The organism is Vannielia litorea (assembly GCF_019801175.1).
GTDB lineage: Bacteria > Pseudomonadota > Alphaproteobacteria > Rhodobacterales > Rhodobacteraceae > Vannielia > Vannielia litorea_B.
This window is the reverse complement of the sequence record NZ_JAHVJR010000001.1, coordinates 2733060-2789023: the sequence shown is the minus strand read 5'-3', so window position 1 is coordinate 2789023 and position 55964 is coordinate 2733060. Positions and strand designations below refer to the sequence as shown.

Here is a 55964-nt window from a genome sequence, read left to right as displayed (position 1 = left end):
CCGCTCCACGATGTATCCCATGAAGAGGAACAGCGGCACCGCCGTGAGCACCTCGTTCGACATGACCGTGTAGGTCTGGTTCACGAAGAGGTCGAATATTCGGTTGTTTATGAATCCCTCCAACCATGTCGACCATGAGTCCCAGGTCGAGGCGGTCTCGTCCAACCGGTCGAAGCTGCGCCACATCCGGCGAGCGTCGAAATAGGCGTAGTAACCAAAGCCGATACCCATGGCCATCAGGGTGAAGGCGATGGGAAAGCCGAGGAACACGAAGACGATGAACAGCCCCAGCATCATCAGGGCGATTTGCGGGTCCGTCATGGATGAGCGTCCTTCTCGGCCTCTGCGGCCTGTTTCATCAGGAGGTCTTCAGTCTCGAAGACATCTTCCTCGGCCTGAAGCCATTCATTGGTGCGGATCGCCAGAAGGCAGCGGCAGACCTGCGCGATGCCCTGGATGAACAGCAGGATGCCGGCCGCCACGATCACCGTCTTGAACTGGTAGATCGGCACGCCTGCCGGGCTGTTGATGCTGACCTCGCCGTATTGCCAGGAGCGGGCGGCGTATTTCCAGCCCGAGATGATCAGGGCCAACACGCCGGGAAAGAAGAACAGGAAGTAGAGCACGAGGTCAAGCTTGGCCTGGGTCTTCGGCTGCCACAGCCGATACAGGAAGTCGCCCCGCACATGCCCCCCGCGCGAGAGCGTGTAGGCCCCCGCCATCATGAACATGGTGCCGTACATGATGAAACTCACGTCGAGCGCCCACGCCGTCGGCGCGTTCAGCACGTAGCGCACGAAAACCTCGTAGCCCGTGCCCACAGCCATCAGGATGATGAGCCAGGCAAAGGCCTTGCCGAACCAGGCCGACAGGTTGTCGGCAAACCGAATGAACCCGATCAAGGTTGTCCCCTCCCCACAGTCAATTTCCCCGGCGCGGAACCGCCGCGCCGGGGAGTTTTGTCAGGCCAATTGGCTCAGAGGGCCAGCTTGCCCGGGAAGTAGTGCTCGAAAGCGAGGGCGTAGTCGGGCGCGTTCATCAGCTCGTAGTAGGCCACCTTCTCGACCCACTCGCGCTGGCTGTCGAGGCAGCGCTTCATGAACTCGTCCTGCTCCAGCTCGGGGATCAGCTCATCCCATGCTTTCAGCTGGGCATCGAGGATTTCCTTCGATGTCCGCTTCACGGTCACGCCCGCCTCCTGCAACTCGGCCAGGTCGGTCGAGTACTGGCGCATCGCCTTGGCGGTGTTCGCCGTCGAGGCGGCTTCCACGGCGTATTTCATGATCGCCTGAAGGTCCGGGTCGAGGTCTTCGAGGAAGGTCCGCGAGAACAGGAACTCAAAGCTCTCCGAGGCCTGGTGATAGGACGACAGGTAGTAGTTCGTCGCCACGTCCTGCGCCCCAAAGCGGCGGTCCGAGGTCGGGTTGTTGAACTCGAAGGCGTCGATCACGCCGCGCTCCATCGCCGGAACGATCTCGCCGCCGGGCAACTGTGCGACCGACATGCCGAGCTTCTGCATCAGGTCGGCCGCCAGGCCCACTGTGCGATACTTGAAGCCCTGAAGGTCGGCCACCGTGTTGACCTCGCCTTTGAACCAGCCGAACGGTTGCGCGAACATCGGGAAGCCCATGTAGCCGACGATATCGAGGCCCATGATGTCCTGGGTCAGCTCGCGGTAAAGCTCCGCGCCACCGCCCTCATAGAACCAGCTCAGCATCGTGGTGGCCGAGCCGCCGAACACCGGGCCGGTGCCGAAGAGCGAGGCCGCCTTGTTCTTGCCGTACCAGTAGACCGGTACCGAGTGCGCGGCGTCGAGCAGCCCGTCGTTCACGGCGTCCAGAACCTGGAACGCGGCCACAACGGCGCCCGCAGGCAGAACATCGACCTTGAGCCGCCCGCCAGACATTTCGTCAACGCGCATGGCGTAGTCCTTGGCGAACTCGTCCCAGATGTCGGACGCGGGCCAGGATGTTTGCATCTTCACGACGATCGGCGACTGGGCCAGAACGGCCGGAGCCGCCAGCACGGCACCCGTGGCCGCAGTTCCCGCCAAGGCGCTTTTCTTCAAAAACGAGCGACGGTCATACTTTTGTGGTTTCATCTTTTCTCCTCCCTGAGAACACGTCTCGAATGTGCAACCTCATGGTTGCAGCAGCCCGATCTGTGCGCTTGTCATGTTAACTCATCGCGACAACGTCTCAAGAAAAAGCTTTCGGGCTCATGCAAACGTCAGAGCCGCATCTCCTTTGCAGGCGCAGAAAAAGTCCGGGTAGGGATGAGGGTGATCGCGGTTTTTCCCGCCCGGCGCGCTTCACGGCAGACAAACCAAAAGGCACACGTCCGCCGCCCCTCAGGGCCCAGAGGGACGAGCCCTTTTCAGCCCTTGTTCTTCGAAGCTGGTTGCAGCATGCGGCTGATGAACTCGTCGCCGCGGCCCTCTTCCACGTGCCGCAACATCACGGCATGGGCCGCGCGGCCCACCTCGGCCTCGGGGCCGAGGGTTGCCAAGGCATACCGCAGGTCTTTTTCGCCATTTCGGATGGTAAACCGTGCGCCATCGAAGTCGCCTTGAAGCGCCGGGCCCACTGCCTTCTCCAGCGTGCCCGAGCGGGCGGCCCCTGTGCACATCACATCGTAAAGCGCCTGCCAGTCTACGCCCAGCCTGCGGGCGGCGGTGTAGGATTCCGCGAGCAGGGTCATGGTGCCTTGCGTCACGAGGTTGTTCATCAGCTTGGCGGTATGGCCGGTGCCGACCTCGCCGAACCTGCGCACAACGCGCGAGTACTTCGAAACAACCGCCTTCACCCGCTCAAACGCATCCTCTCGGCACCCCACCAGCGAGGCCAGCTCACCCGCCTCGGCCTGCGCGGGGCTGCCGGTGACCGGCGCGTCGGCAAATGTCACGCCGCGCGCGTCCAACTTTGCCGCAACGCGGCGGGTGACTTCGGGGTCCGACGTGGTGGTGTCGATCCAGAGCGCCCCGGGCGAGAGGGATAGAAGGATCTCCTCGGCGCAGGCTTCCACCGCCGGGCCATCGGGCAGGCATGTGAGCACCACATCGACCGATGCGGCAAGGTCTGCGGCGGAGCCCGCTTCCGTTGCGCCCTCGGCAATCAGCCGGTCCACCGTCTCGCGTTTTCGATGCGCCAGCACCGTCACAGCGTGGCCGGTGCGCAGCAGGCTGGCGGCCATGCCCCCGCCCATCATTCCGGCGCCGATCACGCCGATCGAGGGTTTGCTATCGGTCATCTCGTTACGGCCCATACAATGCGTTCACCAGCGAGAGTGACACGGCAGGCACGTAGGTGACCAGCAGCAACACCAACACCAGCACGCCGATGAAGGGCAGGTTGGTCCGGGTGGTGCTCCACACGTCGGTCTTGGCAATCGAGCAGGCGGTAACCAGCACGCTGGCCACCGGCGGTGTCTGCTGGCCGAGGGCGATGTTCAGCGTCAGCAGGATGCCGAACTGGATCGGGTCGATGCCCAGCTGATTCACCAGCGGCATGAAGATCGGCACCGTCAGGATGATCGCCGCCGCGCCATGCAGCACCATGCCCACGAAGAGCAGAAAGACGTTGATGATCATCAGCACCGCCAGCGGATTGGTGGTGATCCCGGTGATGCCCTGCGCCAGCCGCTGCGGTAGCTCGGTTTCGGTCAGGTAAAGGCCCAGCACCGCGGAGGAGGCAACAAGCAGCATCACCACCGAGGTCTGGTTCACCCCGTCGACAAGCGCATCGTAGAGCTTGCGAAAGCTCAGCTCGCGGTAGATGAACCCGCCGATCAAGAGCGCCGCCAACACGGCCAGCCCCGCGCCCTCGGTCGCGGTGACGATGCCGCCGAAGATGCCGCCGAGAATGATGACCGGCAGGATCAGCGCCCAGATCGCGTCCTTGGTCGCCTGCCACAGGCGGCAGAGGCTGAAGCTCTCCTCGCGCGGCAGGTCGTAGCGCACGGCGAAGTAGTAGCTGAGCCCCATCAGCAGCGCCGCGCCAAGCAGGCCGGGTACAATGCCCGCGACGAAGAGCTTGACGATCGAGGTGTCCGACAGGGCGCCATAGAGGATCATCGGAATGGAAGGCGGAATGATGATCGCCAGCGAGGCAGTGGAGGAGGTCAGCGCGGCGGCAAAGCGCGGGGTATAGCCCTTCTTCTTCATCGCCGGGATCAGCACCGAGCCGGTGGCGGCCACATCGGCCACAGCGGAGCCGGAAATTTCGGCAAAGAACAGCGACACGCCCACGTTGACCATGGCCAGCCCGCCACGGACAAAGCCGATCAGCGCCGAGACAAAGGCGATCAGCCGGGTCGAGATGCCGCCGGTGTTCATCAGCGCCCCGGCGAGGATGAAGAGCGGGATGGCGATCAGCGGAAAGCTGGTGGCCCCGTCATAGAGCGAGAGCGCCGCGTTCAGAAAGCCAAGGTGGCCGTTGAGGATGAAAACCCCCATCAGGGCGCTGCCGAGGATCGCCACAGCGATGGGCACGCCAAAGCCGATCATCAGGAACATCGACAGAAGGATAAGGGCTTCGGTCATCTGTCTGTCTCCGTAGCGGCGCGGGTGCGGGCAAGCTCTGCCTCGGCGCGGGCAATCTCGTGCTGGATTTCGCGGGTTTCCGGGTCAACGCCCGAGCGGACAAGGGCCAAGCGCTTGGGCACCGTCAGCCCCCGGCCAAGCAGGATCAGCGCCGCACTCACCGGCAAAATGCCCTGCACAACGCTGCGCGGCACAAAGCGCAGGGTGGTCATGGTTTCGTTGCCGAAGATGCCAAGGATGGTCCAGCCGGCCCAGAGGACGATGGCGAAGATGGCGAAGAAGATCGCCTCCACCAGCCAGAACAGCGCCATGCGGCCCGGCAGCGGCAGGCCGAACATGAGCCCCGAGAACCCGAGGTGCGCATCGCGCAACACCGCAAGGGCCGCACCGCTGAAGGTGATCCAGGCCAAGAGCAGCACCGCGACCTCGTCATACCAGATCAGCGAGTTGCCCGAATAACGAAAGCCGACCGCCAGCAGCACGATCACCGCAAGGATGACGATCAGCGTGACGGTGAAGACTTGCAGGAGGATATCGAGCCAATGAATGACGCGGTCGAGCATTGCACGGTCCGTTTGCGAGAATGAGGGAGAGGAGCGTGGGGCGCATCACGGCTGCGATGCGCCCCGGTCCGACTGGGTCGGATCAGGTCTGTTCAGGTCAGGAGTCGCCGTCCGCGAGCGACAGGACCTGGTCGATCATCGCCTGGCCGCCTTCGACCTCTGCGGCGAATTTTTCGTAGAGCGGCGCGGAGGCTTCGACAAAGGCATCACGGTCGGCCACGTTGACCTCCATGCCGCCCTCTTCAAGCTCCTTCAGCAGCGCACCGTCCTGCTCCGCCCCCTGTTCGCGTGCCCAGAGCGCGACTTCCTGTGCGGTCTCGGTCAGAACCTGCTGGATTTCCGGGTCGAGCTTCTCGAAGGCCGCCACACCCACCGTCGGATAGGCGGGCGAGTAGACGTGGCCCGACATCGACAGGTATTTCTGCACCTCGTTCAGCTTGCCGCCCGCAATGTTGGTCAGCGGGTTTTCCTGCCCGTCGATCACGCCGGTCTGCAAGGCCACGAAGACCTCGGAGAACGACATTGGCGTCGGGTTGGCGCCGTATTCGCTGAACATGGCCACCCGCCAGGACGAGTTGGGCGTGCGGATCTTCAGCCCTTCGAGATCGGCGGGAGTGTTGATCGGGCGCTCGTTGTTGGTGATCTGGCGAAAGCCGTTCTCCCAAACCGCAAGCGGGCGATAGCCCTGCGCCTCGGCGGCAGGCACCAGCACGTCCTTGAAGAAGGTCTCGTCGATCCGGGCGAGATGATCGCGGTCGGCCACGAGGAACGGCAGGTCGAAGATCGCGTATTCGGCGGCGATCTCGGGCATGATCGAGGAGGGTAGCGTCAGGTGCATGGTGCCCAGCTTGATCTTCTGGAGCATGTCCTTGTCTTTGCCCAGCTGCGAGCTGTCAAAGACCTTGACGACAGCGGTGTCGCCCAGCTTTTCGTTGGCACGGCGGGCAAACTCGCTTGCGCTCTGTTGCTGAAGCGAGCCGGTTGCGGCGCTGATGCCGAAGATGATCTCTTCCTGCGCCACGGCCGTGCCGGCCATCATGGCGAGCGATGCGGCGCCGAAGATTGCGGCCTTGAGTTTCAATGGTCTTCCTCCCTTTGGTTGGTGGCGGTGCTGCCGCCGGTCAGGCCCTTCCGGGCCTGTGTTCAGCTCTGTGTCGCGTCCTCTAGTGCCGGGCCCCGGAACAGGGCGGTCATCTCTTCTGGCGACAGGTCCGCCGGGGCTTCGGCTCGCGCGGCGCGCGCGGCCAGCTTGCGCCCGAGCGCGACGGCGTTGAAGGTTGCCCCGGTATCGGCCACGCCCTGACCGGCGATGTCATAGGCTGTGCCATGTGCCGGGGTCACGATCGTAAACGGATAGCCCGCGATCAGCGTCACCCCGCGGTCGAAGCCGATCAGCTTCATCGCGATCTGGCCCTGATCATGGAACATGGTCAGCACCGCGTCGAACTCGCCCTTCAACGCCCGCACGAAGACAGTATCCGAAGGGATCGGCCCGGTCACGGCCATCTGGCGCGCCTGCGCTCTTTGCACCGCCGGAAGCAGCATGTCCTCGTCTTCGGTGCCAAAGTTGCGCCCGTCGCCTGCGTGTGGGTTGAGCGCCGCCACGCCGATGCGGGGCCGTTCGAACCCGGCGTTCTCCATGGTTTCCACCGTCAGGCAGAGCGCGTCGTAAATCCGGTCGGTGTTGAGTACATCGGCCACTTCGCGCAGCGGAATGTGCGATGTGACCCGCGCGTTCCAGACCTCGTCCAGCACGTTGAACTCTCGCCCGCTCCGCTTGGCGTCGATGGTGGCATTGATGAAGCCGATTTCGTCAACGTAGTCAGGCCGCGCTAGGCGCATCCCATGCTTGTTGAATGGGGTGAAAAAGGCGCAACCGGCAAGCCCGGCATTGGCCAGCCGCAGCGCGGCCGCGAAATTCTGCAATGAGGCGGCCCCGGTTTCGCGGCAGGATTCCCCAAGCTTAAGCGTCTCCGGGTCGCAATTGGCCATGTCCACCAGAACCGTGCACTCCGGCAGGCCATCGGCCGCCTGCTCCGGCGTCAGCACCGGCAGGTCGATCTCGAGGCCTGCGTGCCGCGCCCCCATGGCGAGCACCCGCGCGTCCCCGATCACGACCATATCGCCGCGGTTGGCCTCGGCATCCGCAATCACGCGGGCGCTCAGCTCCGGGCTGATTCCCCCTGCATCGCCTATGGCGAAAGCCACTCGCTGTTGGTGATTCATGTATTTCCTCATTTTGTATACGAAATACATTGCATGGCCTCGCCGCAGTTGGCAAGAGGTTCTATAGTTGCCGAGACGACGTAAGCCGGGAGCACAGTGGAATGGATAATGGTGGTGTCACGACGGGCGGCCCCGTCGCGATCCGAAAGCGGACCCTTCACGATCAAGTTGCCGACGGCATTCGAGATCTGATCATCGAGGGCTACCTCGAACCGGGCAGCCGAATTGACGAAACCCGCCTGATCGAGCAGCTTGAAGTGTCGCGTACGCCCTTCCGCGAGGCTCTGCGCACCCTGGCCGCCGAAGGGTTGGTGATCATCCGCCCCTCACGCGGGGCGGTGGTCCGCAAGCTGACCGCGCAAGACGTGTTTTCCATGCTCGAAGTGCTCGCCCACCTCGAAAAGCTCGCCGGCAACCTCACCTGCGAGCGCGCCAGCGACGAAGAGATCGAGGCCCTCCTGAGCCTGCACCGCGAGATGTTGGCGCTCTATGAAAAGCGCGAGCGGCTGGCCTACTACAAGCTCAACCAGGACTTCCACACCATGCTCTCCGAGCTGTCGGGCAACGAAACCCTGCAGGAAATGCAGCGCAACATTCAGGCCCGGCTGAAGCGCATCCGCTTCATGGGCAATCGTAAGCCGGAATATTGGGCCGCCGCCGTGGACGAACACGAGAAAATGGCCGAATGCCTCTCCCGCCGCGACGGCCCCGCCCTCGGCGACATCATGGCCGGCCACCTCATGAACACCTGGAACCGTGTGAAGAACAGCGTTTGAGCGGCGGGAATAGCGTGGAGTTCCGCTTTCGTCGGCTGGTGCTCCCTGCACAACGTGCCGCAATAGTGCGCCGGGCGTCACGCTAGGCCACCCGACCGGAACCGCTTCCAACTAAGCCTCTCCTCTCACAGCAGGGTCGGCATCTTGCGGGTATCGGTGCACACTGCCATCTAACGACCGCCGGAATGCGCCCGGCAACATGGAGGGGCCATCTACATTGGGACTTTATCTTCGCTCCCTCCGTCTGGTGCAGCTTCGGCTGGTGGCGGCCATTGCACGGCTCGGCAAGCTGCGGCTCGCGGCGGAAGCTTGCGGCATGACCACACCCGCTGCCTCGCGCATGCTGGCAGACCTCGAAACTCAGCTCACCACGGAGCTCTTCGAGCGCAGACCCAAAGGTATGGTGCCAACCCCGGCGGGTGAGGTGCTGGTTCGCCATGCGGCCCAGCTCGTCCGCGGCGCCGACGCGATGTCGGCAGAGTTCGATGCACATCTCGGTGGCGAGGGCGGGTCGGTGCGCGTTGGGGCGGTGACCGGCGGTGCATTGGCCGTCGTGATCCCGGCAGTTCTTGAGATGAAACGGCAGGCACCGCTGGTGGATGTGTCGCTGGATGTCTCCTCGTCGGCGCAACTGATGCACGGGCTCGAGCGCGGCGAGTTCGACTTCACGCTCAGCCGCATCGGCCCACACGACTACACACGCCAGTTCGATATCTTCCCGGCGCAGACGGAATCGGTCTTGCTCATGGTCCGCCGCGGCCACCCCATGGCCGAAGCCGGGCCTGTTGCGCTGGCCGACCTGCAGGGCGCGCTCTGGACAATGCAGGACCGTGGCGCGCCGATCCGCCATGCGCTCGAGATCGCCTTTCACGAAGAGGGGATCGACCTGCCCGAAAACCTGATCAAGACGGCCTCGGTCGTCGCGATCATGGCCCTTCTGCGCGACTCTGACGTCATCGCGGTGATCACGCAGGAGGTGGCCGACCTGCTCCTCTCACCGCCCTACAGCGCCGACTTGGTACTGCTCGACGTGCGCACCCCAATCACGATCGAACCCTATTGCGTGCTGAGCCCGCGTGATCGGATCGCGTCACCGGCTGCGCGCCGTCTGCTTGAGTTGGTCAAAGACCGTCTGGCCTCCAACAACGCCCGATAGATCGTTACCGATACTGTCAACGCGAGAGAGAGAAATGTAAATTTCTGTTAACGCGCTGACGACATAGCTTCCCGACCAACGAGATTCGCACCGGGAGGGGACATGAAGGCCCGCGCTACAATTCACCGCGATTACACCATCGCGCGCATCGACGACCGCCTGTATTCGGCCTTCATCGAACACATGGGGCGAGCAATCTACTCCGGCATCTACGAGCCGGACCATCCCACCGCCAACGCCCACGGCTTCCGCCAGGATGTGCTCGATCTCGTGCGCGGCCTGAAGATCCCCGCGATCCGCTACCCCGGTGGCAATTTCGTTTCCGCCTACAAGTGGGAAGACGGGATTGGCCCGCAGGATGAGCGCCCGGTGCGCCTCGACCTCGCGTGGCGCTCCAAGGAGACGAACCAGGTCGGCATCAACGAATTCGCCCATTGGGCCAAGGACGCCGATATCGAGATGATGCTCGCGGTCAATCTCGGCACCCGCGGCATCGAGGAGGCTCGCAACTTCGTCGAGTATTGCAACCACCCTTCCGGCACCCACTGGAGCGACCTGCGCCGCAGCCACGGCGTCGAAGACCCCTACGGCGTGAAAATGTGGTGCCTTGGCAACGAGATGGATGGCCCCTGGCAGATCGGCCACATGGAGGCGACCGAATACGGCCGGCTTGCGAACGAGACGTCAAAAGCCGTGAAGGCCTTCGGCGGTGGCATCGAAACTGTCGTCTGCGGCTCGTCGAACGACCAGATGCCGACCTACCCAAATTGGGAGCGGCAGGTGCTGGAGGAGTGCTACGAGAACGTCGATTACATCTCGCTGCACAAGTATTTCGGTAACTCCAGCCGCAATAGCCTCAACTACTTTGCCAAGATCGAGGAGACCGGGCGCTACATCCAGTCCATCGCCGGGGTGATCGACTACGTGAAGGCCAAGAAACGGGCGAAGAACGACATCTACATCTGCTTCGACGAGTGGAACGTCTGGTATCACAACCGCGAGCAGGACAGTAAAAACTGGCATTCGTGGGACTGGCCCGAGGCTCCGGCCTTGCTCGAGGAAGACTACAACCTCGAAGACGCAATCTTCGTCGGCGGTCTGCTGAACGAGTTCATCCGCCGCTCCGACCGGGTGAAAATCGCCTGCATCGCCCAGCTCGTGAACGTGATCGCGCCAATCCGCACCCTCAAGGGCGGTCCGGCCTGGGCAACGTCGATCTACTACCCCTACCAGTTCGCCAGCCTCTATGGCCGGGGGACGGCTCTGAATGTCGCGGTCGACGCGCCGCGCTATGATGCCGAGGCCGCTCAGGACGTGAGCTACCTCGATGTCGCTGCCGTCCTCGCACCTGACGGGAAGTCCATCACGGTCTTCGCGATCAACCGCAATCCGGACGAGGCGATGGAGCTCGATCTCTCGCTGCACGGCTTCAACGGGCTGACCCTGGTGGAGCACAAGGTAATGGGGGGCAACAGCGCCGATGCCCGGATCGCCAACACCTCCGAAGCCCCCGACAAGGTGTTGCCGCGAGACGGAGACAAGCTCGCCATCGTGGATGGGGCGGTTAAGGGCGAACTGCCTGCCTTCTCCTACACAATGGCCCGGTTCTCTGTGAGCTAGGTCGCAGAGCTGGGGGAGAGACATTTGGAGAATAACGAGGGGGGAGCAACGATGAAGGAAAAGGGCGTTCATCTCGAAGGCGTTGCCAAGACCTTTGGCGCGGTCGAAGTCATCAAGGGTGTCGACATGGACATCCACCGCGGCGAGTTTGCCGTGTTCGTCGGCCCGTCCGGCTGCGGCAAGTCCACGCTCTTGCGGATGATGGCGGGGCTGGAAGAAACCAGCGCTGGCACTATCCAGATCGGCGACCGAGACGTGACCGATGCCGACCCGGCCGACCGTGGCGTCGCGATGGTTTTCCAATCCTACGCGCTCTACCCGCACCTGTCGGTGTTCGAGAACATGGCCTTCTCCCTGCGCCTCGCACGGCGACCCAAGGCCGAGGTGAACGAAAAGGTCCGCGAGGCGGCGGGCATCCTTCAACTCATCGACCATCTCGACAAGAAGCCTGCCCAGCTTTCCGGCGGCCAACGGCAGCGCGTCGCGATCGGGCGCGCCATCGTCCGGGCGCCCGAAGTTTTTCTGTTCGACGAACCGCTCTCCAACCTCGACGCCGAGCTGCGCGTCGCCATGCGGCTGGAGCTCGCCCGGCTGCACAAAGCTCTTGGTGCGACGATGATTTACGTCACCCATGACCAGGTCGAGGCAATGACCTTGGCAGACAAGATCTTCGTGCTGCAGGGCGGCCACGTTCAGCAGTCCGGTGCGCCACTCGACCTCTATGAAGATCCCTCCAACCGGTTCGTGGCGGGTTTCATCGGATCGCCTTCGATGAACTTCTTCCCCGCAACTGTTGAAGCGGTGGCCCCCGACGGTGTCAGCGTTCGGCTGGACGGTCAGCCTGATCTCACGCTTCACATTCCGCTCGAGAGTCGCCCCGCGCCGGGCACGGCCCTGTCTCTGGGCATCCGGCCGGAGCATCTGACCCTGACCGAGGGGCAGGGCATGCGGGTCACCGTCGATGTGGCTGAAGAGCTTGGCGGCGTCTCCTACCAGCACGGCACTCTGGAGGGTGGCGATCCCGTCGTCTTCCAGCAAATCGGTGCCCGGCACCAGATGCACGGCACCACCCAGACACTCACCCCCGAAGACGGGAGGATCTTCGTCTTCGACACGGAAGGCGACCGCATCCGCTGACACACGGCGATGCACCAATACGCGACTGATAAAATGGAGGAGACCCAAAGATGACGACACGTTTCGGAAAACTCATAGGCGCCACGGCCCTTGCCTTCGGCCTGTCCGGCCCGGCCCTGGCGCAGGTCCAGGTCGAATGGTGGGACTTCCTCGCCGGCGGTGACGGCGTGCGCATGAAGGCTCTGATCGAGCAATTCAATGAGGAGCATCCCGACATCCAGATCAACGGCACAACGCTGGAGTGGGGCCTACCGTTCTACACCAAGGTGCGCACCTCGGTCGCCGTTGGCGAGGGCCCCGACATCATGACCTATCACCTCTCCCGCCTGCCGCTCGCGCTGGAGGAAGATGTGCTCTCGCCGATCACGGCGGAAGACCTCGAAACAGCCGGTCTCGCGACGGCAGATTTCTTCGAGTCCTCCATCACGGCGGCCTCCACCGACGATGGCCAGCTCATGGCGGTCCCCTTCGATATCCACGCCGTGGTGGTGCACTACAACCGCACAGCGCTCGAGGGCACCGAGTGGCTCGACGCTGACGGCAATCTCGCCGGGCTCGATTCCATCGAGAACATGACCGCGCTGCTGACCTGGGCCAAGGAGCAGGGCTACTCCGATCCGCTCAGCTTCCAATCCGAAGGCGGCGGCGGCACCTGGCGGATGTTCTACACGCTGTTCAAACAGCAGGGTGGCGAGATGCTGACCGACGGCGAAGTGCTGGCCGGTGACAACATGGACAAGGCCGTGACCGCGATCCAGACCCTGGCCGACTGGCGCGCCGCTGGCCTGATCCCCGAGCAGGCCGCCTACGAGGCCTCAGTGGCGCTGTTCTCCGGTGCCAAATCGGTGCTGCATATCAACGGCGTCTGGGAGGTCCCCACGTTCAAGGATCAGTCAGAGGCCGGTACGCTTGGCTTCGAGTGGTTTGCCAACGAGGTGCCGCAGATGATGGACCAGCCCGCCACTTGGGCCGACTCCCACGCCTTCGCCATTCCCAACGACCCGGAAATGAGCGAAGAGACCCGCGCTGCCGTGCTCACCGTGATCGGCTGGATGGAAAAGCATTCGCTCGCCTGGGCGGGTGCCGGCCACATCCCGGCCTACAAGCCAACCGTCGAGAGCGATGACTACGCCGCGCTGCAACCCAACTCGACCTATGCCTCGCTGGCCGACAATGCGGCTTTCGACCCGCGCTCAAAGATCGCCGGTGTCGCCTCGCCTATCTACGACGCTGTCGACAACCTGATCGCCCCGGCCGTTCACGGGTTCCTCAGTGCCGAAGACGCCGCCCAGCAGATGAAGGACCAACTCCAAGGTCTGCTGAACTGATCGGCTTTACTGGCCCGAAGTCATGCAAGGGGCGCAGTTGACTGTCTCCGCCCCTTGCACCCATCAACACGCCACGAGGGAGGCCGTGATGTCAAAAATGAACCGCCGCCGCCGCGAATTGCGCGCAGCGATCCTTTTGATCGCACCCTTCCTCTTCGTCTTTACGCTGTTCTTCCTCTATCCGACCTACAAGGTCATCGCGATGAGCTTCACCGATGCCCCGCTGATCGGAGAGGGCAACTGGGTCGGGCTGGCCAACTACACCAAGCTCTTGGGCGACAAGCTGTTCTACACCTCGGTCTGGAACAACTTCTACTTCGTGCTGCTCACCGTTATCCCGACGACGATCATCGCCATGCTCATCGCGCTTGCGGTCAGCAAGCTGAAAGGCCGCACGCAGGCCTTGGTCCTGACGCTGTTCTTCCTGCCCTATGTGCTGCCGGTTTCTGTGGTCACGATGATCTGGGCCTGGATGCTGGACTTCCAGTTCGGCGTGCTCCAGCCCCTGATCGCCGCCATCACCGGCAAGCCCGTCCCGGTATTCAAGAACCCCTACTGGGTCATGCCGATGATCGCGGTCGTCACGATCTGGTGGACCAACGGGTTCAACGTCCTGCTGCTGATCGCCGGTCTGCGCAACATCCCAGAAGATCTCTACGAGGCCGCCGCGCTCGACGGCGCCACGCCGTGGCAGCGCTTCTGGCGGGTCACCTGGCCGCTGCTCTGGCCGGTCACGGCGCTGGTGCTGACGCTGCAGCTGATCCTCCAGCTCAAGCTCTTCGATCAGGTCTACCTGCTCTCCAACGGCGGCCCCTTCAACTCGTCTTACGTGGTGCTGATGCAGATGTATCGTGAGGCTTTCCAGCTCAACAACGGCGGTTACGCTTCTGCCATCGCGATGGTGCTGTTCATGATCATCGTTGTGGTCTCGGTGCTTCAATTCCAGCTTCTGCGCATCGGAGGGCGCCGCAAATGACTGCCAAGCAGGGCCGTAACATCGCCTTCACAGCCATCGTGCTGATCGCTGCTGCGATCTGGTTCTTCCCGCTTTACTGGGCGCTCACCACCTCGCTCAGGAGCGAAAACCGCATCGTCTCGGACGCGGGTGTGCTGATCGACGAATTCAACCTCTCGGCCTACATCGAGGTCCTCTCCACCTCCAAACTGCCGATCTGGTACCTCAACTCGGTCGGTACCTCGCTGATCTCCACCTTCATCGTGCTGCTGACCGGCATGATGTGCGCCTACGCGCTGTCTCAGTTGAAGTTTCCCGGCCGCAGGCTGCTCTACCTGCTGGTGGTAGCCAGCTTCATGGTGCCGGTGCCAGCACTCTACGTGGCGCAATTCGTGCTGATGAGCGACTTGGGGCTCGTCAACACGTGGTGGGGCATCATCCTGCCGCAGTTGATCGTCCCGGTGGTCGTGATCGTCTACAAGCAGTTCTTCGACGCTATTCCGAAGGAGATGCGCGAGGCGGTCTTGCTCGATGGCGGTGGCGAATTCACCCTGCTGTTCAAGCTCTACCTGCCGCTGAACTGGGGCATCACCGCCGCGCTGGCGATCATCACCTTCATCAGCGTCTGGAACAACTTCTTCTGGCCGTTCCTCGTCGTCACCAGCGAAAGCATGATGACAATCCCCGTAGGGATCACTCAGGTGAATGATGCCTTCGGCGTGTTCTACGCCCGCATGATGGCGCTGGCCCTGCTCGCCGCAGCGCCGGTGATCATCGGCTACCTGATCTTCCAGAAGCGCGTGACCGAGGCCGTGATGATTTCTGCGGGGGTTAAAGGCTAGGCGCGCCGTTGGCCATACGGACAGCACGATCAAGTCGTGACAGTATTTGTGGCCGTCCGCCCAACTGATTGGTCCAGCGTAAGCACCAGCGCAGGATAGCCACGGTGCCAGCGAGACGTTGGTTTTAGTAACTCACGAAACCGCATGTCCGGCCATTCGCCAGCCACGACAAAACGAAAGGCGGGGGCGCACCTCGGCAGCCTTTCGCCCGCAACACCCATCGCATTCCCCCATCCGCCACCCTTCTGCGCCCTCAATGGGTGACATTCCACGCCTCTGGCCTACATCGCCGCCTGACCTGACATCGCAGAAAGGAGGGCCAGCATGGCCACCACCGGAAAACAGCTGTTCACCACGCTCGAGGCCGACGGCACGCTGACTGTCGCCATTGAAGACGTGTCGTTCGACGACCCGACCGGAAACAAGGTGCTGGTGCGGATGGAAGCCGCGCCGATCAACCCGTCAGACCTCGCCATTCTTGTTGGTGGTGCCGACATGGAAACCGCGGAGTTCACGCCGGGCAAGTTCGTGGCCCGGATGCCCGAGGCCGTCAACGCGGCCTCCAAGGCGCGCCACGGGCTGAAGCTTCCCGCCGGTAACGAGGGGGCCGGAACGGTTGTTGCCGCTGGCGAGAGCGATGCCGCCCAGGCGCTGATCGGCCAGCGCGTGTCCTGCGTGCCGGGCAACGCCTATAGCCAGTATTGCCTTGCCGATGCAGCCATGTGCCTGCCGCTGGGCGACCATACCGCCGAGGAGGGCGCCAGCGCCTTCGTAAACCCGCTGACCGCGCTCGGTTTCGTCGAGAATGCCAAGGCAGACGGGCAGTCCGCCATCCTCCACACCGTTGGCACCTCGAACCTCGGCCAGATGCTGACCCGCATCTGCCAGGAGGAGGGGATCGATCTGGTGAACATCGTGCGCAAACCCGATCAGGTGGCCCTGCTGAAGGGGCTCGGCGCCAGCCACGTGGTGAACTCCTCGGACGATGATTTCTTCACCCAACTGACCTCGGCCATCAGCGAAACCGGCGCTTTCTACGGCTTCGACCCGGTCGGCGGTGGCAAACTGGTCGATACCGCCTTCCGCGCGATGGAGCAGGTCGCCAAGCAAAAGATGACCGAATACTCGCGCTACGGCTCGAACCAGCCCAAACGCATGTTCATCTACGGCCGGCTGGACACCAGCCCAACCATCCTGACGCCAAGCTACGGCTTCGGCTGGACCCTGTCGGGCTGGCTGCTGTTCCCCTTCCTTCAGTCGGTCGGGGCAGAGGTCATGGGGCGGATGCGCCAACGCGTGCGCGACAACCTCACCACCACCTTCGCCAGCAGCTACAAGGCGCGTGTCACCCTGGAGGAAATGCTGACAAAGGATGCGGTTCTCGACTACCGCGGCATGCGCACCGGTGAGAAGTATCTCGTCACCCCCTGGGGCTGACCGCCGGGGCAGAAGGCGCCGCCTGATACGGGGCGGCGCCACAGCGGATCACAGCAGGTTGCGCGCCCGAGCCAGCACTCCTCGCTACCGCATCAGCCCGCGCGCTCTGCCGCCTCTGACTCGAGGCAATGCTGCAGGATGCGCGCATAATTCTCCTCCCCCTGCGCGCCGGTCACGAGATGCTGCCGCGCAAAGATCATCGCGGGCACACCGGAGATCCCGCGCTCTGTCCAGAACCGTTGCTTCTGCCGCACCGTCCCGGCCAACTCGCCGCTCTCCAACATCGTCAGCGCACCGGCACGGTCCAGCCCGACCTCCTCGGCCACGGCGCCCAGAACGCCGAGCGCGTTCACGTCCTCGCGCCGGGTGAAGAAGGCCCGAAAGAGAGCCTGCTTGGTCTCGTGCTGGCGGCCCTGACCTGCGGCCCAGTCAATCAACTGGTGGGCGCGAAAGGTGTTCACCATCCGGCTGTCGTCGGCATAGTTGAACTCGAAGCCGAGCGATGCGCCAAGCTCGGTCAACCGTTGCCGCGCCTCGCGGGAGCCTTCCGGCGTGGTGCCGTATTTTGCCGCGAGATGTTCACGCAGGTTCTCGCCTTCCTCCGCCATGCCCGGGTTCAGCTCGAACGGGTGCCAATGCACCTCGATGGCGATGCCGCTCTGCTCCGAGGCACGCGCCAGCTGATGGTAGCCGATCACGCACCACGGGCAGACGACGTCGGAGACGATTTCCACGCGGATGGGGGTGTTGCTCATGGTGTCACTCCTTGAACCGCGCCGCATTGGCGCTCGCGGCGGCGTCGATGTCACCCTTGCCAAAAGCCGCAGGCCGGGGCTCGGGCAGTTGCAGAGCTTCCTGCACGCGGGGCATGGAATCGATCCGCTCGAACCAGCGGTTCAGATGCGGCAGGCCATCCACGCTGACGGTTGCCCAGAAGTATGTGCGCGCCCAGGGGTAGGTGGCAATGTCGGCGATGCTCATCTCGTCACCCACCAGCCAGTCGCGCCCCTTCAGCCGGGTGTCGAGCACCTCCAGCAGGCGGCGGCTTTCGTTGATGTAGCGATTGATCGCATAGGGTACCTCGTCGCCGTTCGGCTTGGCGATCCGTTGAAAGAACATCGCCTGCCCCATCATCGGGCCAATGCCGCCCATCTGGAACATGACCCATTGCAGGGTCTCCGAGCGCAGCTTCGGATCGTCCGGCAGAAAGCGCCCGTATTTCTCGGCGAGATACCACAGGATTGCGCCGCTCTCGAAAACCGCGAAGTCATCGTTGCCACGGTCGACGATGGTGGGGATGCGGCCATTTGGGTTGAGCTCCATATACCACGTCTCCTTCTGCTCCTTCTTTCCAAAGTCGACCGGCCGCAGCTCGTAGTCGATTTCGGCTTCATGGAGGAAGATCAGCGGCTTCCAGCCATTCATCGTGTTGGCGGTGTAGAGCAGGATATCAGGCTGCGGCATGGGCGGCCTCGCGGAACTGGGTGTCGAGCAGGTCATCAAACCGGGCAAAGTCGGCGTCAATCTCGGGGTTCTTGATCACGTCGAAGGCGGCAAAGGTGGGCAGGGGGCTCGTGCCGAAGAACCGCGCATTGAGGTGCAGCGGGCGCAGCAGGTCGTCGACCGACATGCCCTGAAAGAACGGCTCGTCAGGGGCGTCAAAGGCCTCACGCGGGGCGTTGAAGGTGGCAGACAGCATGTAGCGCTTGCCGGTCAGCGTGCCGCCGGTGCCGTAGTTGGCCTTGGGGGCCTCCTTGGTGCGGCCGTCCCCGGCGCAGAGGCGCCCGTCCATCCCGGCGGTATAGACCTCGTCCATGTATTTCTTGAACGACCAGGGCGCGCCCATCCAGTTCACCGGAAACTGCATCAGGACCACGTCGGCCCATTGGTGGCGCGCCACCTCCGTTTCCACATCGTAACCCTCGGCAACGGTGGTGAGCCGCACCTCATGGCCCATGCCCTCAAGCCGGGTGCGGGCACGCTCGGCGAGGGCACCGTTGAGCCCGCCGGGGGCGAAGGCATAGGGATGTGCGCCGTTGAGAATGAGGATTTTGGTCATGTCAGCTGTCCTTGTCTGCAAAGCCTGTGCCGCTTGACTCGCGGCGGGTTCAGGGCAAATTGTGAAGCCAGAGAACCAAAATCAACCAGTATACTTTTTGTAACCTGCAAATCAGCCGGGTTAGGTGGCAGATGGACGCGACAGTACAGCAAGACGCCAAGGGGCGGCGTGTGGTGGCAAATGCCTGTGTTGAGCCCTGCCCGATAGAGCGCGGTATGCGGATCATCGGCGGCAAGTGGACAGGGTCGATCCTTTGGCACCTCAAAGACGGGCCTGTACGGTTCAACGACCTGTCCCGCATGATCGGTGGCGCCTCGAAGAAGATGATCTCCGAGCGCCTCCGCCAGCTCGAGGCGCAGGGGCTGGTGACCCGGCAGGTGATGGAGACCGCGCCTGTCTCGGTACATTACGAGATCACCGACCTCGGCCGCACTGCACTGGGTTTTCTCGACTCCCTGCGAGAATGGACCGAGAGCCTCCCCGCCGGGCTGGAGCCTGCCTGACAGTCAGCTGCGCGGCACGGTTTCCATCCGGGCGAGAATGTCGACGCCCAGCGTTTTCCAGAAGTGCAGCAGGTCGATGAAGATCCAGTTCTCCGCCAGCTTGTCGCCGTCCCGGCGGTAGATATCGATCACGCGCATCTCGCCGGGCCGGTCGCATCCCGGCATGCCCATGAACCCGCCGGTGGGAACAGCTGTGAAGTTGGGCCAGCCGAAGAAGCCGCCGTAGTTGCCCTCTGCCAGCCGGGCAAGGTGCTTGGTCTTCGAACGGTCCTTGAACCCGGCGCGAAACGGCCCTGAGTGTTGCTTGGCATAGCGCTCGATCGTGTAGGTCGCGCCAATCCCTGCGGGGCCCCACCAGATCATGTCGTCATGCCATGTGCGGGCCAGTTCCTCTTCCAGCGGCAGGCCAAGCTGCCATGTGCCGAGGTCGCCGATCATCGCATTGATCGCTGCAAGAGTGGCACGGCCTTCCTCCTCCGGGCGGTCCTCAAACAGCAATCCATCATGTGTGATCGGTCCGGGCTGAACCAGATGCGCCGCGGTCTGCGGCGGAAAGGGTTGCAAGCCAGCCTGCATCATCAGGTGCGGAATATCGAAATACATCGCGGTTTCCACGATGTGGCCCGCCTCGACCCGGTTGAACTCGCAGTAGCGCAGGAGGGCCATCTTGCCGGTGGGGGCAATGCCAAGCCACGCCTGGTCGAAGAGGCCCATGAGGTGCCCCATCGAGACAACCCATGTCGAGCCGAAGCCGTCCATCTCGTTCTTGCCGGCAAAAAAGATGTCCTCCCGGCGCTGCATCCGCGTGAGTGCTTGGCGCAGCGGTTGCCAGAATTTTTCTGCAACTTCAGCAGGGCCGGTCAGCTCGCCAAAAGGGTGAAACCCGCGCCAGAGCGAGTCGGGTGCCATGTGCTGCGCGGCGACCTCGCTGATTCGCTCGGGCGCGGCGGCATCGAGGGCTTTGTAGAATGCCCGTACGACTTGCTTTTCTTCCTTGAAACTCACGGCTTTCTCCTAAATTTGCATACGCTTGCAAAAAAGGCTTGCCCAAACGGCAGGCTCCTGTCTAGGGTTTTTGCAATCGTATGCAATCTCGCATTGCGAGGCCACATGGGGGAGCCGGAATGGCCGAGATCCAGCTGAACAACGTGTCCAAGAAATGGGGCAGTTTCGTTGGCGTCAAAGACTTCAACCTGACCATCCCGGACCGTGAGTTTCTGGTTCTTCTGGGCCCGTCCGGCTGCGGCAAGACCACCACCATGCGGATGATCGCTGGCCTCGAAGACCCGTCCGCCGGCGAGATCAAGATCGGCGACCGCGTGGTCAACGATCTCGAGCCAAAGGACCGTGACGTGGCGATGGTGTTCCAGAGCTATGCGCTCTACCCCAACCTCAACGTCTACGAGAACATTCGCTTTCCGCTCAAGGTGCGCGGCATTGACCCTGCCACCCATGACGAGAAGGTGCGGCGCGCCTCGGCGATGGTGGAGCTTGACGAGTTTCTGCACCGCAAGCCCGCCGAGCTTTCGGGCGGGCAGCGGCAGCGCGTGGCGCTGGCCCGGGCCATCGTCCGCGAGCCCAATGTCTTCCTGATGGACGAGCCGCTCTCGAACCTCGACGCCAAGCTGCGCGTCTCGACCCGCGCGCAGATCAAGAACCTCAGCCACGAGCTTTCCGTCACCACCATCTACGTGACCCACGACCAGATCGAGGCCATGACCCTGGCCGACCGCGTGGTGGTTATGGAAAAGGGCATCGTCCAGCAGGTGGGCAGCCCCACCGAGATCTATGACAACCCGGCCAACACCTTCGTCGCCAGCTTCATCGGGTCGCCCGCGATGAACCTGATCGAGGGCACCCTCTCCGGCGGGCGGTTCACCGCGCCAAATGCCGACATTCCGGGCCTCACCGGTCCCGATGGCAAGGTCACGCTCGGCTTCCGCGCAGAGGATGCGCAGGTGGTCGAGAGCGGCGGGCAAATCAACGCGCCGATCTACACCCTCGAACTTCTGGGCGATGCCACAATGGTCACCGTCCGCATCGGCAAGACCTTGGTGTCCGTACGCGCCGACAAATCTTTCCGGGCAGAGATCGACGATCCGGTATCCATCGCGGTGCCTGCCGCCGCCTGCCACCTCTTCGATGGCCAGACCGGCCAGCGTATCGGGGCCTGAGGCCCTCATCATCAGGGGCCGCCACCCAATGACGCGGTCCGTAGCAACAGTCTGGGAGAGAGACATGTTCCTGAAGAAGATAGCCATTACCGGGGCCGTGGCTGGCCTGATGGGCTCGGCGGCCTTTGCAGAAGGCCACGGTGCCATGTGCGGACCCGAAGGCCAGTCGATCCGCATCCTCGCCAGCGATTTCCCGGCGATCCATGCCGTGGTCGATCAGGGCGAGGCCAATTGCGGCGCGGCGGCGGGCGAGTTTGCCCGTAACCACACCACCGAGGCGCGCCAGATCATGAACGCCGCCCTCACGCCCAATCCGGCCGAGTACACCTCGGTCATCCTCGCCAACTCGACCCTCACCCAGCTGATGAACGACGACCTCGTGCGCCCGCTGAACGACCTCGTCGAGAAGTACAGCGACAACGTGAAGCCGAACCAGCTCATCACCATCGGTGGTGACGTGATGGCAGTGGCCTTCATGGCCAACGCCCAGCACCTCTTTGTCCGGCAGGACATCCTCGAGCAGGCAGGCGTGACCAAGGTTCCTGAAACCTACGACGAACTGCTGGCCGCTGCCGAGGCCATTCGCGCCGCCGGGATCATGGAGCATCCGCTGGTGATGAACATGCAGGTTGGCTGGAACATCGGTGAAAGCTTCAACCTCGTGTTCCTTGCTCATGGCGGCGAGTTCTTCAAGCCCGGCACCGCCGAGCCCACAGTCAACAGCGAGGCCGGTGTCGCCGCGCTGGAGACCCTGAAGAAACTGGTCGAATACGCCCACCCCGACTATCTGACCCAGGCCTCCAACGAGACCCAAGGTCTGTGGGAGGCCGGTCAGGCCGCTCTCGGCATCATGTGGGGCTCGCGCGGCGCTGCCATTCTCGATGATGAGGGCTCCACCCCCGAGGTGACGGGCAGCACTGTGCTCGCCAAGGCCCCCTCGGTCGAGCCCGGCGGCATCCCCGGCGCCACGCTCTGGTGGGATGGCATCACCATCTCCCGCAACGTCTCCGACGAAGAGGCCGAGGCCACCTTCGCGGCGCTCGTCTCCGGCATGACCCCCGAGATGGTGGCCGCCAACAACGATGATGCCGTCTGGCTGCTCGATGGCTTCACCCCCGGCCCGGCCGCCGCTGGCGTTGCCGCCACCGCGCAGGGCGGGGCCAAGCCCTACCCGATGATCCCGCAGATCGGGATCATGCACAACGCGCTGGGCAACGAGTTGGTCGACTTCCTGAAAGGCGCCGAAAGCGCCGAGCAGGCGCTGGCCGATGTCGAGGCGGCCTATACCACCGCTGCCAAGGAAGCAGGCTTCCTCCAGTAAGTCTCTCCCCAGGGGAGGGGCCGGCTCCAGCGGCCCCTCCCACCTTTTCCACGCAGCCGGAGCGCGCGCCGATGAAAAACCGTACCTTCTTCTGGTTCATCCTGCCGACGCTCTCGGCGATGGTCCTCTTCATCGCCCTGCCGATCGTATCGGTCTTCATCCAGTCGCTTCACATCGAGCACGAACAGGTGCTCGTGGTCTCCGAAAGCTGCGGCCCCTTCGGCTGCTCCGAGACAACCGCCGTCGATGCCGCCGCCACCGAGGCCCTGCGCGAGGCGCAGCCGCTTGGGCGCTTCAACGGGCTGAAGACCTACACCAACCGCTCCCACCTCGCCTTTGCCGAGGTGGCGGAAGCGTGGCGCACCACCGACAGCTTCCTCGCCTTCCTGAACCGCATGTTTAACCTGCCGTTCTACAAGGCGCTCCTCTTCACCATGGCCTACACCGCCATCGTCACCCCCTGCGTGCTGGTGCTGGGCCTCGCCGTGGCGACAGGCGTGAACAACCTCCCCAAGCTGCTGAAGGGCCCGACCATCTTCTTCTCGCTGCTGCCGATGATCGTGACCCCGCTGGTCGGCGCGCTGATCCTGTTCTGGATGGTCGATGGCGACGGGATCATCGGCAACTCGCTGCAGTCGCTCTTCGACGACCCCTCGCTCAGCCTCAAGGCCTCGCCCGCGCTGACCTGGATGATGCTCATGGTCTACGGCGTGTGGCACTCGCTGCCCTTCAGCTTCATCGTCTTCTACGCCGGTCTCCAGACCCAGCCGAAAGACACGATGGAGGCCGCCATGATCGACGGCGCCACCACCTGGCAGCGCATGCGCTACGTCACGATCCCGCACCTGATGCCGCTGGTCACTTTCGTTACCCTGATCCAGCTGATGGACAACTTCCGGGTCTTCGAACCGGTGGTCAGCTTCCAGGCCCAGGCCCATGCGCCAACGCTGTCGTGGATCATCTACAACGACCTGCGCGAAAGCGGAAACCCGCTCTACGGCTCCGCAGGGGCGACCTCGATGATGACCATCATCGGCGTGGCGATCCTTCTGATGCCGGTGCTGATCCGCACCTGGCGCGACTACACCCGCAAAGCAGCCCACTGAGGAGACGACCATGAGCACACAGGCCCTCTCCCGCACCACGCCGCTGAAGATCATCTCGCTGGCCCTCGTCGCCGCATGGCTGGTCATCGCCGCCTTCCCGTTCTTCTGGACCCTCTGGGGCAGCTTCAAGGTGCAGGCCGACTTCTTCTCGAAGGCCGACTGGACCAACGCGCTCACCGGCGCCGAAACCATCCGCGAGACTGGCGCGGCCTTCACCACCCGCGGCTACTACGGCGCATGGGTGCAAGAGGAATTCTGGCGCCCGGTTCTGAACACGCTGATCGTGGTGTTCTTCACCGTCATCATCTCGCTCACCTTCGGCACGCTGGGCGGCTACGCCCTGGCGCGTTCCGGCAAACGCTATGCCTTCTGGATCCTGATGGCCGCGCTGGTCTTCCGCGCCATGCCGCACATCACGCTGGTCTCGGGCTACCTGCTGCCGTTCTTCGAGTGGAACGTCTGGGGCATCCTGCCCACCACCATCATCGTGCTCGTGGCCATCAATCAGCCCTTCACGCTCTGGATGCTGCACAGCTTCTTCCTGAACATCCCCAAGGACATGGACGAGAGCGCCATGGTCGACGGATGCACCCGGTTCCAGGCCTTCCGGCACGTGATCATCCCGGTCATGTGGCCCGGCGTCATCACCACCGGATTGTTCAGCTTTCTGCTGGCCTACAACGACTTTGCGGTCACCTCGATGCTGCTGTCGTCGGAGAACGAAACCATGATCCCGGCCATCGCCAGCTTCCTCGGCACCACACAGGTGGAAGGCAACGTGATGTTCGCCGTCGCCGCCGTGGTCTCGGCCACCGCGCCGCTCTTCCTGCTGGTGATGTTCTTCCAGCGCCAGATCGTCAGCGGCCTGACCGCAGGGGCGGTGAAAGGGTGAGCCTGCACGACGACAACAAGGCGCTGCTTGCGCCCCTGCGCCGGGCCCTGCGCTCGGGCGAAGGGGCGGCGGTGCGCGCCGCGCTCAAGGCGGCTTTCGCACCCGATGCGCAGATCCGGCTGGGCCATCCGCACGGGCAGATCGTTGGGCCGGAGGCGCTGTGGGAGCAGGTCTATGCCCCGCTCATGGCGGCGATGCCCGACATGGAGCGCACCGAGTTCATCATGATGGCCGGGCCGCGTTGGGGCGCGGGCAAAAGTGGCAACTGGGTCGGCCTTGGCGGCAATATCGTCGGCACCCTGCGCGCGCCTTGGCTCGGCATCCCGTCCACCCTGCGCCCCGCCTTCTTCCGCTATCAGGAGTACCTGCGCATCGAGGCGGGCCGCGTGGTCGAGATGGAGGGACTGTGGGACATCCCGCAACTCATGCTCCAAGCGGGCGTCTGGCCGATGGCCCCGCAACTCGGCGTCGAGTGGATGTGCCCCGGCCCGGCAGACGGGCAGGGGGTGCTGACCGCCCCGCAAGATGCCGCTCAGGGCGACACCTCGGTGCAGGTGGTCTGGGATATGCTCCACGATCTCAAGCAGGGCACCGCGAACGACCCCGAGCGCGGTTTGGGTGGCTACTGGCACCCCAACGCGGTCTGGTATGGCCCCACCGGTCTCGGCACCGCGCGCGGCCATTCGGGGATTGCCGAGCTGATCTTCCGGCAGTTCCGCGAGGGCCTCTCCGACAATACCCGCCGTCTCGACGAGGGCGTGTTCTTTGGCGACGGCAACCTCGTGGCCTTCACCGGCTGGCCCTCGGGCACCGCGCTGCACACGGGCGACGGGTTCCTTGGCCTCGCGCCCACTGGCAAGCAGATCACCCGCCGCAGCCTGGATTTCTGGCGCGTCGAGAATGGCCTCGTGCGCGAGTGCTGGGTCATGGTCGACATGCTCGACCTCTACCGCCAACTCGGCATCGACGTGCTGGCCCGCATGGCCCGCCTCTCGGGCGGAAGGCTCGCCGCATGAGCGCCTCCGCCCGCCATTCCGCCCTGTCGCGCCACCCCGCGCTGAACCGGATGCCCCGGGATTTTCTGAAACGGCTCACCCCGCTTCACCGAATTTCCCGACGCAGACTTGAAGGATCAGACAGATGAAGGGTTCCAGACCCGAACAGGCGGTGCTCAGCAGAGACACCGACATGAGCAAGACAGCCGAGACCCGCGCCGTGATCGAGGGCATGGTCGACGGGCTCAATGACCACCGGATCGACGATATCGGCCAGTTCTTTGCCGAGGGCTTCCGCTGGATGGGCAATGAGGGCTGCGGCACCAAGACCGGGCTGCAGGAGTTTCATGACAACTGGCAGCGCCCGTTTCAGGCGGCCTTCAGCGACAAGACCTGCATCGACGAGGCGCGCCTCTACATGGGCGAGTGGGCCGCCGCCTTCGGGCGGCAGGAGGCCACCCATTCCGGCCCCTTCATGGGTGTGGCGCCCACCGGAAAGCGTATTGAAATCAGGTACATGGATTTTTGGAAAGTGGAGGGCGGCAAGATCACCGACAACTGGGTGATGGTCGATTTCCCCCATGTTCTGGCCCAGCTCGGCACCGATGTGTTCGGCGGCGAGGGCTGGGAAGCCTACGACCGGGGCGACAAGGTTCCGCCCCGGCCCGCAAACTGAAGGAAAAGAGCGATGACCGTGGAATATCTCAAGCGAGGCAAGCCCGAGGCCGACAGGGCGGAGGATGATGCCAAGGTGCGCGGCGTGGTCGAGGCCGCGCTGAAGGATATCGAAGCGCGGGGCGATACCGCCGTCCGCGAGATGAGCCAGAAGTTCGACAACTATAGCCCCGAGGGCTTCCGCCTGACCGATGGCCAGATCGAAGGGCTGATGTCCAAGGTCTCGGCACGCGACATGGAAGACATCAAGTTCGCCCAAGAGCAGGTGATGAACTTCGCCCGCGCCCAGCGGGCCTCGATGACCGATATCGAGGTTGAGACCCTGCCGGGCGTCGTTCTCGGCCACAAGAACATCCCCGTGCAGTCCGTCGGCTGTTACGTGCCCGCCGGCAAATTCCCGATGGTCGCCTCGGCGCATATGTCGGTCGCCACCGCCACCGTCGCCGGCGTGCCGCGCATCGTGGCCGCCACCGCGCCCTTCAAGGGCGAGCCCAACCCGGCGGTCATCGCCGCCATGCACCTCGGCGGGGCGCATGAGATCTACGCGCTGGGCGGCATTCAGGCGATCGGCGCGATGGCGCTGGGCACCGAAACGATCGATCCGGTGCACATGCTCGTCGGCCCCGGCAATGCCTTCGTGGCCGAGGCCAAGCGCCAGCTCTACGGCCGCGTCGGGATCGACCTCTTCGCCGGTCCGACCGAGACGATGGTGATTGCCGACGAAACAGTCGACGCCGCGCTTTGCGCCACCGACCTGCTGGGTCAGGCCGAGCACGGTTACAACTCCCCTGCCGCGATGATCACCACCTCGCGCAAGCTGGCCGAGGCGACGCTGGCCGAGATCGACCGGCTGCTACAGATCCTGCCCACCGCCGAAACCGCCGCCGCCTCCTGGCGCGACTACGGCGACATCATCCTCTGCGAAGACCACGACGAGATGCTGCGCGTCGCCAACGAGATGGCCTATGAGCACGTGCAGGTGATGACCGACCGCGACGATTGGTATCTCGAGCACATGCACAGCTACGGCGCGCTGTTTCTTGGCCCGCGCACCAACGTGGCCAACGGCGACAAGGTGATCGGCACCAACCACACCCTCCCGACCAAGCAGGCGGGCCGCTACACCGGCGGGCTCTGGGTGGGCAAGTTCCTGAAAACCCACAGCTATCAGCGGGTAACAACGGATGAAGCCGCAGCCATGATCGGCGCATACGGCTCTCGCCTTTGCATGCTCGAGGGCTTCGTCGGCCATGCCGAACAATGCAACATCCGCGTCCGCCGCTACGGCGGACAGAACGTGCCCTACGGAGTGGCCGCAGAATGACCGATACCCACACATCCAACAAGGCGGCCCTCGCGCCGCTCCGCGCGGCCATGTCGGAGTTCGACGAGGCCAAGGTGCGCGCCGCGCTGGATGCGGTGATCGCCCCGGATGCGGTCATTCACATGCCGCACCCCTTCGGCGACTTCACCGGCCCGCAGGCCTTTTACGATGCCTGCTACGCGCCCCTTTTCGATGCCATGCCCGACCTCGAGCGCCGGGACTGGATCGTGATGGGCGGGCCGGATGAAGATGGTGCGAACTGGGTCGGCTGCGGTGGCCACTACTTCGGCACCTTTGTCGGGCCGTGGCTCGATATTCCTCCGACCGGCCACCTCACCCACATGCGCTTTCACGAGTTCTACCGCTTCGAGGGTGGCAAGGTCGTGGAGATCCAGACGCTGTGGGACATCCCCGAGGTGATGATGCAGGCCAACGCCTGGCCGATGGCGCCCTCGCTCGGCCTCGAGTTCTGCATCCCCGGCCCCGCCACACTCGATGGCATGGTGCCCGGCCCGTGGAACGCGGAAAAATCCCGCGCCTCGCAGCAGCACATCATCACCATGCTGGAGCACATGAAGCGCCACCCGTCCAAAGGCGGGCCGGAGGTGATGGAGATGCCGCGCTTCTGGCACGACCGGATGAACTGGTATGGCCCGGCAGGCATTGGCACCGGCCGGGGTATTGCGGGCTTTCGCAACTGGCACCAGATCCCGTTTCTCAACGGCATGCCCGACCGCGGCCAATATGTGGATGAAATCACCTACCACTTCTTCGGAGATGGCGACTACGCCGCTGTCACCGGCTGGCCCGACATGATCCAGACCGTGACCCACGATGGCTGGATGGGCATTGCCCCCTCCGGCAAGAAGATCACCATGCGCTCGCTCGATTTCTGGCGGCTCGAGAATGGCAAGATCCGCGAGAACTGGGTGATGGTCGATATCCTCGACGCCTACCGTCAGCTCGGGGTCGACGTGTTCGCCCGCCTGCGTGAATTCAACAAGGTGCGGGTCCCCGGTCGCATCGCCTTTCCGGTGGGAGACGTGTGATGGACCTGCCGCGCACGCCCTCCTTCCGGCTGGACGGAAAGCGCGCGCTCGTGGCGGGCGCCTCCTCGGGCATCGGGCAGGCCTGCGCTGTGGCGTTGGCCGAGCACGGGGCCGAGGTAGTGCTGGCCGCAAGGACGGCCGCAAAGCTGGAGGCGCTGGAGGACGCGCTGAAGGCCCGCGGCCATGCGGCCACGGCCCTTAGCCTCGATGTTGCCGATGTCCCGGCGACCGAGGCGGCCGTGGCCGCAAACGGCCCCTTCGACATTCTGATCAACTCCGCAGGCCTCGCGATCCACAGCCCCGCGCTCGAAACCACCGAGGCGGATTTCGATGCAGCCACCGGCCTCAACGTGAAGGGCGCCTATTTTCTCACGCGCGCGGTGGCGCGCGGGCTGGCGGAGGCGGGTCGCCCCGGCTCGCTGATCACCATCTCCAGCCAGATGGCCAAGGTGGGCGGGGTCGACCGCGCGGTCTATTCTGCCACCAAGCACGCGGTGGAGGGCTTCACCAAGTCGATGGCAATCGAATGGGGGCCAAAGGGCATCCGCGTCAACACCATCTGCCCCACCTTCATCATCACCCCGCTCACCCGGCAAACCTTCGATCGTCCCGAACGCCGCGCATGGGTGGAAGAGAAGATCAAGCTCGGCCGCGTGGGCGAGGTCGAAGACATCATGGGCGCCGCCGTGTTTCTGGCCTCCGATGCCGCCAGCCTCATCACCGGCACCGCCCTGATGGTCGATGGCGGCTGGACGGCGGACTGATGATGCACGCGATGAACCAGCCCCAGCCAAAGCAGACCCCGACCGAGGTCGAGGCCACCGCCGAACGCCTCTGGCAGCAAATGCCCTCCGAGGTGCGCTACGTGCTGCGCCGCCGGCTGGCCGAGCTGGACCTGCTGAAGGCGATCACGCTGATCGGGCGGCACTGGCAGAACGGCCACTGGTCGATCACGCCCTTTCCCGCAGGCGACGGCTTTGCCATAGGCGTCGGCATGGCAATGGAACTGGCAGACAGGTTGAGGGCGGGCAATGACAGATAGCAAGGTGACCTCACTCGACGTGGCCCGCAAGGCGGGTGTGAGCCAGTCGGCGGTGAGCCGGGTGTTCACACCGGGCGCCTCCGCCTCGCAAAAGACCATCGACAAGGTCCGCAAGGCTGCGGATGAACTCGGATACCGGCCCAACGTGCTCGCCCGCGCGATGGTCTCCGGCAAGAGCCGGATCATCGGTCTCGTGGTCGCCTATCTCGAGAACTACTTCTACCCCGAGGCGCTCGAAAAGCTCTCCAACGCACTGCAGGCCCAAGGCTATCATGTGCTGGTTTTCATGGCCTCGCAGACCAAGGGCAACATCGACAGCGTGGTCGAGGAGATCCTCGACTATCAGGTCGATGGCATCGTGCTGGCCTCCATCGCCATGTCCTCCGACCTTGCCGAACGCTGCGATAAAGCTGGCGTGCCGGTGGTGCTATTCAACCGCTACGAGGAAGGCGAAGGCCTGAGCGCAGTCACCTCCGACAATCTCTCGGGCGGGCGTCAGGTGGCCGAGTTCCTTCTGGCCGGCGGGCACACGCGGATCGGCTACATCGCCGGATGGGAAGGCGCCTCCACCCAGCGTGACCGTGAGCAAGGCTTTCTCGAGGGGCTGAAGGCGGGCGGGCAGGAGCTCTTCACCCGCGCCGTAGGCAATTACGAGGTCGACACCGCCCGCACCGCCGCCCGTGAGATGTTCGCCGACCCGGGCAAGCGCCCCGACGCCGTGTTCATCGCCAACGACCACATGGCCTTTGCCGTGATGGATGTGATCCGCTTCGAGCTGGGCCTCTCCGTGCCCGGCGACGTTTCGGTGGTGGGCTACGATGACGTGCCCCCCGCCGCTTGGCTCGCCTACAACCTCACCACCGTGCGCCAGCGCGCCAACCTGATGGTGGAAGAGACCGTCAAGGCGCTGCTCGCCCACATCGACACCCCCGACACAGCCGAGGCCCGCATGGTCGCCATCGACGCGCCGCTCATCGTGCGCGGCTCGGCCCGAATACCCCAAGGATGGACCCGCACATGACTGCCCCGATGCAAGGCTTCGACCCCAAGTTCCGTGACTTCCCCGATTACATCATCGGGATCACCAAGGAGATATGGGAAGACCGTGGCATCGCCACGCTGCACGACTATTACGCGCCCGATATCGTGGTGCGCTCGCCCGCCTCCGTCGTCGTCGGCAACCAAGGCGTCATCGCGGCCACCATGGCAACGCTGGCCGAGTTTCCCGATCGAACCCTTTTTGGTGAAGACGTGATCTGGTCCGGCACTCCGGAGGAGGGGATGCTCTCCAGCCACCGGCTGCATTCCACCGCCACCCACATCAACCCGGGCGTCTACGGCGCGCCCACCGGCAAGCAGTTGCACTACCGCATCCTCGCCGACTGCCACGCCCGGAACAACGCCATCGACGACGAGTGGCTGATCCGCGACCAGGGTGCCATCGTCCGCCAACTCGGCTGGGAGCCCAAGGACTACGCCCGCGATCTGATCGCCCGCGAAGGCGGGCCGGAGCATTGCGTCAAACCCTACACCCCCGCCAATGATGTCGAAGGCCCCTACAAAGGCAGCGGCAATCAAAGCGAATGGGGCGAGCGCCACGCCGATGTGCTCACCCGCATCATGAATGCCGATTTCACCGTGATCCCCGAGGCCTACGACCGCGGCGCCAACCTCTACTACCCCGGCGGGCTTGATACGCTGTCCTTCGACGGGGCAGACCGCTTCTGGATGGGCCTCCGCGCCTCCTTCCCCAACGCGAAGTTCACCCTCCACCACACCATCGGCCGCCACGATCCGATGATGCCTCCCCGCTCGGCCCTGCGCTGGACCATGCACGGCAAGCATGAAGGCTGGGGCGGCTTCGGCACGCCTACCGGCGCAGAGGTCTTCGTGCTGGGCATCAGCCACGTCGAATGGGGCGCGCTCGTCGGCGGTGAGCCCCGCATCCGCCGCGAATGGACGCTCTACGACGAGACCTCGATCTGGAAGCAGATCCTGCTCCAGACGGGCGACCTCTGATGCTGCCTTGCCCGCAAGAAACCGCGCGGCGCTTTCACGCGCATCGCGCTGGGCTGCGGGCGCGGCGGCTCAACCTGCATCCGCCGGGGCAGGGGCCACGCGCCCTCACCCCACGGATACAGACAGAAGGACCACACAGATGACCCCGCAAGAGATCGAATCCCGCATCGTCCGCTACGGCGACCTGCAACCCTGCAAGACCGCCTTCATCGACGCCCACACGCCCGGCTCCGACCAGAAGGAGAATTTCACCATCATCGGTGGAGGGGTGTCCGAAAGCCCCGACCAGCACGTGCACATCTCGATCCCGCACGGCTTCAACATCGGCGCCGCAGGCCAACCGCCCAAGTGCCGAAACTCGCTGCACGATCACCACACGGCAGAGGCCTTTTTCGTGCTGTCCGGCCGCTGGCGGTTCTTCTGGGGCCGCTGGGGCGACGCCGGCGAGGTCACGCTGGAGCCCGGCGATATCTTCAACATCCCTACTGGCATCTTCCGCGGCTTCGAGAACATCGGCACCGACTACGGAATGATCATGGCCATCCTTGGCGGCGATGATGCCGGCGGCGGTGTCATGTGGGCGCCGCAGGTGATCGAGGACGCCGCCGACCACGGCCTCGTGCTGGGCGAGAACGGCAAGCTCTACGACAGCAAGAAACAGCAGCGCCTCCCCGACGGCGTCAAGCCGATGCCGGTGATGTCCGAGGCCGAGCTGGCCAAGCGCCCCGAGCCGACCACAGCAGAGGTGCTCCCCAACCACGTCGCCCGCTACTGGGACATGGTCGCGCTGGCCGACCGCAAGCCCTGCAAGGTGATCGGCGAAACCGGCCTGCTGCGTGACAAGCCGGGCTTCGAGGTCGACTTCATCACCCGCGGTTCGGCGACAGAGCGCAAACACAGCCATGACAAGCCCTCCGTCCTGATGCCCGTCACCGGCCATTGGAAGGTGAGCTGGGAGGGCGGTTCGGCCACGCTGGCACCGGGCGATACCATGTCGGTGCCCGAGAACCTCGCCCATTCCGCCGTGCCGTCGATGACCGGCGAGGCCGCACTCTACCACATCATCGGCACCGCCGATCCGGCTGGCCCGAGCTGGAAAGGCTGACGCCTCCCATGTCCGCCACACCTCTCGTGCTCCTGCCCGGAATGATGTGCGATGCGCGTCTCTTCGCGCCGCAAATCGCGGCGTTCGGTCAGGCGCGCGAGGTGATCGTGCCAGATCTGACGGGGGCCTGCACCATGCAAGTCCTCGCCGCCGCGGTTCTCTCCGAGGCCCCAGAGCGGTTTGCGATCGGCGGCCTCTCGATGGGCGGGATCGTCGCGATGGAGGTGGCCCGCCAAGCGCCCGAGCGGCTCGCAGGGCTGGCGCTGCTCGATACCAACCCGCTGGCCGAACTGCCGGAGAAGCAGGCAGGCCGGGCGCCACAGATCGAGCGGGTTCATAACAACGGCCTCGCCGCGGTGATGACAGAGGAGATGATCCCCCATTATCTCGCGGATGAAGCGGCCACGCCCGATTTGCCCGATCTTTGCCGGCGCATGGCGCTGGACCTCGGGCAGCAGGCCTTCACCAACCAGTCCATCGCGCTCCGCGACCGCCCCGACCAGACCGGCACGCTGAAGGCGCTCTCGATGCCCTCGCTCGTGCTCTGCGGCAGGCATGACAGGCTCTGCCCCGTCGAGCGCCACCAACTGATGCACGCGCTCATTCCCGGCTCGACACTCGAGATCGTCGAACACGCCGGACACCTCACTACCCTCGAACGCCCCTACGAGACCAACGCGGCCCTCGCCCGCTGGCTGGAGACCCTATGACCCCCGAGACCCTAGACCGGCTGCGAAAGGTCGACACCCCCACAGTCTGCAACGCCATCGAAGTCATTGAAGGCAAACGCGGGTTTGACCGTTACACCCGTGGAACAATTCTCAGCAGCGACCAAACCGCCGGTGCCCTCGTGGGCCGTGCCCGCACCGCCAAGATCGCCGCCATCGCCCCGCCCGAGGAGGCGCCCGAGGTGATCAAGGCCCGCCGGATGGACTATTACCGCCACATGGCCACCGGCCCGCGCCCGGCCTTGGCCGTGGTCGAAGATCTCGATGGCGAAAACGCGGTCGGCGCCTTCTGGGGCGAGATCAACACCAACGTCCACAAGGGCTTCGGGCTCGCCGGCACGCTGACGAACGGTGTAATGCGCGACCTCGGCGATTTGCCCGAGGGCTACCCGGTCCTGGCCGGCTCCATCGGCCCCTCGCACGCCTTCGTCCATGTCCGCGAGATCGGCACACCCGTCACCGTCTTCGGCATGACCATCGCCGACGGCGACCTTGTCCACGCCGACCGTCACGGCGCGCTGGTCATCCCCGAGCCCTACATCGCCTCCATCGCCGCCGCGATCGCCAAGATGCAGAAAACCGAAGCCATCGTCCTGGACGCCGCCCGCGCCCCTGGCTTCGACTTCGAAACCTTCGAGGCCGCATGGTCAGCCTTCGAGAAAGCGCGGACCTGAACGCGTCGGAGCCACGCTATCCTTCGAGGCGCCCCCCGTCAGCCTTCAACCCCATCCCTCCGGTAGCCGTCCCTCGCAGCCCTGACCGCAAATCTCCAACCCACGGAACCACTCATGCCCCAAACCCTGCGTTTCGGCCTCCTTGCGCTTACCGCCTATTTCGTCTGCATGGCGATTGCGCATTTCTTCGGTCTCAAAGTGCCCATTCTCTTCGTCTATTACGACACGCCCTTCTACGCCTACCAGGACAAGATCATTTCCTTCGCAGTCCTTAGCTACGTCGGCCTGTTTTACGCGGCCTCCCGGGATATCAAACTCGTCCCCATCGCCCTGGCCGTTCTGGGGGCAACTGCCCTCGGCCTCGCGTCCGTCAATATGTCGGAGGCCCTGGCTTCGGTGCTCTCGGAGGACCGGTCCACCTGGCCCTATTGGGCGCAGACCGCCATGATCGCCGGTCTCTGGTTCATCCTGACAATCCTGTATCTCGGGCGACCAAAGGCCTGACCGCCCCCGTTCCCGCCCGGCCCTACCAGTCGCGGGGCCGGGTGCGCTCAAGCTCGGCGCTGATCGGAATGAACTCCTGTTCATCCCCCGGGGGCAGCCTGAAAGGCCCGTTGGCCCAATCTGCCGCCTTCCAGTCCTCCTTCGCCTGCTCGATCCGATCCTTCGAGGAGGAGACGAAGTTCCACCAGATGTAGCGCTTCTCGTTGAGCGTCGCCCCGCCAAGCGCCATGAGCCGCGCCCCCTGCGGCCCGGCCTTGATCGAAATCCGGTCACCGGGCCGAAACACCATCATCCGACCGGCCTCGAATGTGTCACCACTCACCTCGATGCTGCCTTCAGAAACATAGATGCCGCGATCCTCGTGATCGTCGGGCAGCGGGAAGGCGGCGCCGGGCCGGAGCACGACATCGAGATAGAAGGTTTCCGATTGCATGGTGACAGGGCTCGCCTTGCCATAGGCCTCGCCGAGGATCAGCCGGGCCCTAGCCCCGCCGTCCTGAAACTGCGGCAAGGTGGCCTCCTTGTGATGCTCGAAATCCGGCGCCATCTCTTCGCGGTCTTCGGGCAGGGCAATCCAGGTCTGGATGCCGAACAGCTTGTGCCGGGTTGCGCGGGTCTCCTCGCTGGTGCGCTCCGAATGGGTCACGCCGCGCCCGGCCACCATCCAGTTGACCTCGCCGGGGTAGATCATCTGATGCGTGCCGAGGCTGTCCCGATGCTCGAACTCGCCCTGGTAGAGATAGGTCACTGTGCCGAGGCCGATATGTGGATGCGGGCGCACGTCGATACCGCCATCGGTGATGAACTCCGCCGGGCCCATCTGGTCGAAAAAGATGAACGGCCCCACCATCTGCCGCGCCGGGGCGGGCAAGGCGCGCCGCACCTCGAATCCGCCGAGATCACGGGCGCGCGGAATGATGAGCGTGTCGATCTCCCCGGCGTGCTCCAACGGGCATTCGGGGTTGTGCGTGGGGTTCCAGCTCATGGTTGTCCTTTCTCTCGATGGTGTCTCTCTTGCCGGGCAGCCTCACCACTGGATGACATCTGCCAGCTCTTCCCGATGCTTCAGCGCATGGGCCCGCACAAAGGGGCATAGCGGCACGATCCTTTCGCCGCGCCGCCGGGCATCGTCGATCAGGCGATCAACCAGCATCCGCGCCACACCCATGCCCCTCATGCTGTCGGGCACGAAGGTATGGTCAGCGATGAACAGCGTGGGCGTGACCTTGGAGGTGGTCAGCTCCGCTTCGCCCCCCGCCTCCGGCGTGGTCGCCACGTAGCGCCCCTTGCTCTCGGTTTCGGTGTAAGTGATCTCAACGTCGGCCACGATCCGGGCTCCTTTCTTCATCTGAGGCAGGGCGGCGCAGCAGGGCGTGCCCCGGCGAGGTCAGTCCGTTGTCACGAGGCTCTGCAGAGCCACAAGCTCCGGCTGGCGCACCTCATGCCCGCCGTCATGGATTTCTGTCGCAACCTCGGCCCCCTGCTCAGCGTACCAGCCGATCAGCCGCTCGGTCAGCGGCCATGGGCAAATCGGGTCGCGCCGGCCTGCGGTGATCAGAACCCGGGTTCCTGCGAGGCCCGGAGCCGCATCTGGCGCCCAGGGGATCAGCGGGTGAAGCAGCCCGACCCGGTCGAATAGATCGGGCTGCGCCATCGTCACCGAGGCAAGGATATTGGCGCCATTGGAGTAGCCGAACCCGTAAACCGGGTTGCCCGGATGCTGCGCCTTGTGCGCCGCGACATACGAGGCCAGCGCCTCAGTCCGGCGTGCCAGATCCTCCATGTCATAAACACCCTCGCCGGTCCGGCGAAAGAAGCGCGCGGCCCCCATCTCCGAGACATCACCGCGCGGCGAAACGATGCCCGCGCCGGGCAGGAGTTGCCCGGCAATCTCGAAGAACTGGGTTTCATCCCCGCCGGTGCCGTGGAAGGCAAAGATCAGCGGTGCCCCCGGCTCCGGCGGCCTCGTCAATGCGTGATAGCTTTCCGTTCCCATGGATCGGCTCCTTATCCAGAGATCGGGGGCAGAAGCCCCTCGATCTCGGCGCGATGCGGCTCGTAGCGCGTGGGCAGTTTCAGAGCCTCCCCCAGATGCGCCGTATCCTCGTCCCGATCGAACCCGGGCTCATTGGTCGCCACTTCAAACAGCACCCCGCCCGGCGTGCGGAAGTAGATCGCCCAAAAGTAGTCCCGGTCGATCACCGGCGTCACCTGGTAACCGGTGTCCATCAGGGCGCGGCGCACCTCAAGCTGCGCTGCCCGGTTCTCCACCGCGAAGGCGATGTGATGAACCGATCCAGCGCCTTGCCCAGCCGTGCGCGCATCCGGCACTTCCTCAAGGTCGATGGTGTCGGCGGCATTGCCTCCTTCGATCCGATAGCGGGTGATCCCTCCGTCGCTCTCGTGTTTCTGATACCCCATGAAGCTCAATAGCTCGCCGGTCGCCGCCGCATCCCGCAGGCTGAAGCGCGCGCCGTGAAAACCCAGAATGCCCGCATCTTCGGGCACATCGCTTCCGGTCCACGGCGTGCGGCCGCGCAGATCGCTTTCCACCAGAGCAAACCCGTCCCCGTCCGGCCCGTCAAAACCCAACCGGTTTTCGCCCAGAAACGCGCTTTCATGCAGCCCGGTCACGCCGCGCGTGGCGAGGCGCTCCTTCCAGTATCCCAGCGCACCCTTGGGCACGGCAAACTCGGTCGTTCCCACCTCGCCGGTGCCCCGGCGGCCCTTTGGCATGTTCCCGAATGGGAAGTATGTCATCACCGATCCGGGCGTGCCCACCTCGTCCCCGTAATAGAGGTGATACACCTCCGGCGCATCGAAGTTGACGGTCTTCTTGACCCGGCGCAGGCCAAGGGTATTGGTGAAGAACGCGTTGTTTTCATTTGCATCTCCTGCCATCGATGTAACGTGATGCAGGCCTTTGATCTCGGTAATCATGGCTGTGCCTTTCAAGCGATCCCTGTGTCTTGATCCCAAGATAGGGCATGGCGCCATTCACATTAATCGAAATGGCATTGCACTCACTATTGTCATGAGTGCAATAATTCCGAATGCAGGACATCAAACCGATCCGGGTGTTTTTGAAGGTGGTCGAGCTCAGCAGTTTCGCCGCCGCATCCCGCGCCCTCAAGATGACACCGGCCTCTGTCACGCGCATCGTCGCGCGGCTCGAAGAGGACCTTGGCCAGCAGCTTCTGGTCCGCACAACCCGGCAGGTTTCGCTCACGACAGCCGGGGCGACCATGGCCGCCCGCTATGCGCCTGTCGTTGCCGACTTCGACCGGATCACCGAAGAAATCACCCGATCCGCCCGCCCCGACCGGGGGCGGCTCTCCATCAACGCGCCGATGTCGCTGGGCCTGCGACTGATGCCAAGCCTGATCGACAGGTTCCGGCTGGCCTATCCGAACATCACGCTGGATGTGCAATTGACCGATGCCTTCATCGACATCGTCCAGGAACGGTGCGATCTCGCCATCCGCATCTCAGGCCCGCCTGCCGACAAGTCGACCATCTGGCGCAAGATCTGCGAAGTCCCTCGGCACCTCGTGGCAGCCCCGGACCTCTTCAACCGTACCCCGAAGCCCGAAACGCCCGACGATCTCGATCCGGCGGTCTGCATGTCCTATTCAGCCTCGGGCCGGGCGGAAACCTGGAAGCTCAGCCATGGCGGGCGATCGCGCAACGTGACCGCAGGCGCTTCGATCCTCAGCAACAACGGCGACTTTCTCTACGCCCTGGCCAAGGCCGGAAACGGAATAGCGCTGCTGCCGGATTTCATCGTCAGTGACGGGATAGCAAACGGCGAAGTCGAAACCGTCCTCAGCGACTGGTCCGCACCGCCCCTCTGGCTGACGCTGTTCTATCCACCCTATGAGGTGTTGCCGCCATTGGTGGCGACCTTCACGGACTTCTTCGAAGCCCATCTCAAGGAAGTAGCCGGTCTAAGTTTTGATCAGTCCCGCCGATGAGGCCGTGACGCAGCAAGCTATCCCCCGATTATGCTGGTCGCTAAGAACACTTCCGGCCCAGAGCCGCCATTCGCCACATCCCCCTCAAATTTCAATGCATTTTGCTAAAGCCGTCGTTGGCTGTATTTGTTCATTCAGGACATTCATCGATGACCGCAACGAGGGCACAGAATCTCTCCCTGCTGCGCCGAGAATCTTGCCGAACCTCGACCTATCGTTGGTGAACAGTCTGGCCGGGTTCACAGTAAACAGTAAGTCGTTGACAAATTTTCTCAAGAACTGTCTACAGGTATGGCTTGAAGACCTGTGGCGACAAGACCGACGCCACTAAAATGCTTGAACAGCCAATGCGTTGTTCGAGTCCGGGCAACGCGGTCGAATTGGTTCGCAGTCCTTTCTGGGAATGCGGCATTCGAGCTGTTGCGAGATTACATGGCGATTGAAAATTCAGGATGCGGTGTGTTTTGCCTATCTGTCGGCATGTGCACCAGGTCTCAGGACACACAGCCTGAGGCCAGCCGATACGATTATGCGCATCAGCACAAACCGGGCTCCGTCGCACCAGCGTGTCCAGAACAGAGCGCTCTACCGAACGGCGGCCTCGATGCCGCTTGTCAAAATGTGGACATGCCGATGGTGCAACCAGACATGGACAGGAGGATTCCGCTAGCCATCAGGTAGCGGAGTTCAGGAATTAATTTGAGGAACGTATGAGAACACAATCAGGCAATTACACCTCACCTTCAATGAGGTTGCGCGGGCGCCATCTGGCGAATCTCAAAGGCACGGTGGCGAGCTTTGTGCCATGCATGTGTTTGGCGCTTGTCGCGGCCTTTGCAGCGTCTCACGAAGCGCAGTCGGAAAGTCTGACCTGGGATAGCGATCCGGTCACCGCGGGGATTCAAAGTGGTGGCGGGTCATGGCTCAATGGTGCCGTGCCGAACTGGCAGGATGATACCAGTGCCAATGTTGAATTCAGCGATGGCGACGACCTGACTTTCCGCGCTCTTGGTGGAGCGACCGCCGAAATCGACCTAGGCGACAATGTCGCGCCGGGTTCGATGACCTTCGAATCCGGTGGGTACAGCATCGTCAACAGTGATGCGGATACTAACAGCATAAATGTCACGGGGGTCATGGGGATCACCGTGGATGGGGGTGCCGTCACGATTGAGGCGATGATTTCAAATCAAGGCACTGTCACCATCGGCGGCGCCGGAACATTGACCCTCAGTGGGGCCAACATTGAAGACGGCGTAGCGGCGGCAGGCACCTACGCGATCAACGGCGGCAATCTTGTGATCACCGGGTCCACGGCCGCCGAGGATTCCGTGGTAAACAACAATGGGACGCTGCTGCTGAACGGAGGCGGCACCGTGTTGGGCACAGTCACCAACATTGCCGGGAGTTTCACCAACGCTGATGGTGACGCTAAAGGTCTGACCACGGTGGTAGATGGCAGTGTGCTTGCCACGGGTGGTGATTTCACCGGCGGCGTTCAGTTGAACAACGGCATGATGATCATTCAGGCGGATACCGCTGCGGGCGGTATTTCGGTGGGGACTGGCCTTCTCTTGGTCCAAGACGGCAATACGCTGGACTCGGGTCTTCAGATGACCGGCAACGGGGACATAGACAATTATGGCACCGTCGAAGGCAATGTGAACCTGTTTGATGGCACTTTCGAGAATGGATTTGGGCCCTCACTCCAAACGGGCAATGTCGATGGCGCGGTGACGCTCAATGGGTCGGGCGCCACTTTCAACAATTATGACGGTAGCTCGGTGGGTAACCTTGTGACCGTGAATGCGGGAAGCCTGAACGCTGCGGGTGGCAGCTTTGCCGATATCCTGGTGAATGGCGGCACGATGGCCGTCTTTGCGGATACGCAGGCGAATGTGATGACGATCCAGAGTGGAGACATCGACATTCTGTCGGGGCAGGAGCTTGACGCGACGCTGAACGTCGAAGGCGGCGAAGTGGAAAACTTCGGCACGATGGATGGCACGGTGACAGTCACCAGCGGAACCTTCAACAATGGCGACATTTCCGGGGTTCCCTCCGGCACGGTCGCGGGCGATGTGATCATTGACGGGGCAAGTGGGACCTTCAATAACTACGTCGGCAGCGATGTGACGGGCTCTGTGACCATCGACAATGGCGACGGAGACCCCGCGACGGGCGGGACACTGAATGGCAATGGCGGTACCTTCGGCGATGTTATCGTCAATGACGGCAGGTTCAACGTCAATGCGAGCACGCAAGCCGATAACGTGACGAACGGTGGTGGCAATATCGCGATCGACGGGGCGGGCATCACCCTGCAGACAAATTACAACCAGACCGGCGGCACGACTGTCATTGCGAATGGCGGTGTGTTGGAGGACGCAGATGGCCTGACAGTTTCGGGCGGCGAGTTGCAGAATGATATCGGAGGGACGATCACCGGCGACGTCGCTATCAGCGGCGGGGAGCTTCTTGCCGATGGCGGGACCTTCAATGACGACGTGACAGTCAGCGGCTCGGGGACGTTCAATGTCGACGCGAACACCAGTGTAGGGACAACCACGATCACCGGCGGGGATATCGACATTGCCGGCGGGGCTACGCTGGACACCCAACTTGTCCAGAGCGGTGGGACAACAACGATCAACGTGAATGGCCAGCTCGACGATGCGGCTGACGCGTTGGTGGATCTGTCTGGCGGCAGGCTGATCAACAGGGGGCTCGTGGCTGATGACATCGAGCTAACCGGTGACGCCACGCTGGTCGCGGATGGTGGTGTCTTTGGTGGTGAGATCACGATGCTGAGCGCCGATGCCGTTTTTGACGTGAGCGCATCGACCTTGATCGTCTCGCCGATCACCGTCACCAACGGTACGGTCAGTATCAACGGCACGTCGACGCTGACCAACGATATCGACCTGGGCAATGGTTCGGTGAGTGTCGGTGCGAATGCGACGTTGAACGATGTGGGCGGCACGAACCTGGTCGCGGGCACGCTGGTGAACGCGGGCACCGTGACCCAGCAGGTCACTGTTTCGGACGGCGGATCGCTGGATATTGCGGGCGGGATATTCACCAATGGTGTGGTCGCCAATGGTGGCAACATTCTGATCTCGGAAGACGCAGCCCTAGATCTGACCAACAACGGGTCGGACATAGAGCTGCAATCCGGCCAGACGCTGACCGACGACATGGTCCAGAATGACGGCACATTTACATCGTCCGGAACGCTCAACGGAACGCTGCTGGTCACAGGTGGAACCTTCACCCAAAACCCGGCTGACCCGAGCGATCCAGTCGGCGGCGTGACCGGAGCCGTCACGGTCACCGGCGGCCAGTTTGTCGCCAATAGCGGAGTTTTCGGCCTCGGGATTACCGCAGAGACCAACGGCAATGTCGAAGTCGGCGGAGCGGTGACGGGCGATGTGACCAACAATGGCGGCACGGTCACGGTTCTGGGCAGCGGCAGCTTGAGCGGTGACCTGGCCAACTCCGGCATCGCACGGTCGACCGGAGAGATCACAGGCGATGTCGATAACTCTGGCACGCTGGAGCTGGAAGGCACCCTTGCCGGGTCTCTGGAGAATGACGGTGCGGGCACGGTCACGACAACCGGCACTGTTTCGGGGATTACCACGCTAACTCAGGATTCGACCGGCTTGGTCACTGTTTCTGACGGCGACACGCTGTCGGCCCAGACCATCACCATCACCAGTGGTTCTGCGGGTATTGCCATCGGCGCCGGGGCGACGCTGGAAGGGGTCGGCAATTCGATGACCAACGCCTCGGCAATGACCGTCGGTGCAGCCGGAACACTGCGCGATGCCGGTGTCATCACCAACCAGTCTGGGGCTTCAATACTTTTCGAGGCGGGTGGCTTTCTGATCGGCGACAGCGACGCCAGCGGAGATGAGGATATCCTCAACGACGGAACCATTTCCGTCGGCGGCGGCTCTCTGAACGTCACGCTCGGCGGCGCCGGGGCGTTTTCCAATGCCAATCTGCTGGCGCTTGCCTCGGGCAGTTCGATGACGGTCAGCGGGCGGTTCGCCAACAGCGGCACCATCAACATGCAGAACGGCACCACTGGCGAGACCGTAACCGTCAACGGCACCTATGACGGTGGCGGAGCCATGCTGATCGATGTCGATTTCGCCGCTGCCACCGCAGACCGCATGTTGGTCAATGGCGATGTGACAGGCGGTTCGACGACGATCTCGCTCAATGATGTCTCGTCCGGCACGGCCAGTGGCAATGACATCATCATCGCCTCGGTCAGCGGAACATCAGCAGCAGATGCATTCGTTCTGGACGCTCCGCTCAGCCTTGGCGCCCTTGTCTACGACATCGAACAGGTGGGCAGCGATTTCGTGCTCGGCGCCAGCGGAGCCTTCGTCGCCGAGGTGGTCGGGCTTGAAGCTCTGGCCACGACCCTGATCATGCAAAGCGACCTGCCGAGCCTCAGCCAGCGCTCGGGCCTCGCCATGACCGGCGAGATGGGTGCATTCGGTCAGACCAAGGGCGCGTGGTTCATCATCGATGCCGGAACGTCGCGGTTTGCGCCGGTGTCCTCGGGTACGGACTATCGCGGCGAGACGAAGGAGTTTCGGCTTCGTGGTGGGGTGAATCTCGGCCTTGTGGAGTCCGATGCGGGCCAGCTGGTGGTTGGGGCCAACCTGTCACTGGGCTCGGCCGAGACCGATCTTAAGTCGGACTCCGGACCCGCCTCGATCACAACCGATGCCCTGTCCGCGGGCCTTTCAGCAACGTGGTACGGGAATTCGGGCTTCTATCTGGACAGCCAGCTTCAATACACCACCTTCGACAGCACGGTGATGTCCGGTGGCGCCGAAAGCAGCACGGAAGGCGAGAGCTATGCCGGCGCCGTGGAAATCGGTAAGCGGATGACAGTGGCCGGAACCGGCTGGACCCTCACACCTAGGGGGCAGGTCCGCTATGCGACGGTTGAATTCGACGATTTCGCCAGCGGCGGCGGGCTGGACACCAGCCTGGATAACGCAGAAAGCCTGCGAGTGGGGCTAGGTCTGAATGCCGAACATGCCGCCCCAAGCGGTGAGGGCCTGACCCTCTACGGTTCGGCGATGATCTACCGCGAACTGGCCGATGGCCCCACCACCACCATCGCCGGAACGCCCGTTGTTTCCGAGGCCGAGGACTGGACCGGCGAGTTTGGACTTGGCGTCAGGCACGGGTTCGGCAACGGTCGCGGATCGCTCTTCGGCGAGGTCTCATACGAGACCGGTTTCGAGGATCCCGGCAACAAAAACAGTCTGTCCCTCATGCTTGGCGGGCAGATGACGTTTTGAACGGCGCGCGGAGCGGTCGCGAGAAACATCGTGACCGCTCCTGCGCAAGCCTTTGAACTCACGCCACATAGTGGAGCCAAACGTGCACCGCACGATTTCAGGAAAGTGCCTGGCTGGGGTGGTAGGATTCGAACCTACGGTACACGGTACCAAAAACCGCTGCCTTACCACTTGGCTACACCCCAACGGCGAGGGGGTTCCTACTGAGTCTCGGGCGTGTGCGCAAGCCCCCCGGCGCGGGAAATGCGCCGAAAAATGCGGGCGCGTCGCTCGGCCGCTATTCCACCTTGGTCGTGTTGTCGAGCAGGTCGTCCTCGTGGCCCTCTTCGGCGCGCTCGGCTTCGACCATCGCTTCCAGTTCCTTCTCCTCGGTCGCGCCCACATCGGCGGTTTCGGTGATCGGGGTCGGGGCCGGGGTGACGGTTTCGGGCACGGTCGGTGCCATGGGCTCTTCGGGCGCCTCCTCGGCGGTGGGAGCCGGGGCGGGCAGGGCGCCGAAGGGCGGGTCGAGCCGGAGCCGGTAGGTCGTATCGGGGATCGACAGGCCCGCCGCTTCCAGCGCCGCCTTCACTTGCCGCAACGCCTCGCCCTTGGCCAGCAGCAGCGAGGTTTCGGTCTGGTCGATCCAGCCCGCCACCTTCAGGATGATCCCGGCGTCGCTGATGCTGTCTATCCAGACACTCGCCGCCGGGGTCTCCAGCGTGAAGGGCAGGGCCTGCACCGTCTCCTGTGCAATGGCGCGGGCGGCCTCCATGTCGACCGGCCCCTCGAAGCCAATATCAAACAGAAACCGCCGTTCCCGGTTGCGCGAGAAGTTCACGATCCGGCTCTTGAACACGGTCGAGTTGGGGATCCGAATATGGTTGCCGTCCCAGCTCAGGATGATCGTCGCGCGGCTGGTGAGGCGGATCACCTTGCCCTCGTCGCCGTTGATCTCGATCGCGTCATTGGGCCGGAACGGCTGGCGGATCGACAGCATGATCGAGGCGATAAAGTTCTCCACCGTGTCCTTCACCGCAAAACCGATGGCCAGACCGATGATACCGGCAGCACCCAGAATGGTGCCCAAGAGCGCGGTGGCGTTGAGGATATCCAGCGCCACCACGATGCCCGCAATCACGAAGGCCAGCCGCAGCAGCATCCGGTAGATATCGGCGATGAAGGCATTGGGCGCGAGCCGGTCCCACGGCTGTTTCATCCGCGCCAGCAGCACGCCGAGGAAGGCCACGATCAGAAAGGCGCAGAGCGCGATGATCAGCAGCGGCGCCCATGCGATCATCTGGGTGATCCGCTCCTGAAACCGCTTCACCGCCGGGTTCAGCCGCTCCACCACGTCAGTGCTCTCGACCACCTCGTTCTCGATGGCCACCACCCCGTCGACCCGGCTCACAAGGTCGTTCAGCGTCCGCGCCTTGGCGGCATCCAGCGTGGTACCGCGCAGGGTCACGATGCCGGATTTCACCGCAACGGTGACATCCTCATAGCCCTCAAGCTCGCTCAGGATGGTGCGGATTCGCTGGGCAATCGCCGCATCCTGCTCGCGGCTCTCCTCCACGCCGATTGTGCCGGTCGGCTGGCTCTCGCCGCTGTCCTGCGCAAGGGCAGGGGCGGCGGGCAGGGTGGCGGTGAGGCAGAGGGCAAGCAGGAAGCAGCGCAGGGCAAAGATCATCAGTCAAATCCGTGGAGCGTCAATTCCGGCCCATCGTAGGCAAGCCGCAGGCCGGGGAAAAGCCCCGATCCGGCGCCTTGCCGCCCTCAGGCCTGCCGCTCGCGCCAGAGCGTGAACAGCCCCGCGCTCACCACGATGGCCGCGCCCACCACCGTCGCGGGCGGCAGGATATCGCTCCAGAACAGCACCCCGATGATCGACGAGAAGACCAGCTGGAAATAGGCAAAGGGCTGCACCGCGCTTGCCTCGGCCACCTCGTAGGTCTTGATCAGCAGCCAATGCCCGGTCACCCCGGCCAGGCACAGGCTCCCCATCCAGAGCCAGTCGGTACCGGTCATTGGGGTCCATTGCCAAAGCGCGGCGGCGGTCATCACCACCGCCCCCGTGGTGCCGGTGTAAAAGAAACTCGTGGCCGTGGTGTCATAGCGTGAGGCGTAGCGCGTCAGCAGCCCATAGAGCGCGAACATCAGCGCGCTGGCCAGTGCCATCAACGAAGCGGGGGTGAATACGCCAAAGCCGGGCCGCAGGATCACGAGAATGCCGCAAAACCCCACGCCCACCGCGGTCCACCGCCGCCAGCCCACCTTTTCGCCCAGCACCGGGCCGGAGAGGGCGGCGATGATCAGCGGGTAGCAGGCAAAGATCGCATGGGCCTCCACCAGCCCGAGCCAGACAAAGCTCTGCACCGCCACGCAGATCTCGACGGCCAGCAAAACGCCCCGGAAAATCTGCAGGAATGGCCGGTTGGAGCGCGCCGCCGCCTTCAGCCCGCCCTTGGCGCGGGCGGCGATGGTCAGCACGAAGAGCGCGAAGAACCAGTAGCGGATCATCACCACCATCATCACCGGATAGGTCTCCGACAAGTGGCGCGAGAGCCCGTCCTGCACGGCGAACACAAAGGTGGTCGCGATCATCAGCAGGATGCCGAGGGTCTGTTGGGTCATGCCAGTGTTCCGGTGCTCATGTGGCGTTTGCGGCCAAAGCCGGGCTGGCGCGTCACGGCAAAGCCTGCCGCCTCCAGCGCCCGGCGCACGTGGCCTGCGGCGGTGTAGGTGGCAAATGTGCCGCCCGGCGCGGTGTGGCGGGCGACCTCGGCCATCAGTTCCGGCTCCCAGAGTTCGGGATTCTTCGCGGGCGAGAACCCGTCGAGAAACCACGCATCCGCAAGGCCATCCCAGCCGGGCAGGCACGCCCGCGCGTCCCCGGTGATCACCTCGGCCTCCAGCCCCTCGGCGCTCATCCGTCCGCCTGCCTCGGGCCACTGCACCACCAGCGTTTCAACCAGATCGGGGAAGGCCCCGGCAAAGGGTGCCAGCGCGCGGCCCGCCTCCTCCGCCGTCATCGGGAAGGCCTCGAACCCGGTGTAGCGCACCGCCACCCCCGCCTCCCGCGCGGCGGCCCAGAGCGCCAGCAGGTTCAGCCCGGTGCCAAACCCCAGCTCCGCCACGTGAAACCCCGCACGCAGCCGCTCTGGCAGCCCGTTGCCCGCAAGAAACACATGGCGCGTCTCGGCCAGCCCGTTCTCCAGCGAGAAATAGGGGTCGTCGAACTTTGTCGAAACAGGGGTGCCGTTGTCGCGCCATGCGAGCCGGGCGGGATGGTGATGCATCGGGGGATGGCCTATGTGTTCGGGCGGAAAATGGCGGCGGGGCGAGGGAATGTCCATGGCAGACATCACAGTGCGCGGGGCAGGGGTCTTTGGCCTCTCGGTGGCGTGGGCGTGCCTCCGCCGCGGCGCCAAGGTGCGGGTGATCGACACGCGCGGCGTCGGCGCAGGCTCCTCCGGCGGGGTCGTCGGCGCGCTGGCCCCCCATGTGCCCGAAAACTGGAACCCCAAGAAGGCGTTTCAGCTCGAGAGCCTGCTTGCGGCAGAGGCGTTCTGGGAAGGCGTCAAAACCACGGGCGGGGTCGATCCCGGCTATGCCCGCAGCGGGCGCGTGCAGCCCGTGGTGCCGGGCGGCGAGGCGCTGGCCCGCGCGCGCGAGGCCGGGGCCGCCGAGCTCTGGCAAGGTCGCGCCAGCTGGCAGGTGGTCGATCATGCCCCCGCCTTCGCCCCGCTCTCCAAAACCGGCCTCTGGGTCCACGATACTCTCACCGCGCGGCTCCACCCCGCCCGCGCCTGCGCCGCGCTGGCCGCCGCGATCACGGCGGCGGGCGGCGAGGTGCTGATGGGTGAGGTCGAGGAACAGGGCAGGGTGGTCTGGGCCACCGGTGCCGAGGGCCTCGCCGCCCTCTCTGCTGATCTCGGCAAGACCGTCGGCGCGCCGATCAAGGGCCAGGCCGCGCTGCTGCACTTTTCCGCCCCCGAGGCCGCCCAGCTCTTCGCTGACGGCCTCCACGTGGTGCCCCACGCCGATGGCACCGTCGCCATCGGCTCCACTTCCGAGCGGGAGTTCGACGGGCTGGAGACAGACACCCAACTCGACGCCCTGATCGAAAAAGCCGCCACCCTCGTGCCCCTCCTGCACGGCGCGCCGGTGGTCAAACGCTGGGCCGGCCTGCGCCCCCGCGCCCGCTCCCGCGCGCCCATGCTCGGTGCATGGCCGGGCCGCGACGGGCATTACATCGCCAACGGCGGCTTCAAGATCGGCTTCGGCATGGCCCCCGGCGTGGCCCGCGTCATGGCTGACCTCGTGCTCGACGACCGCGACAGCATCCCGCAGGGCTTCCGGGTCGAAGACAGTCTGTAGGGCGCGCGAGAATTTCGTTAACAAAAGGTTAACGGCACTCTAGCCTCCCCGCAGGAGGCCCGATGTCCGAAACCGCACTCGCCCTGATCTACTGTTCGATGTTCGCCTTTGGCGAAACCGAAGCGCGTGTGCCCTACAACGTCGGCTACGATCTGCATTACGTCCGCGTCGACTGCCGCACCGAAAACGAGGTCATCGAGCTCGGCCTCGACAAGCGAAGCTCCATCGACAGCGTCCATCAGGCCCTTTTCGCCGCCAGCCAGACAGGCCTCGCCCCCAAGGTCGTGATGATCGACACCGATGGCCGCGAAGATGCCTACGAGTTTCAGGTCCGCACCGTCGCTGCCCGCGCAGGGGTCCCCTACGAGGTGATCGACGCCAACCGGCTGATCCGCTGGCAGATGACCGAGTATTTCCGCAACTACCCGCGCCCCGGCGCAGAGGGCTTCTGACCCCACCGCGCCGGTCCGGCAACTGCCGTCACGCTGCTTTCAGCGCATCCCGCCCGTGTTGCTCGGTCCAGTCCAGCGCCGGGTTCAGCGGGATGATCCTGTTCGGGTTCACCATGTCGTGGCTGTAGTGGTAGTGCCGCACGTAATGCGCAGGCACGCAGGTCGCCGCCACGCCGGGCTGCTGGTACAGCTCGCGGCTGTAGGCCCAGAGGTTCGGCATCTCCCGCAGGAAGTTGCGGTTGCACTTGAAGTGGGTGTGATACACCTCGTCGAACCGCACCAGCGTGGTGAAGAGCCGCCAGTCGGCCTCGGTGATCTGCCCGCCCACAAGGTAGCGCTGGCGCGACAGCCGGTCTTCCAGCCAGTCGAGACTCTCGAACAGCGGGTGTACGGCGGCGTCATAGGCCTCCTGGCTGGTGGCGAACCCGGTCTTGTAGACCCCGTTGTTTACCGTGTCGTAAATCCGGGCGTTCACCTCTTCGATCTCGCCACGCAGGTGCTCGGGCCAGTAATCGTCGCTGTTGCCGGTGATCCCGTCGAAGGCGCTGTTGAGCATACGGATGATCTCCGCGCTCTCGTTGCTCACGATGGTGTCGCGCTTGGTGTCATAGAGCACTGGCACGGTGACGCGCCCGCTCATCTTCGGGTCCACATGGGTGTAGACCTGCCACAGGTAATCCTTGCCGAAGAGCCGGTCGCCCGTGGTGCCTGCAAAGTCCTGCCGGAACTCCCAGCCGTTCTCCAGCATGTCCGGGTGCACCACCGAAACGGCAATATGCTCCTCCAGCCCCTTCAGCGCCCGAAAGATCAGCGTGCGATGCGCCCATGGGCAGGCCAGCGAAACGAACAGGTGATACCGCCCGCTCTCCGCCTCGAACCCGCCTTCACCGCTTGGCCCGGCAGACCCATCGGCGGTGACCCAGTTGCGAAAGCCCGAGGTCGAGCGCACGAACTTCCCGCCGCTCTCCTTCGTGTCGTACCACTCGTCCTTCCAGACGCCTTCTACCAAACGGCCCATGTCGCTCTCCTGTGTCTCAAGTCACGGCGAAATATAGGGGATGTGCGCGATGCAAGATACCGGCGCGCCAGAAGGGGCTTCTGTGCATTTCCGCGCGGAACGAAAGCCGTTGCACCGGAGTTGCATCGATACGGCAGCATGTGACCCGCCAAAGGTTAACCTTGACGGAACCCGATTCGGTCACAATGCTCCGGCAACAGGAATGGAGCTGCCAAATGTCTGATTTCCTGCCACAATCGGTCCGCGAAGGGCTGGAGGCCGCGCGCCGCGATGCGGAGCGCCGCAAAAGCCGCCTGAAGGTGCGCGACGGCGACGAGAGCTACCCGGTTCTGCGGTTCTGGTCCAAGGGCTTTGCCCTCGCCGCCGATCCCGCGCCCAACCTGCGCGGCCTCGTCGACCTCTTCGAGGGCGAGCGCCACCTCTACCAGTGCCTGATCGTGAACAGCCGCGAGGAAGAGGGCGAGCGGATCTTCGAGTTCAAGCGCTCCACCGCCGCGAGCGACAAGGCCCCGCTGGATTTCGAGCGCGCCAGCGACGCGCCCGTAGGTTACCTGCCCAGCAGCTGACGCCTACTGCAAATCGCCGAAAGCCGCCTGCATCCGCTCCACGGCCTCCACCACCCGCGCCCGCGGTGTGGCAATGTTGAACCGCAAGAAGCTCTCGCCGCCCTTGCCGAAGGTCTCGCCGTGGTTCACCGCGATCTTCGCGGTCTTCTCCACCCGCCCGGCAAATTCCGCCTTCGCCATTCCGGTCCCGGCAAAATCCACCCAGCTCAGATAGGTCGCCTGCAGCGGCATCGAGGCAAGCCCGGGGATCGCGTTGATCCCCTCATCAAAGACCTTCCGGTTGCCGTCGAGATAGGCGCACAGCTCATCGACCCACGCCGCGCCCTCCGGCGAATAAGCCGCCTCGGCCATGAACAGCCCGAAGGAGTTGGGCGAAAGCCCCATCGCCGCCATCCGCTGCGCAAACTTCGCCCGCAGCGCCTCGTCGGCGATGATCACGTTGCCGGTGTGCGACCCCGCGATGTTGAAGGTCTTGGTGGTCGCCGTCATCATCACCAGCCGGTCCTCGATGCCTTCGATCAGCGCCATCGGCACATGGGCCTGTCCCGGCATCAGCAGGTCATGATGGATCTCGTCGGAGACCAGCACCAGATCATGCCGCTTGGCAAAGGCGGCCACACCCTCCAACTCGGCGCGGGACCAAACCCGCCCGCCCGGATTGTGCGGCGAGCAGAGCACCAGCATGGTCTCGCTGCCGGTCATCTGCGCGTCCCAAGCGTCGAAGTCCATCTCGTAGCGGCCGTCCTTCAGCGCCAGCGCGCATTCCACTACCTCGCGGCCCGCCGCTTTGATGACCCGCGCAAAGGCATGGTAAACCGGCGTCATCAGCACCACCCCGTCGCCCGGCGCGGTGAAGGCATCCACGCAAAGTGCCGTGCCATTCACCAGCCCGTGGGTGGTAAAGATTGCCCCCGCCTCCACCTGCCAGCCGTGGCGCTCGGCCATCCACCAGCGGATCGCATCGGTGTAGCCGCTGTCGTCGCCGTAGTAGCCATAGACCCCATGCGCCGCCATCTTCTCCACCGCGCCCTGCACACAGGCGGGCGGGCGAAAGTCCATGTCGGCCACCCACATCGGCAAACCGCCCTCGGCGGGCACGCCATAGATCTTCTCCATCATGTCCCATTTCACCGAATGGGTGCCGCGGCGGTCGATGATCTCGTCAAAACTCATGGGGTGGCTCCTTCTTTGCGCAGACCCTAGCGCCACCCGCCCCGGCTGCAACCCCAGTTGCGCCCCGCCCGGCTCTGCCCTAAATCCCTCCCCATGGCGCTCAGAGACATCCTCATCCACCCCGACCCCCGGCTCAAAAAGCCCGCCGACCCGGTGTCCGCTTTCGACCGCGAGCTGCACCGGCTGGCCGACGACATGCTCGAAACCATGTATGAAGCCCCCGGCATCGGGCTGGCCGCGCCCCAGATCGGTGAGATGAGCCGCCTGCTGGTGATGGACTGCGTGAAGGACGATGACGAAGCCCCCCGCCCGATGGTGCTGATTAACCCCGAGGTCGTCTGGACCTCGGAGGAGACCAGCACCTACGAGGAGGGCTGCCTCTCGATCCCCGAGCAATACGCCGATGTCACCCGCCCCGCCGAGGTCAAGGTGCGCTGGCAGGGGCTCGATGGCGCGACGGTCGAAGAGCAGTTCTCCGGCCTCTGGGCCACCTGCGTCCAGCACGAGATCGATCACCTGAACGGCAAGCTCTTCATCGACTATCTTGGCCCGATGAAACGCCAGATGATCACCCGCAAGATGCAGAAGCTGAAGCGCGAGAAGGCGCGCGCTTGAGCATCCTGCCGATCGTCCTCTGGCCCGATGCGCGGCTGAAGGCCCGCTGCACACCGGTTGCGGGCGAGGATATGGGCACGCTTCCCGCCGACATGCTCGAAACCATGTATGCCGCCCCCGGCCGCGGCCTCGCCGGCCCGCAGGTCGGCGTCCTCCGCCGGATCTTCGTGATGGACGCCGGCTGGAAGTCTGGCACCCCCACGCCCCGCATCTGCATCGACCCGGTCGTGACCCCGCTGGGCGATGAGAGCAGCACCGTGGAGGAGGGCTGCCTCTCCATCCCGGAACGCCCGGTAGAGGTCACCCGCCCCGCCCGCATCCGCCTCGACTACACCGATGAGACCGGCGCCGCGCAAAGTGTGGAACTTGAGGGCGCCGAGGCCACCATCGCCCAGCACGAGGCCGACCATCTCGACGGCAAGCTCATCATCGACGGGCTGGAGGAGGCGCCTGCATGAGCCCGCGCCCCTTCATCCCCTGGCCTGACAAGCGCCTGCAAACCGCCGCCGCCCCGGTGGGCGAGATCACCGACGAGATCCGCGCCATCTGGGATGACATGGTCGACACGATGGAGGCGATGCCCGGCTACGGCCTCGCCGCGCCCCAGATCGGGGTGATGCTCCGTCTCGCCGTGGTCGATTGCTCCAAGTCCCGCGGGCAGGTCGTGCGGCTGGCCGACCCCGAGATCACCATGCTCGGCGAACAGAGCTTCAGCTGGGAGGAGGCCAGCCCCAACCTCCCCGGCGCCTCCGCCAAGATCACCCGCCCCTCCCGCGTCGCCGTCGCCTACACCGACGAGACCGGCGAACGGGTCGAGAAGAAGTTCGAGGATCTCTGGGCCACCTCCGTGCAGCACCAGATCGACCACCTGAATGGCCGCATGTTCTTCGACAACCTCAGCCGGATGAAACGGCAGATGCTGTTGAAGAAGGCGGCCAAGAAGGGCTGACAGACCGGCGGGCCTCGGCCCGCCCCACGGCAGGAGGCCGCGATGCGCATCATCTTCATGGGAACCCCCGATTTCTCCGTCCCCGCGCTGGAGGCCCTGCACGCGGCGGGCCATGAGATCGCCTGCGTCTACACCCAGCCGCCCCGCCCCGCCGGGCGCGGCAAAAAGGATCGGCCCTCCCCGGTGCAGGCCCGCGCCGAGGCCCTCGGCCTGCCGGTGCGCCACCCCGCCCGCCTGAAAGGCGCCGAGGAGCAAGAGGCCTTCGCCGCGCTCGAGGCCGATCTCGCCGTGGTCGTCGCCTACGGCCTCATCCTGCCCCAGCCGGTGCTCGATGCCCCCCGCTTCGGCTGCATGAACATCCACGCCTCCCTGCTGCCCCGCTGGCGCGGCGCCGCCCCGATCCACCGCGCGGTGATGGCGGGCGATGCCGAGACGGGCGTCTGCATCATGCAGATGGAGGCCGGGCTCGATACCGGCCCCGTCCTGCTGCGCGAAAGCACCGCCATCGGCGCCGAGGAAACCACCGGCGACCTGCACGGCCGCCTCTCCGAGATGGGCGCGCGCCTCATCGTGACCGCCGCCGAGCGGGCAGGGGCGCTGCAGCCCATGCCCCAACCCGAGACCGGCGTCACCTATGCTGAAAAGATCGACAAGGCCGAGGCCCGGGTCGACTGGTCCCGCCCGGCCGAAGAGGTCGACCGCCACATCCGCGGCCTCTCCCCCTTCCCCGGCGCATGGACGGAGGTGGACGGCGAACGCCTCAAACTCCTCCGCTCCCGCACCGCGCCCGGCAGCGGCACGCCGGGAGAGGTGCTTACCGGCCTGACCATCGCCTGCGGCAGCGGTGCCGTCGAAATCACCCAGGCCCAGCGCCCCGGCAAACGCCCGATGGAGGCGGCAGAACTCTTGCGCGGCCTCGCGCTTCCGGGCAGGCTCGGGGCCTGATGGTCTTCGTCTTTCTCCTCATCGCCGGCGCCGCCGCAGGCTTCGCCATCAACCGCGGCACCGACCGCCGCTTCGATGACGAGATCGCCGCCGTGCTGGGCGCAGGCGTCGTCGCCCTCTGCTGGATCGGGCTCCGCATGCTGCCGCTGATCGTCGGGCTGGTGAAATACGCCCTCATCCTCGCCGTCATCGCAGGTGCCGCCGCAGCGCTCTACTTCATCGTCCGAAAGAAATAGCCCGCTGCCAAATTGCGCGCCTTGCGGCGCACGACTTGGTTTTGGTGAGTATTTGCCGCCAAGATGAAGACAGGGCCCAAGTCCACCCCACCCGCGCGCCATCCAGCGAGAGGCGGGCGGGGCTTCACCTTGGGCGGTCATCGGCTCTCCAGCCTGTACCGCCCCTCGACAATCTCGCGTTAAGGTTAATTTCCCGCTAACGCCCGCCCTTCATCTTGGCAGAAATATCTCCACGGGGGTCTGGGGGTGTGAAACCCCCAGGGATCACTCGGGTCTGGGGGTGTGAAACCCCCAGCAATGCTACGGGTCTGGGGGTGTGAAATCTCAGCGACCCGCTGCAAGCGCCTACTTAAACGGCTTCATCCCCGCCCGCGCCAGCTCGTCGGCGCGCTCGTTCTCGGGGTGCCCGGCATGGCCCTTGACCCATTTCCACGTCACCCGGTGCCGCGCATTCGCCGCGTCCAGCCGCTGCCAGAGCTCTACGTTCTTCACCGGCTTTTTCGAGGCGGTCTTCCAGCCATTGCGCTTCCAGCCGTGGATCCAGCCGGTCACGCCGTTCTTCACATAGGCCGAGTCGGTGACCACGGTGATCTCGGTGTCGCGGTTCAGCGATTCCAGCGCCGAGATCGCCGCCATCAGCTCCATCCGGTTGTTGGTGGTCGCCGCCTCGCCGCCCTTCAGCTCGCGTTCCTTCACGACCGCCTCGCCCTCCTTCGCCTGAAGCAGCACGCCCCAGCCACCGGGGCCGGGATTTCCGGAGCAGGCTCCGTCGGTATAGGCATAAAGGTCTGGCATGGGCGCTACTTGCCCGCCCCGGGCGGCAGAGACAAGCCCCGAACCAGCCGCACCGCGCGGCGGATCGCGGTGAGCGCGGTGCCGAGGGCCACCGCCCAGAGCGTCACTTGCAGCGCCACCGTCGACCCCCACAGAGCGGCCTCCACCGCCCCCGCCACGCAGCCCAGCGTCACCGCCGCCATGCGCTGCGGCTTGGCCATCGGCCCGCAGAAGTCCGCCGCCAGCCCCTCGGCCCGGCCCAGCTCGCGGAGATAGGCCGTGCCCACCGCCAGCGCCCCCGCAAAGCAGCCCAGCCAGAGCGGCCCGGCGGCCAGCCCGAGCCCGGCGAGGATCAGCACATCCGCCACCCGGTCGGGTGCCTCGTTCCAGAACGGCCCGCTCGGGCTGGCCTTGCCGCCCTCCAGCGCCACCATCCCGTCCAGCAGGTTCGCCACCAGCCGCAGCTGGCAGAACAGCGCCGCGCCAATGAGCAGCGCCGCCGCCACGCCGGGCCCGGCGGGGCGTGTGAGCCAGAAGCACCCAAAGGCCAGCGCCGCGAACACCATCGAAGACGCCGAAATCTGGTTCGGCGTCACCCGCGAGGCCGCCAGCCACCGCGCCGCCGCCTGCGCCCAGCCCGCGCCGCGCGCCTTGATCGGCCGCCGCTCAGCCACGGGACCAGAGCCGCCACGTGTAAAGGCAGGCATAAAGCGTCGCCACGCTCACCGGCACCGCCAGCGTCGCCAGCACCTCCGGCGTGCCCGCGAGCGAATGGATCGTGTAGAGCAGGCAAAACGAGATTGCCGCGCAGACCACAGGC

At 64.4% G+C, this 55964-nt stretch carries 59 protein-coding genes and 1 tRNA gene (2 of these 60 cut by a window edge); 35 read left to right on the top strand and 25 right to left on the bottom strand.

The window, feature by feature from the left end; all coding sequences use genetic code 11:
- The 8 genes from KUV38_RS13715 to KUV38_RS13680 form a co-directional block, all read right to left on the bottom strand.
- On the bottom strand, window positions 1–321 hold the start of the coding sequence (locus tag KUV38_RS13715; RefSeq protein WP_222470585.1) for a TRAP transporter large permease subunit. It extends 1098 nt beyond the left edge of the window; the window shows 321 of its 1419 coding nt (coding positions 1–321); its start codon is at window positions 319–321; its stop codon lies beyond the left edge, outside the window.
- Window positions 318–902, bottom strand: coding sequence for a TRAP transporter small permease subunit (locus tag KUV38_RS13710; protein ID WP_213545179.1), 585 nt, complete (start codon window positions 900–902; stop codon window positions 318–320). Before KUV38_RS13710 ends, KUV38_RS13715 begins: the two co-directional genes overlap by 4 nt.
- Window positions 903–976: 74 nt before the next feature.
- A complete protein-coding gene (locus KUV38_RS13705; protein WP_222470584.1) occupies window positions 977–2101 on the bottom strand; it encodes a TRAP transporter substrate-binding protein in 1125 nt (374 codons plus the stop codon).
- A gap of 275 nt (window positions 2102–2376) precedes the next feature.
- Window positions 2377–3249: an NAD(P)-dependent oxidoreductase gene (locus KUV38_RS13700; protein WP_222470583.1), complete on the bottom strand. Its 873-nt coding sequence runs from the start codon at window positions 3247–3249 to the stop codon at window positions 2377–2379.
- A gap of 4 nt (window positions 3250–3253) precedes the next feature.
- Window positions 3254–4540, bottom strand: coding sequence for a TRAP transporter large permease (locus KUV38_RS13695; RefSeq protein ID WP_222470582.1), 1287 nt, complete (start codon window positions 4538–4540; stop codon window positions 3254–3256).
- Window positions 4537–5103 (bottom strand): TRAP transporter small permease, encoded by a 567-nt coding sequence (locus tag KUV38_RS13690; RefSeq protein WP_222470581.1) that lies wholly within the window; start codon window positions 5101–5103, stop codon window positions 4537–4539. Before KUV38_RS13690 ends, KUV38_RS13695 begins: the two co-directional genes overlap by 4 nt.
- 97 nt (window positions 5104–5200) lie before the next feature.
- Entirely contained in the window at window positions 5201–6184 is a 984-nt protein-coding gene (locus KUV38_RS13685) for a TRAP transporter substrate-binding protein (RefSeq protein WP_261384786.1), read from the bottom strand.
- A 62-nt stretch (window positions 6185–6246) separates the two neighbouring features.
- A complete protein-coding gene (locus tag KUV38_RS13680) occupies window positions 6247–7329 on the bottom strand; it encodes a 4-hydroxythreonine-4-phosphate dehydrogenase PdxA (RefSeq protein ID WP_222470580.1) in 1083 nt (360 codons plus the stop codon).
- Between the two features lie 101 nt (window positions 7330–7430).
- Here KUV38_RS13680 and KUV38_RS13675 point away from each other — a divergent pair, with 101 nt between their 5' ends.
- The 8 genes from KUV38_RS13675 to KUV38_RS13640 all read left to right on the top strand — a co-directional run bounded on the left by KUV38_RS13675 (window position 7431) and on the right by KUV38_RS13640 (window position 16580).
- Window positions 7431–8105, top strand: coding sequence for a GntR family transcriptional regulator (locus tag KUV38_RS13675; protein WP_222470579.1), 675 nt, complete (start codon window positions 7431–7433; stop codon window positions 8103–8105).
- Window positions 8106–8322: 217 nt separating this feature from the next.
- The gene (locus KUV38_RS13670; protein WP_222470578.1) at window positions 8323–9261 is read left to right on the top strand and encodes a LysR family transcriptional regulator; all 939 of its coding nucleotides are present in this window, start codon (window positions 8323–8325) and stop codon (window positions 9259–9261) included.
- Between the two features lie 102 nt (window positions 9262–9363).
- Window positions 9364–10881, top strand: coding sequence for an alpha-N-arabinofuranosidase (locus KUV38_RS13665; protein WP_222470577.1), 1518 nt, complete (start codon window positions 9364–9366; stop codon window positions 10879–10881).
- 51 nt (window positions 10882–10932) lie between these two features.
- Window positions 10933–12018, top strand: coding sequence for an ABC transporter ATP-binding protein (locus KUV38_RS13660; protein WP_222470576.1), 1086 nt, complete (start codon window positions 10933–10935; stop codon window positions 12016–12018).
- A 50-nt stretch (window positions 12019–12068) separates the two neighbouring features.
- Window positions 12069–13346, top strand: a complete 1278-nt coding sequence (locus KUV38_RS13655) for an extracellular solute-binding protein (RefSeq protein WP_222470575.1) — start codon at window positions 12069–12071, stop codon at window positions 13344–13346.
- Window positions 13347–13434: 88 nt separating this feature from the next.
- Entirely contained in the window at window positions 13435–14322 is an 888-nt protein-coding gene (locus tag KUV38_RS13650) for a carbohydrate ABC transporter permease (protein ID WP_222470574.1), read from the top strand.
- Window positions 14319–15143 (top strand): carbohydrate ABC transporter permease, encoded by an 825-nt coding sequence (locus KUV38_RS13645; protein ID WP_222470573.1) that lies wholly within the window; start codon window positions 14319–14321, stop codon window positions 15141–15143. Before KUV38_RS13650 ends, KUV38_RS13645 begins: the two co-directional genes overlap by 4 nt.
- Before the next feature lie 324 nt (window positions 15144–15467).
- On the top strand, window positions 15468–16580 hold the full coding sequence (locus KUV38_RS13640) for a zinc-binding dehydrogenase (protein WP_222470572.1): 1113 nt from the start codon (window positions 15468–15470) through the stop codon (window positions 16578–16580).
- 92 nt (window positions 16581–16672) lie between these two features.
- On the opposite strand, the gene KUV38_RS13635 is transcribed toward KUV38_RS13640, so the two are convergent.
- Genes KUV38_RS13635 through KUV38_RS13625 form a run of 3 tightly spaced genes read right to left on the bottom strand, consistent with a single transcriptional unit; the run spans window position 16673 to window position 18639 of the window.
- Entirely contained in the window at window positions 16673–17335 is a 663-nt protein-coding gene (locus KUV38_RS13635) for a DsbA family oxidoreductase (RefSeq protein ID WP_222470571.1), read from the bottom strand.
- A 4-nt stretch (window positions 17336–17339) separates the two neighbouring features.
- Window positions 17340–18044: a glutathione S-transferase family protein gene (locus KUV38_RS13630; RefSeq protein ID WP_222470570.1), complete on the bottom strand. Its 705-nt coding sequence runs from the start codon at window positions 18042–18044 to the stop codon at window positions 17340–17342.
- Complete coding sequence (locus tag KUV38_RS13625; protein ID WP_222470569.1) at window positions 18031–18639, bottom strand: NAD(P)H-dependent oxidoreductase; 609 nt, start codon at window positions 18637–18639, stop codon at window positions 18031–18033. The genes KUV38_RS13630 and KUV38_RS13625 overlap by 14 nt, the downstream gene beginning before the upstream one ends.
- A 131-nt stretch (window positions 18640–18770) precedes the next feature.
- On the opposite strand from KUV38_RS13625, the gene KUV38_RS13620 reads away from it, so the two are divergent.
- Window positions 18771–19142: a winged helix-turn-helix transcriptional regulator gene (locus tag KUV38_RS13620; protein WP_222470568.1), complete on the top strand. Its 372-nt coding sequence runs from the start codon at window positions 18771–18773 to the stop codon at window positions 19140–19142.
- Between the two features lie 3 nt (window positions 19143–19145).
- On the opposite strand, the gene KUV38_RS13615 is transcribed toward KUV38_RS13620, so the two are convergent.
- Window positions 19146–20147, bottom strand: coding sequence for a nuclear transport factor 2 family protein (locus KUV38_RS13615; protein ID WP_222470567.1), 1002 nt, complete (start codon window positions 20145–20147; stop codon window positions 19146–19148).
- 119 nt (window positions 20148–20266) lie between these two features.
- Here KUV38_RS13615 and KUV38_RS13610 point away from each other — a divergent pair, with 119 nt between their 5' ends.
- From KUV38_RS13610 to KUV38_RS13535, 16 genes are all read left to right on the top strand, one after another.
- Window positions 20267–21316: an ABC transporter ATP-binding protein gene (locus KUV38_RS13610; protein ID WP_222470566.1), complete on the top strand. Its 1050-nt coding sequence runs from the start codon at window positions 20267–20269 to the stop codon at window positions 21314–21316.
- Window positions 21317–21380: 64 nt separating this feature from the next.
- Complete coding sequence (locus KUV38_RS13605) at window positions 21381–22637, top strand: ABC transporter substrate-binding protein (protein ID WP_222470565.1); 1257 nt, start codon at window positions 21381–21383, stop codon at window positions 22635–22637.
- A gap of 71 nt (window positions 22638–22708) precedes the next feature.
- Complete coding sequence (locus KUV38_RS13600; protein WP_222470564.1) at window positions 22709–23743, top strand: carbohydrate ABC transporter permease; 1035 nt, start codon at window positions 22709–22711, stop codon at window positions 23741–23743.
- 10 nt (window positions 23744–23753) lie between these two features.
- Window positions 23754–24635: a carbohydrate ABC transporter permease gene (locus KUV38_RS13595; RefSeq protein ID WP_213544443.1), complete on the top strand. Its 882-nt coding sequence runs from the start codon at window positions 23754–23756 to the stop codon at window positions 24633–24635.
- Window positions 24632–25651, top strand: a complete 1020-nt coding sequence (locus KUV38_RS13590; protein WP_222470563.1) for an ester cyclase — start codon at window positions 24632–24634, stop codon at window positions 25649–25651. Before KUV38_RS13595 ends, KUV38_RS13590 begins: the two co-directional genes overlap by 4 nt.
- A 124-nt stretch (window positions 25652–25775) precedes the next feature.
- On the top strand, window positions 25776–26306 hold the full coding sequence (locus KUV38_RS13585) for an ester cyclase (RefSeq protein WP_222470562.1): 531 nt from the start codon (window positions 25776–25778) through the stop codon (window positions 26304–26306).
- Window positions 26307–26318: 12 nt separating this feature from the next.
- A complete protein-coding gene (gene hisD / locus KUV38_RS13580; RefSeq protein ID WP_222470561.1) occupies window positions 26319–27629 on the top strand; it encodes a histidinol dehydrogenase in 1311 nt (436 codons plus the stop codon).
- Entirely contained in the window at window positions 27626–28678 is a 1053-nt protein-coding gene (locus KUV38_RS13575; protein WP_222470560.1) for an ester cyclase, read from the top strand. The genes hisD and KUV38_RS13575 overlap by 4 nt, the downstream gene beginning before the upstream one ends.
- Window positions 28678–29442: an SDR family NAD(P)-dependent oxidoreductase gene (locus KUV38_RS13570; protein ID WP_222470559.1), complete on the top strand. Its 765-nt coding sequence runs from the start codon at window positions 28678–28680 to the stop codon at window positions 29440–29442. The genes KUV38_RS13575 and KUV38_RS13570 overlap by 1 nt, the downstream gene beginning before the upstream one ends.
- Window positions 29442–29720 carry a hypothetical protein gene (locus tag KUV38_RS13565; RefSeq protein ID WP_222470558.1) on the top strand — a complete coding sequence of 93 codons (279 nt, stop codon included), beginning with the start codon at window positions 29442–29444 and terminating at the stop codon, window positions 29718–29720. Before KUV38_RS13570 ends, KUV38_RS13565 begins: the two co-directional genes overlap by 1 nt.
- Window positions 29710–30741 carry a LacI family DNA-binding transcriptional regulator gene (locus KUV38_RS13560; RefSeq protein WP_222470557.1) on the top strand — a complete coding sequence of 344 codons (1032 nt, stop codon included), beginning with the start codon at window positions 29710–29712 and terminating at the stop codon, window positions 30739–30741. Before KUV38_RS13565 ends, KUV38_RS13560 begins: the two co-directional genes overlap by 11 nt.
- An 8-nt stretch (window positions 30742–30749) precedes the next feature.
- Window positions 30750–31739: an ester cyclase gene (locus tag KUV38_RS13555; RefSeq protein ID WP_222471079.1), complete on the top strand. Its 990-nt coding sequence runs from the start codon at window positions 30750–30752 to the stop codon at window positions 31737–31739.
- A 139-nt stretch (window positions 31740–31878) separates the two neighbouring features.
- Complete coding sequence (locus KUV38_RS13550; RefSeq protein WP_222470556.1) at window positions 31879–32844, top strand: cupin domain-containing protein; 966 nt, start codon at window positions 31879–31881, stop codon at window positions 32842–32844.
- An 8-nt stretch (window positions 32845–32852) separates the two neighbouring features.
- Window positions 32853–33554 (top strand): alpha/beta fold hydrolase, encoded by a 702-nt coding sequence (locus tag KUV38_RS13545; RefSeq protein WP_222470555.1) that lies wholly within the window; start codon window positions 32853–32855, stop codon window positions 33552–33554.
- Entirely contained in the window at window positions 33551–34246 is a 696-nt protein-coding gene (locus KUV38_RS13540; protein ID WP_222470554.1) for an RraA family protein, read from the top strand. Before KUV38_RS13545 ends, KUV38_RS13540 begins: the two co-directional genes overlap by 4 nt.
- A 114-nt stretch (window positions 34247–34360) precedes the next feature.
- Complete coding sequence (locus tag KUV38_RS13535; RefSeq protein WP_222470553.1) at window positions 34361–34750, top strand: hypothetical protein; 390 nt, start codon at window positions 34361–34363, stop codon at window positions 34748–34750.
- Window positions 34751–34772: 22 nt separating this feature from the next.
- Here the strand turns inward: KUV38_RS13535 and KUV38_RS13530 are convergent, their stop codons facing one another.
- From KUV38_RS13530 to KUV38_RS13515, 4 genes are read right to left on the bottom strand one after another with little or no spacing between them, the layout of a single operon-like run.
- Window positions 34773–35735, bottom strand: a complete 963-nt coding sequence (locus KUV38_RS13530) for a pirin family protein (protein ID WP_222470552.1) — start codon at window positions 35733–35735, stop codon at window positions 34773–34775.
- Between the two features lie 42 nt (window positions 35736–35777).
- Window positions 35778–36098 carry a GNAT family N-acetyltransferase gene (locus KUV38_RS13525; protein ID WP_222470551.1) on the bottom strand — a complete coding sequence of 107 codons (321 nt, stop codon included), beginning with the start codon at window positions 36096–36098 and terminating at the stop codon, window positions 35778–35780.
- 39 nt (window positions 36099–36137) lie between these two features.
- Window positions 36138–36746 carry an alpha/beta hydrolase gene (locus KUV38_RS13520; protein WP_222470550.1) on the bottom strand — a complete coding sequence of 203 codons (609 nt, stop codon included), beginning with the start codon at window positions 36744–36746 and terminating at the stop codon, window positions 36138–36140.
- An 11-nt stretch (window positions 36747–36757) separates the two neighbouring features.
- A complete protein-coding gene (locus KUV38_RS13515) occupies window positions 36758–37690 on the bottom strand; it encodes a ring-cleaving dioxygenase (RefSeq protein ID WP_222470549.1) in 933 nt (310 codons plus the stop codon).
- Window positions 37691–37803: 113 nt separating this feature from the next.
- On the opposite strand from KUV38_RS13515, the gene KUV38_RS13510 reads away from it, so the two are divergent.
- Window positions 37804–38724, top strand: coding sequence for a LysR family transcriptional regulator (locus KUV38_RS13510; RefSeq protein WP_222470548.1), 921 nt, complete (start codon window positions 37804–37806; stop codon window positions 38722–38724).
- A gap of 746 nt (window positions 38725–39470) precedes the next feature.
- Complete coding sequence (locus tag KUV38_RS13505) at window positions 39471–44057, top strand: beta strand repeat-containing protein (protein WP_222470547.1); 4587 nt, start codon at window positions 39471–39473, stop codon at window positions 44055–44057.
- A 110-nt stretch (window positions 44058–44167) separates the two neighbouring features.
- Here the strand turns inward: KUV38_RS13505 and KUV38_RS13500 are convergent.
- The 4 genes from KUV38_RS13500 to mnmD all read right to left on the bottom strand — a co-directional run bounded on the left by KUV38_RS13500 (window position 44168) and on the right by mnmD (window position 47335).
- Window positions 44168–44242, bottom strand: a tRNA-Gln gene (locus tag KUV38_RS13500).
- A 92-nt stretch (window positions 44243–44334) separates the two neighbouring features.
- Window positions 44335–45726 carry a mechanosensitive ion channel domain-containing protein gene (locus KUV38_RS13495; RefSeq protein ID WP_222470546.1) on the bottom strand — a complete coding sequence of 464 codons (1392 nt, stop codon included), beginning with the start codon at window positions 45724–45726 and terminating at the stop codon, window positions 44335–44337.
- Between the two features lie 86 nt (window positions 45727–45812).
- Window positions 45813–46670, bottom strand: coding sequence for a DMT family transporter (locus KUV38_RS13490; RefSeq protein WP_222470545.1), 858 nt, complete (start codon window positions 46668–46670; stop codon window positions 45813–45815).
- Complete coding sequence (mnmD, locus tag KUV38_RS13485) at window positions 46667–47335, bottom strand: tRNA (5-methylaminomethyl-2-thiouridine)(34)-methyltransferase MnmD (protein ID WP_261385223.1); 669 nt, start codon at window positions 47333–47335, stop codon at window positions 46667–46669. Before mnmD ends, KUV38_RS13490 begins: the two co-directional genes overlap by 4 nt.
- 49 nt (window positions 47336–47384) lie before the next feature.
- Between mnmD and KUV38_RS13480 the strand changes: the two genes are divergently transcribed.
- Complete coding sequence (locus KUV38_RS13480; protein WP_222470543.1) at window positions 47385–48416, top strand: NAD(P)/FAD-dependent oxidoreductase; 1032 nt, start codon at window positions 47385–47387, stop codon at window positions 48414–48416.
- 62 nt (window positions 48417–48478) lie between these two features.
- On the top strand, window positions 48479–48868 hold the full coding sequence (locus KUV38_RS13475; RefSeq protein ID WP_222470542.1) for a hypothetical protein: 390 nt from the start codon (window positions 48479–48481) through the stop codon (window positions 48866–48868).
- Window positions 48869–48896: 28 nt separating this feature from the next.
- Here the strand turns inward: KUV38_RS13475 and KUV38_RS13470 are convergent, their stop codons facing one another.
- Window positions 48897–49886, bottom strand: a complete 990-nt coding sequence (locus tag KUV38_RS13470) for a glutathione S-transferase family protein (RefSeq protein WP_222470541.1) — start codon at window positions 49884–49886, stop codon at window positions 48897–48899.
- Between the two features lie 215 nt (window positions 49887–50101).
- Between KUV38_RS13470 and KUV38_RS13465 the strand changes: the two genes are divergently transcribed.
- The gene (locus tag KUV38_RS13465; protein WP_222470540.1) at window positions 50102–50452 is read left to right on the top strand and encodes a hypothetical protein; all 351 of its coding nucleotides are present in this window, start codon (window positions 50102–50104) and stop codon (window positions 50450–50452) included.
- A gap of 3 nt (window positions 50453–50455) precedes the next feature.
- Here KUV38_RS13465 and KUV38_RS13460 read toward each other — a convergent pair whose 3' ends face one another.
- Window positions 50456–51625, bottom strand: a complete 1170-nt coding sequence (locus KUV38_RS13460; protein ID WP_222470539.1) for a MalY/PatB family protein — start codon at window positions 51623–51625, stop codon at window positions 50456–50458.
- Between the two features lie 93 nt (window positions 51626–51718).
- Between KUV38_RS13460 and def (KUV38_RS13455) the strand changes: the two genes are divergently transcribed.
- From def (KUV38_RS13455) to KUV38_RS13435, 5 genes are read left to right on the top strand one after another with little or no spacing between them, the layout of a single operon-like run.
- A complete protein-coding gene (def, locus tag KUV38_RS13455) occupies window positions 51719–52240 on the top strand; it encodes a peptide deformylase (protein ID WP_222470538.1) in 522 nt (173 codons plus the stop codon).
- Entirely contained in the window at window positions 52237–52698 is a 462-nt protein-coding gene (gene def / locus KUV38_RS13450) for a peptide deformylase (RefSeq protein WP_222470537.1), read from the top strand. The genes def (KUV38_RS13455) and def (KUV38_RS13450) overlap by 4 nt, the downstream gene beginning before the upstream one ends.
- Window positions 52695–53189, top strand: coding sequence for a peptide deformylase (gene def / locus KUV38_RS13445; protein WP_222470536.1), 495 nt, complete (start codon window positions 52695–52697; stop codon window positions 53187–53189). The genes def (KUV38_RS13450) and def (KUV38_RS13445) overlap by 4 nt, the downstream gene beginning before the upstream one ends.
- A 42-nt stretch (window positions 53190–53231) precedes the next feature.
- The gene (gene fmt / locus KUV38_RS13440; RefSeq protein WP_222470535.1) at window positions 53232–54134 is read left to right on the top strand and encodes a methionyl-tRNA formyltransferase; all 903 of its coding nucleotides are present in this window, start codon (window positions 53232–53234) and stop codon (window positions 54132–54134) included.
- Complete coding sequence (locus tag KUV38_RS13435) at window positions 54134–54370, top strand: hypothetical protein (protein ID WP_222470534.1); 237 nt, start codon at window positions 54134–54136, stop codon at window positions 54368–54370. Before fmt ends, KUV38_RS13435 begins: the two co-directional genes overlap by 1 nt.
- A 345-nt stretch (window positions 54371–54715) precedes the next feature.
- Here KUV38_RS13435 and rnhA read toward each other — a convergent pair whose 3' ends face one another.
- The 3 genes in view from rnhA to KUV38_RS13420 are tightly spaced (at most 5 nt apart) and all read right to left on the bottom strand, a layout consistent with a single transcriptional unit that may run on beyond the window.
- Window positions 54716–55165 carry a ribonuclease HI gene (gene rnhA / locus KUV38_RS13430; RefSeq protein ID WP_222470533.1) on the bottom strand — a complete coding sequence of 150 codons (450 nt, stop codon included), beginning with the start codon at window positions 55163–55165 and terminating at the stop codon, window positions 54716–54718.
- Between the two features lie 5 nt (window positions 55166–55170).
- Window positions 55171–55818, bottom strand: coding sequence for a CDP-alcohol phosphatidyltransferase family protein (locus tag KUV38_RS13425; RefSeq protein ID WP_315898627.1), 648 nt, complete (start codon window positions 55816–55818; stop codon window positions 55171–55173).
- Window positions 55811–55964: the 3' end of a hypothetical protein gene (locus tag KUV38_RS13420; RefSeq protein WP_222470531.1), read on the bottom strand. It continues 215 nt past the right edge of the window; only the last 154 of its 369 coding nucleotides appear in the window; its start codon lies off the right edge, out of view — the gene reads right to left on this strand; it ends in the stop codon at window positions 55811–55813. Before KUV38_RS13420 ends, KUV38_RS13425 begins: the two co-directional genes overlap by 8 nt.

Coding starts and splice junctions, on each gene's coding strand:
- KUV38_RS13495 (WP_222470546.1), bottom strand. CDS start 45,726: ATGATCTTTGCCCTGCGCTGCTTCCTGCTTGCCCTCTGCCTCACCGCC.
- KUV38_RS13665 (WP_222470577.1), top strand. CDS start 9,364: ATGAAGGCCCGCGCTACAATTCACCGCGATTACACCATCGCGCGCATC.
- KUV38_RS13605 (WP_222470565.1), top strand. CDS start 21,381: ATGTTCCTGAAGAAGATAGCCATTACCGGGGCCGTGGCTGGCCTGATG.
- KUV38_RS13460 (WP_222470539.1), bottom strand. CDS start 51,625: ATGAGTTTTGACGAGATCATCGACCGCCGCGGCACCCATTCGGTGAAA.
- KUV38_RS13520 (WP_222470550.1), bottom strand. CDS start 36,746: ATGGGAACGGAAAGCTATCACGCATTGACGAGGCCGCCGGAGCCGGGG.
- KUV38_RS13435 (WP_222470534.1), top strand. CDS start 54,134: ATGGTCTTCGTCTTTCTCCTCATCGCCGGCGCCGCCGCAGGCTTCGCC.
- KUV38_RS13515 (WP_222470549.1), bottom strand. CDS start 37,690: ATGATTACCGAGATCAAAGGCCTGCATCACGTTACATCGATGGCAGGA.
- KUV38_RS13660 (WP_222470576.1), top strand. CDS start 10,933: ATGAAGGAAAAGGGCGTTCATCTCGAAGGCGTTGCCAAGACCTTTGGC.
- KUV38_RS13480 (WP_222470543.1), top strand. CDS start 47,385: ATGTCCATGGCAGACATCACAGTGCGCGGGGCAGGGGTCTTTGGCCTC.
- KUV38_RS13465 (WP_222470540.1), top strand. CDS start 50,102: ATGTCTGATTTCCTGCCACAATCGGTCCGCGAAGGGCTGGAGGCCGCG.
- KUV38_RS13600 (WP_222470564.1), top strand. CDS start 22,709: ATGAAAAACCGTACCTTCTTCTGGTTCATCCTGCCGACGCTCTCGGCG.
- KUV38_RS13630 (WP_222470570.1), bottom strand. CDS start 18,044: ATGCCGCAGCCTGATATCCTGCTCTACACCGCCAACACGATGAATGGC.
- KUV38_RS13525 (WP_222470551.1), bottom strand. CDS start 36,098: ATGAAGAAAGGAGCCCGGATCGTGGCCGACGTTGAGATCACTTACACC.
- KUV38_RS13655 (WP_222470575.1), top strand. CDS start 12,069: ATGACGACACGTTTCGGAAAACTCATAGGCGCCACGGCCCTTGCCTTC.
- KUV38_RS13640 (WP_222470572.1), top strand. CDS start 15,468: ATGGCCACCACCGGAAAACAGCTGTTCACCACGCTCGAGGCCGACGGC.
- KUV38_RS13565 (WP_222470558.1), top strand. CDS start 29,442: ATGATGCACGCGATGAACCAGCCCCAGCCAAAGCAGACCCCGACCGAG.
- rnhA (WP_222470533.1), bottom strand. CDS start 55,165: ATGCCAGACCTTTATGCCTATACCGACGGAGCCTGCTCCGGAAATCCC.
- KUV38_RS13575 (WP_222470560.1), top strand. CDS start 27,626: ATGACCGATACCCACACATCCAACAAGGCGGCCCTCGCGCCGCTCCGC.
- KUV38_RS13530 (WP_222470552.1), bottom strand. CDS start 35,735: ATGAGCTGGAACCCCACGCACAACCCCGAATGCCCGTTGGAGCACGCC.
- fmt (WP_222470535.1), top strand. CDS start 53,232: ATGCGCATCATCTTCATGGGAACCCCCGATTTCTCCGTCCCCGCGCTG.
- KUV38_RS13645 (WP_222470573.1), top strand. CDS start 14,319: ATGACTGCCAAGCAGGGCCGTAACATCGCCTTCACAGCCATCGTGCTG.
- KUV38_RS13635 (WP_222470571.1), bottom strand. CDS start 17,335: ATGAGCAACACCCCCATCCGCGTGGAAATCGTCTCCGACGTCGTCTGC.
- hisD (WP_222470561.1), top strand. CDS start 26,319: ATGACCGTGGAATATCTCAAGCGAGGCAAGCCCGAGGCCGACAGGGCG.
- KUV38_RS13675 (WP_222470579.1), top strand. CDS start 7,431: ATGGATAATGGTGGTGTCACGACGGGCGGCCCCGTCGCGATCCGAAAG.
- KUV38_RS13625 (WP_222470569.1), bottom strand. CDS start 18,639: ATGACCAAAATCCTCATTCTCAACGGCGCACATCCCTATGCCTTCGCC.
- KUV38_RS13680 (WP_222470580.1), bottom strand. CDS start 7,329: ATGAATCACCAACAGCGAGTGGCTTTCGCCATAGGCGATGCAGGGGGA.
- KUV38_RS13560 (WP_222470557.1), top strand. CDS start 29,710: ATGACAGATAGCAAGGTGACCTCACTCGACGTGGCCCGCAAGGCGGGT.
- KUV38_RS13475 (WP_222470542.1), top strand. CDS start 48,479: ATGTCCGAAACCGCACTCGCCCTGATCTACTGTTCGATGTTCGCCTTT.
- mnmD (WP_261385223.1), bottom strand. CDS start 47,335: ATGCATCACCATCCCGCCCGGCTCGCATGGCGCGACAACGGCACCCCT.
- KUV38_RS13510 (WP_222470548.1), top strand. CDS start 37,804: ATGCAGGACATCAAACCGATCCGGGTGTTTTTGAAGGTGGTCGAGCTC.
- KUV38_RS13505 (WP_222470547.1), top strand. CDS start 39,471: ATGAGGTTGCGCGGGCGCCATCTGGCGAATCTCAAAGGCACGGTGGCG.
- KUV38_RS13470 (WP_222470541.1), bottom strand. CDS start 49,886: ATGGGCCGTTTGGTAGAAGGCGTCTGGAAGGACGAGTGGTACGACACG.
- KUV38_RS13700 (WP_222470583.1), bottom strand. CDS start 3,249: ATGACCGATAGCAAACCCTCGATCGGCGTGATCGGCGCCGGAATGATG.
- KUV38_RS13690 (WP_222470581.1), bottom strand. CDS start 5,103: ATGCTCGACCGCGTCATTCATTGGCTCGATATCCTCCTGCAAGTCTTC.
- KUV38_RS13535 (WP_222470553.1), top strand. CDS start 34,361: ATGCCCCAAACCCTGCGTTTCGGCCTCCTTGCGCTTACCGCCTATTTC.
- KUV38_RS13620 (WP_222470568.1), top strand. CDS start 18,771: ATGGACGCGACAGTACAGCAAGACGCCAAGGGGCGGCGTGTGGTGGCA.
- KUV38_RS13570 (WP_222470559.1), top strand. CDS start 28,678: ATGGACCTGCCGCGCACGCCCTCCTTCCGGCTGGACGGAAAGCGCGCG.
- KUV38_RS13545 (WP_222470555.1), top strand. CDS start 32,853: ATGTCCGCCACACCTCTCGTGCTCCTGCCCGGAATGATGTGCGATGCG.
- def (WP_222470536.1), top strand. CDS start 52,695: ATGAGCCCGCGCCCCTTCATCCCCTGGCCTGACAAGCGCCTGCAAACC.
- KUV38_RS13540 (WP_222470554.1), top strand. CDS start 33,551: ATGACCCCCGAGACCCTAGACCGGCTGCGAAAGGTCGACACCCCCACA.
- KUV38_RS13550 (WP_222470556.1), top strand. CDS start 31,879: ATGACCCCGCAAGAGATCGAATCCCGCATCGTCCGCTACGGCGACCTG.
- KUV38_RS13650 (WP_222470574.1), top strand. CDS start 13,435: ATGTCAAAAATGAACCGCCGCCGCCGCGAATTGCGCGCAGCGATCCTT.
- KUV38_RS13555 (WP_222471079.1), top strand. CDS start 30,750: ATGCAAGGCTTCGACCCCAAGTTCCGTGACTTCCCCGATTACATCATC.
- KUV38_RS13695 (WP_222470582.1), bottom strand. CDS start 4,540: ATGACCGAAGCCCTTATCCTTCTGTCGATGTTCCTGATGATCGGCTTT.
- KUV38_RS13610 (WP_222470566.1), top strand. CDS start 20,267: ATGGCCGAGATCCAGCTGAACAACGTGTCCAAGAAATGGGGCAGTTTC.
- KUV38_RS13705 (WP_222470584.1), bottom strand. CDS start 2,101: ATGAAACCACAAAAGTATGACCGTCGCTCGTTTTTGAAGAAAAGCGCC.
- KUV38_RS13490 (WP_222470545.1), bottom strand. CDS start 46,670: ATGACCCAACAGACCCTCGGCATCCTGCTGATGATCGCGACCACCTTT.
- KUV38_RS13585 (WP_222470562.1), top strand. CDS start 25,776: ATGAAGGGTTCCAGACCCGAACAGGCGGTGCTCAGCAGAGACACCGAC.
- KUV38_RS13595 (WP_213544443.1), top strand. CDS start 23,754: ATGAGCACACAGGCCCTCTCCCGCACCACGCCGCTGAAGATCATCTCG.
- def (WP_222470538.1), top strand. CDS start 51,719: ATGGCGCTCAGAGACATCCTCATCCACCCCGACCCCCGGCTCAAAAAG.